This is a genomic window from Vibrio sp. SCSIO 43086, assembly GCF_051132235.1.
Lineage (GTDB): Bacteria > Pseudomonadota > Gammaproteobacteria > Enterobacterales > Vibrionaceae > Vibrio > Vibrio diabolicus.
On record NZ_CP072677.1, the window covers coordinates 2644387 to 2702057 of the forward strand.

Here is a 57671-nt window from a genome sequence, read left to right on the forward strand (position 1 = left end):
TGGTTTACATGGTTGAAGACGGCATCGCGAAACAAACCGAAACGTTCATCGGTAACCGTCGTTACTTCGATGTGCATTACTACCTCGAAGGCCGAGAAACCGTTGAGTTCGCTAATAAAACCGCGTTAACCCTAGAACAAGCTTATCGTGATGAAACCGACCGCGAATTTTTTTCTGGTCAGGGTGAAACACGTGAGCTTTGCGAAGGCCAAGTGGCGATTTTTGAAAACAGTGAAGCGTACCGCTTCTATGGAGACAACCGCGTAAGAAAAGTGGTGCTCAAAGTGACCATCGAAGATGGCTACTTTCTAAATAAATAAAACAAGAGAAGGGCTGTGGTCACAGCATTACAAGCCCTTCCTCCCTACAATTCCAACGTGATTCACCGGAGATAGAACATGTCTGAATCCAAACGTAATACGATAGGCAAATTCGGGTTGTTGTCCCTCACCTTTGCCGCAGTATTTAGCTTTAATAACGTAATCAATAACAACATCGAGATCGGTCTAGCGTCTGCGCCAATGTTCTTTCTGGCGACCATTTTTTATTTCATCCCTTTCTGTTTGATCATCGCAGAATTCGTATCTCTGAATAAAGATTCTGAAGCGGGGGTCTACGCATGGGTAAAAAGCTCACTTGGCGGTCGCTGGGCGTTTATCTCTGCCTACACTTACTGGTTCGTTAACCTATTCTTCTTCACGTCCTTGCTGCCGCGTGTTATCGCTTATGCGTCTTACGCGTTCTTGGGCTATGAATACATTCTGACGCCATTCACCACTACCGTGCTCAGTATGATTTTGTTTGCGTTTGCGACCTACGTATCGACAAACGGCGCGAAAATGTTGGGGCCAATTACGTCGGTGACCTCCTCCCTCATGCTGCTACTGACAATGTCGTACATTTTACTGGCTGGCGCTGCGTTGATCGGCGGCGTAGAACCGGCTGATCCAATTACCGTAGAAGCGATGATCCCTGATTTCAGCTGGGCATTTTTAGGCATTACTACATGGATCTTTATGGCGGCAGGCGGTGCGGAATCGGTCGCGGTTTACGTAAACGATGTGAAAGGCGGCTCGAAATCGTTCGTTAAAGTCATCATCATCGCAGGTATCTTTATCGGTGTACTTTACTCAGTCGCGTCTGTTTTGATTAACGTGTTTGTTCCTAGCGAAACCCTAAAATACACGGGTGGCTCGGTACAAGTATTTGAAGGTTTGGCTGCGTACTTTGGTTTGCCAGAAGTATTGATGAACCGCTTTGTAGGCTTGGTATCCTTCACCGCTATGTTTGGCTCTCTACTGATGTGGACAGCAACGCCAGTGAAAATCTTCTTCTCTGAGATTCCAGAAGGCATTTTTGGTAAGAAAACCGTAGAGCTGAACGAAAACGGCGTACCAGCTCGCGCAGCTTGGTATCAGTTCCTTATCGTTATCCCATTGATGATCATCCCAACATTAGGTTCTAACACCGCTCAAGATCTGATGAACACGGTGATCAACATGACCGCAGCGGCATCCATGCTGCCACCACTGTTCATCATGTTGGCGTACCTGAATCTGCGCTTGAAACTGGATCACGTTGAGCGTGATTTCAAAATGGGCTCACGCAAAATGGGCATCGCTACCGTATCGGTACTGATCGCTATCTTTACGGTTGGTTTCTTAGCATCGACCTTCCCTACTGGGGCCGACATCATGACCATCATTTTCTACAACGTTGGCGGTATCGTGATTTTCCTTGGCTTTGCTTGGTGGAAGTACAGCCAATACGAAAAATCATTGAATCAGGAAGAGCGCATAAAAGAAGCCGCGCCAGCTTCGCAAGCGGCATAACACCGACTCTCAATGACAAACATTCTGGGCACCCTTTGGTGCCCTTTTTATATGTGAGAGGTGATGGTCGAAGAAACCAACTCGCGTAGCCAAATGCCTTTGTCTTCATTGTTTCGGCTGGAATGCCACAGCATGGCAATATCAAAATCCGCAACGGCGATCGGTGGCTTAACAGTAATGAGATCGTCCGAAAAGCCCTCCGCCAACGCCATTTTTTCTGGCACGATGGCAATGAGATCGCGCTTTTTCAATAGATGCCGAATAGTGAGAAAGTTGCGCGACGCCACGGTGACTTTACGGCTCAAGCCATGTTCTGCGAGCTTTTGGTCTACTTGTGTCTTTAAGCTCCCATCGGGACTTACCAGAGCTTGCTCTATGTTCGCGAACGCTTCCAGAGACAGCTGTGTTTTCCCTTTCAATACCTGTTTATCACACATGCACACGTGCTTTTCCGTGTACAAGTACAAGCTCTCAAAGTTGTCATCCAACACTGGCATGCTGCCAATAATGACATCGAGCTTTTCGTGCTCAGTTAATACCACGTAGTTGCTACGATTGACGTTAATAAAACTGATCTGGGCCTCTGGTGCGCGCTGGCGTATTTCGTCATAAAGCAGAGGAGCAAAAATAAACTCGGCATAATCCGTTAACCCAATGCGACATACACCCGCGTAATTTTCAGGTTGGAAGGCAGACTTAGTGAGCAAGTCTTTGGCGATAGAGTCCAGCAAATGATGCACGGTTGGCGCGATGTGGTGAGCGTGCTCGGTGGGCTCCATCTTGTGTCCTTTTCGCTCAAAAAGCGGGTCGTCAAACAACAACCTTAAACGAGACAAACTATGACTCATCGCCGACTGGCTAACGTAACTTTTCTCTGCCGCGACGCTAACGCTTCGATGGCGATACAAGTAGGAAAACGTCACCAATAGGTTCAAGTCAATGTTGCGCCACTGAATGTCCTCTTTCACCTCAACACCTTCATCCCATCTCATTCATAAATGAAATTAAATTTATCAATTTGAGTCATTTTAGAGCATCCGATAAATTAGCAACAATGCTTTTTAGATAAACAGGCTCGACATGTTCACCATCTTCAAAACTTTTTTCTGGCTGGGTTGGTTCAGCTTCGGCGGCCCGGCGGCTCATATTGGTTATTTTCGCCAAACCTTTGTTGAGAAACTGAAATGGCTTGATGACAGCGAGTACGCGCAAATTGTCGCGCTCAGTCAGTTTTTGCCGGGACCCGGCTCAAGCCAAGTCGGCTTTGCATTGGGTTATAAACGCGGCGGTTTAGGTGGCGCATGCGCAGCATTTGTCGGATTCACGCTTCCTTCGGTGATCATCATGTTGGCGCTGGCGATGGTGAGCAGCCAAATCACCGACACAGCAGTGTTCCAAAACATCGTTCACGGCCTAAAACTGCTCGCAGTCGTCGTCGTGGCGGATGCGACTTGGGGCATGTACAAAAACTTCTGCCAAAGCAAACTGACCGCGGGTTTGTGCGTCGCGACTGCGATTGCGTTGCTGGTGGCACCAAGCATCATGACGCAAATGTTCGTGTTGCTCGCAGCAGGTTTTGTCGGCATGCGATATCTGAAGAAAGACTCCGCGCTATCAACCGAGCCGTTTAAACCGTCTATCGCGCCATTGGCTCTATTTGCGGTGCTTTTACTCGGCTTACCGTTAGTGGCTCATACGTTACCTTTGCTTGGACTGTTTAGTGATTTTTTCCAAGCTGGTAGCTTAGTGTTTGGTGGTGGTCATGTAGTGCTGCCGCTTCTGCAAAACATTGTTGGCGACCAGCTCAGCCAAGATGCATTTTTAACAGGCTACGCCGCTGCACAAGCTGTACCGGGGCCAATGTTCACCTTTGCGACTTTTATCGGTTATGAGCTTTCGGATACGCCAATTTTAGGTGCGCTGATCGCAACGCTTGGCGTATTCCTCCCAGGGTTTCTTTTACTGCTTGGCGTTCTTAAAAACTGGCAAGCACTGGCAGGCAAACCGCTGGTCTCCGGCGCCATCAACGGTGTAAATGCCTCAGTTGTAGGGTTGCTACTCGCGGCACTTTACCAGCCAGTATTTAGCAGCGCAGTTGTTGCTCCCATCGACATGGCGTTAGTGATTGCGGGTTTCTATCTACACAAAAAGCTCAACCTTTCGGTGCTGTGGATGATCGTGTTTTTTGTGGTGGCAGGCCTTGTCACGGGCATGATGTAGCCTGCTGATACGCCAACTATTGAATCCAGATAAACCACGGGTACTCAAATACGAGTGCCCGTTTTCTCAACTAAGCTTAATGATATTGGAAGGATAGAGATGATGGATCGTCGATGGAACAAGACAACAATTACCAGATCAACGTAAGTTGGCAGCAAAAAGCAGCGACTTGGCTCCAGTCTGTGAAGAACGAGTTATTGATCGATAAGATTTTCTACACCTATTGCTTTATCTCGACTGCTGTCATTTATCTTTGTTCTTTATATCTCGATTTCCCTATTGATTACTCTTTTACCACTTACCTTGAAACGCTCATGCAAGCTTTGTATGTCACAGGTTTAAGCTGGTGTATCTATTATTATTTCTATCTCATACTGCGCAAAGAAAAACAGCCAGCAAAGCGCTTCATACGAAAACTGAAACATCTTATTTTTCCACTGCACCGCCCTGTATCAGTGTTTGTTTCGATGATGGCACTTAACCTGATTTTCTCTAACCACACGTTTTTGAAATCGCTTATTCCAATCATAAATCCTTTTAAATGGGATCTAACCTTTGCGAATATTGATACGCTGTTGCACTTCGGCGTTGCACCTTGGGAATTGACCCATGCATTATTCTCCAATGCTTGGTCCTCACTGGCGCTAAACGTTGCCTACAACGCATGGTTTTTTTGTATGTGGGGGATACTCATCTTTTTCCTTATCTACAAAAAATACCCGTTGGTAAGGCAACAATTTTTACTCACGTTCGCATTCTCTTGGATGATTCTTGGTGTCTTCTTCGCCACGTTACTCTCTTCAGCAGGTCCTTGCTACGTGGAGCTTATCACTGGAGATGAACAGTTTGCTCCTCTGATGAAAACGCTCGAAGCCCAAAGCCAATATCTTACCAATGTGGACGCTGGGCAATTGTGGGCATTGCCTACACAGCAATATCTTTGGGATGAGTACATCGCGAATGCCAATGGTATTGGCTCTGGCATTTCGGCAATGCCGAGTTTGCACGTTTCCATTGCTGTTTTGATGGCGCTATCAATTTATAGACTCAACAAAACCATCGGCTACTTTGCTTACGCTTTCGCCGTCATCATTCAAATCGGTTCGGTACATTTAGCCTGGCATTATGCTATTGATGGTTACCTCGCAACACTCTTAACGGTGATGTTATGGAAGATAGTTGGTTGGGCTTTGCGGCGCTATGCTTCTTACCCTGAAAGAAGCGAATGAACGGCTACTTGAACAAACACCTTTGCAACGGACTACTCTCCATAAATGAAAAAGTCCCCAAAAATGAAAAAGTCCCCAAAAATGAAAAGCCACTCTATCTTGCTGAGTGGCTTTCTTTTTAAATAGACTGTGAAGTTATTGGAGAAGCGCGGTAGAGGTATCCCCTCGCTCTCTGACCATTGCTAATGCTCGCTCTAAGTTTTTATTTGCCAGTTCATAGTAGGCAGGGTTCTTATCAATAGCCTGTTGTAGATAAGGAATCGCCTCGCCTGGTTTGCCTTGAAGGATCAAGAAGTAACCAACATTGTTGAGTGCTTCCGGCTCTGTCATGTGTCGACTAAAAATACTCAGAGCTTGTCGTGGTTGATCTTTTGCCAGTGCAATGAGACCCAAGTTATTGATTCCCTTTTCATCCCCCGGCTTAATGCTCAGCGCAGCTTGAGTAAAGTGCGCCGCTTTTGAATAAGCTTTTTCCATGTAGTAGGAATAGCCTAGGCTGACTAAAGCATTGACGTTTCTTGAATCAATATCCAACGCTTTTCGAATCAATGCCTGCGCAATATCGTGGTCGCCACGAATGTCGTAAAGTACACCTAGACCAGAGTAAGCAGAAACCGGTGATTTATCATCATAGCGATATGTTGCAACGCTCTCTGCAGTAATGTTGTCTTTAGTGATAATCGGATCGCCATCCATGCGAATTTGGTCAGCATTCAAAGCGCGTATGTAGTAACTCTTCCCGACGTCCTTTTCGCCACGTTTCGTATACAGAGTGCCAAGTTCTGTGAGGGAACCAATGTGATCAGGGTTCTCTGCTAAAGATGCTCGAAATGATTTATCCGCAAGTTCTGAATTCTCTCTTGCCAAATGGATACGCCCCACGGTGTATAAGGTTTTGTCTTTATGGACCGCATTCGGGAAAGAGAGCGAGCGAATGTATTCATACAACGCTAAGTCGACATTTTTATTGCTTAATGCAATATCCCCTCGAGAGATTGCCTCCTCCTCTGTTTTTGGAGGTTCATCATTGGTGAGTGACTCAACGGGCTTACCTGAGTACAGCGTTGAATCGAAGTCTGATGACTGTTCAGTTGTTGAACATGCGGTAAGCACCAACAACGAGATGATGACGTATTTCTTAATCCACATAACGATCCCTATTTTGCTTTTTAATTAGAAAATGCCTCAGCCAATGAAATTAACGCAGGTCCAATAGCCACGATGAAAAAACATGGCCAAATAAACAGCACCATTGGAAACATCATTTTGACTGGGATTTTTGCAGCAATTTCTTCTGCTGCTTGTTGACGCTTATCCCTATAGTCTTCGGTATACTCACGCAAGGAGTTGACTAAGCTCCCACCTATTCGAGAGGCGTGGCTAAGCATGCTCACCAGCCCCATCAATTCTTCTAACCCTGTCCTTAATACTAGCTCTCTTAAGGCTTCAGGCATTGGTTTACCCGCTTTAATTTTGTTGCACACCGTGTCGATTTCATCGGCAAGCTCTGGGTGAGATATAACCAGCTCGTCTGCAACGCGACGCAAAGCCGCATTAAAGCCAAGCCCTGACTCGGTACAAACCACCAGCAAATCGAGCATGTCGGGCACACCTGCACGAATCGCTTGCTGACGCTTGTTGACCATTCGGCGCAAAATAAAATCAGGAATCAGAAGCCCAATAAATACGGATAACGCCATGTAGGTGTACAGATATTTAGATTCCGGAATCGAGAAATACACCAGTGCCGCCACCATCACACCTAGTATTGTTGTGACCGATTTAATTGCATAAAACATCGACAATGCATTGCTTTCATGAAAACCAGCATGCATCAGTTTATTGCGTGTCGTTTGGCGCTCTTTTTCACTGGTTGGCGAAGTTAAAGGCGCTAACGACTCCAATGTGTCAGCCATTTTTTTGTTGTGGTGAGAGACTTCCTTTTTATCACCAGACAGTTCGGCTAACTTTCTTTTAATTGGCGAGTTGACCCCGATAATTATCGAGCCCAGCGTCATCACCACTAACACGGTGGTGATGAGGATCAACCCCATGAGTAACGTCTCTTGGCCGACAGCAAAACCGTTTAACCATCCTTGAATGCTTTCCATAGCTACACCTCAATATTGACGATTTTACGAATCCACAGCGTGCCGATAAATAAGGCCACCATCCCACCAATCACCATTTTGATCCCCATTGGGTGCGTATGAAGCAGCTCAATATACTCAGGCCGAACGAGTGAAATAATGACGTACAACCCAAAAGGCGCCAATACTAATACCCATGCCGACATTCGAGATTCCGCAGAAATGGTTTTGATTTTTCGAGCGAGTTTGAAACGAGCACGTAGGATATGAGAGAGCTTTTCAATGTTTTCGACTAAGTTACCACCCGTTTCTTTTTGCAGTAACACCGCACTCGAGAAAGCAAGCATGGATACCGTAGGGGTTCTTTCTGACATTTGCATAATCGCCAAGCGGAGGTCATAACCATAGTTGAGTAAGTTAAAGGTATTCATGAACTCAGGGCCAAGCGGCGCACTGACCTCTCTGCCTACTTCCCCAAACGCTTGTGTAATTGGCTGACCGGCCTGTAGTACTCGCTTAATGATATCGAGCGCCTCTGGTAGTTGCTCTTCGAACTTCATTAAACGATCGGCAATTCTTTTCTGTAGGTAGAAGTAAACCGACACCCAACAAGCGACCGCAACACCGGCACAGAGGTACCAAACTTGCCCGAATAAGAACAGAAATAGCCCAACCGCAACCCCGCCGAGGAAGGTGAGAAAAATAAACCGACTGAACCCCATGTGTATCCCAGCCAATTCCAATTTCTTCTTAAAGTTATCGAATAGGCTGAACCTCACAAGCCATCGCTCTAATGGAGAAAGGTTTTTGAGCGAGTTTTCCCTTAGTAGGGAAATACTCTCTTGATCGATGTGTTTATGGCTTTCGTGTATCCGCTTAATTAACTGCTTATGCTTAACCTTTTTACCCGCAGAAGGCAAAATTAACGCCTGGCTAATAAAGAATACGGACAAAAAAAGCAGCACAAGAAAAAGGGGGAATTGACTATCCATAGCAATCTCCTAACGGGCTTTTTCATTGAATATTTCAAATGGTACGTCTAAGCCTCGTTTTACTAATTGGTCATGACAGCTTGGTACAATCCCTGTTGCCATGTAATCACCTAACACATTGCCTTCTTGATCGACCCCTCTTCTTTGGAAGGTGAAGATCTCCGACATGGTGATAACGTCGCCTTCCATGCCATTGATTTCTTGTACGCTGACCATGCGGCGTTTACCGTCTTCTTGGCGATCCATTTGCACGACAATATTGATGGCGGAGGCAATCTGCGCTCTCAAGTTTTTGGTCGACACATTCCAACCCGCCATCGAGAACATATTCTCAATACGGCTCAACGCATCCCTTGGTGTGTTCGCGTGAATGGTGGCCAGCGACCCATCATGACCCGTGTTCATTGCCGATAACATATCCACCGCTTCTGAGCCACGAACCTCACCAACAACTATCCGGTCAGGACGCATACGTAGCGAGTTTTTCACTAAATCGCGCTGAGATATTTCGCCTTTACCCTCGATGTTAGAAGGACGTGTTTCTAAGCGAATAATATGTGGTTGTTGGAGTTGTAACTCTGCCGAATCCTCAATGGTCACAATACGTTGATCACTTGGAATGAAGCCCGACAAAATATTCAGCGTGGTTGTTTTACCAGAGCCTGTACCACCAGATATCAGGATATTCATTTCCCCCACGACCGCAGCATTGAGAAACTTCGCCATCTCTGGAGATAACGAACCAAGCTCTAATAGGTTATCCATATTCAAACGTTCAACCGCAAAACGTCGAATAGAAACGGAAGGGCCATCAATGGCAAGAGGAGGAATAATCGCATTGAAACGCGAACCGTCTTTGAGTCGAGCATCCACCATTGGTGATGCTTCATCGATTCTTCGTCCAACCTGGCTAACAATGCGATCAATGATGTTGCGCAGATGGCGCTCATCTAAGAAGGTATGTGGCGTTTTCTCGAGCTTACCAAAACGTTCGACAAAGATATTTTTCGGACCATTGACCAAGATATCTGAAATCGTTGGGTCTTCAAGCAGCGGTTCCAGCGGCCCTAGACCAAACACTTCATCTTCAATTTGATGTATCACGCGATTGCGAGCTTCAGAGCTCAACGGGTGTGTTTGATCTTCAGCAATGAGCTGAACGACCGCTTCGCGTAACTCCTCTTTCGCGCGATCTTCTTGCAAGTGCGATAAAAGCCCGAGATCCAAGGTATCCAGTAGCTTTTTGTGATAGTAGTGTTTGATCGAGAGATCTTGTTCTAGCTGTTTTTTCTGCTCCTCGATCGCTTTCATCTTGGCTTCAACAGGCGATAAAGCCCTTTGCTCATCTGACGTATCTTCGTCAGATTTTGCCAACTCGACATTCACAACTTTGGATTCTTTTGTTTCATCTACGGAATTGAAAGAACTCCCGACGCCTTTCCGTTTGAAAAACATAACTCCCCCTTACTAAGAAAATAGTTTTTTGATCCAACTTTGATTCTCTTTGGTCGGACTTTCTAATAAGTGCGATATTTCAGCCAAAGAAGCTTTCAGCGCACTATTTTTCTTAGATTGAACAATTGGGTTACCCAAATTAGCGCTCTCGATAGCAATAGCAAAATTATTAGGTACTAAATGTATCGCATGTCCACTAACTGCATTTTCAATGTCTTTCAAAGATATTGTTGATTTCTTTTCAAAACGATTAACAATCAGTTCAACCTGATGACTACTTAAACCATAGTCTAATTCTAAAGAACGTATGTAGCTGACAGCATGCTTAACCGAAGTAACATTCTGCTGCATAATTAAAAAGATATGCGTAGCCGGAGAAACAATTTGTTGATAAACATGCTCAACACCATGAGACAAATCCACAATAATATGTGAGTAAAACTGTCTCAGAATAGGTAATAACTTACTGACTTGAACTGCATGTTTGTAGTTACCTTTAGGATCATTTTGGTTAAAACATAAATAATTCAAACCTGAAGGATGTTGATATACGAGACCTTCTAGTGATAACTCATCCAAATCATTAACAGAATCAATCACATCATTAATATTGTATTTTGGCTTACAGTTTAAATAATCGGCCGCATCACTAAACTGCATATCTAAGTCAATGAGCAATACTTTACTCTTCGCGTAACTTGACAGTTCTATCGCGGTGTTGATCGCCAGTGTTGTTGCACCCGAACCACCTTTTGTATTGATAAATAAAGTTAAATCGCCCATTTGTTTATTGGCAATCTTTTCGTCCGCCGTCGATTTTAATAGTGGATATAGTTCATCAAGATCAACAGAACGCGACAAATAATCTGTTGCGCCAAGCCTCAACGCCATTTTGAGAGATGCAGTATCGTTTTCATCACCAAAGACAATCAAAGCGGTGTGATTATGCTGTAAGCTACTGTCACTAGAGTACACATGAGCCACTTTCTGCGCCCAACTTTCTCCTGTTTCAATATAAATAAGATCGGGAATTTGCTTATTTTTTACAAAGTCCAAGTTAAAGGAACCTAGCTCTATCCAATCAATATTTAGATTGACACACCTTGATAATTCATCAGCAATGTGAATTTTAAAATTTGACGTAGAATAAACTATCCAAACAATCAAGTTTGTTTTTAAACTTTTATGCGTTTCATTATCCATTTTGACTGGTTTCAACATAAAGCTACTCCATTAGCAATCCGTAATGACATTGGTCCCTTCAGGCCTAAGTATTCCTAAGCTCTCTGCAGGCAATATAGTTTCAAAAGCTGGAGTACTCCCTACTGCATTAATTAAAGCAGCTAAAACAAAAAACTGAAAAGTATAATTTACCGCTCTTGCTCGAACATATTTTATCTGAACAAACTGAGAATTTAAGGTTGCTTGATCTGCTGGTGGTGTAGATAAAAAGCCTGAAACATTGACAGCAGCACCGTTCTCATCCAAATAATCAATTTGCAAGTTACTTGCAGAAAAACCAGATGGATAGAGATCTGATACAGCTGGTAAATTAGGAATATCGTCTCTATCAGCGATATAGCACACGGTAGCAAGCCTCGCAGCTCTTCGCGTTACTTCGTTAACCATCTGTACTGAAAAAAAGTAGATTGCAAATTCAATTATCAAGAACAAAACTAATATGACTGCTAAAGCTATCAGCGAGAATTCAAGTTGAGTCACCCCTCTCTGTTTACATATTAAACGTTTCATGGGCCTGTCCTCATTGATGCAGAAGCTCCGATGCTAAATTGCAAGGAAGCATTCGAGAAAGGTAGTGTAGAAAATATCGGCACATAATTATAAGTAGCTGATAAAGTAACGATTTTATTCGTTGCTGTTGGTCGGGTGATAACAATATCTCCAACATCAATATAATCGATAACTGGATTTGATGAAGCGGTAGGTGTTCCATATACCACGACATTTTTGATGTTGTTTTCATCAGCAATAGCGTCAAAGTCTAAGGTACCGTAAGTATCAACCACTGCGTATCGAGCTCCATTTTGAAGCGCTTTATTAACCTCGGTATACTGGATAAATGCTCGACTCACATCGATAACTAATACGGTAAGCATCAATAATACCGGTAACACAAGTATGAACTCGATAATGGCAAGTCCGTCTTGATGCCGACCTGTTATTAGTTTATTTCTTCCTTTTAAATACAACATATTAAGAAGCCCCACTAAAAGGGTCTTTATAAAGCTGGATCTTATATAGACCTTTGTCTGAAGGATCGGTACCAGTTGAACCATTATTAATGACGCAGTCTTCTAAAAACTGCCCAAAAATCTCTGACTCATTCCCTTTTTGCTTAACCTCTTGAAGGAGAAAAAAGCAACCTAGACCAAGGACTTGAACTGTTTGTTTACCACCAGTAGTCTCATCACAATTAATGATTGGAATTCTTAAGATTCTTCTACCGCTAGAGCCATCCTCATCGTAGTATGCGTTATTACAGGTACCACCAGAGCTACAGTTCGCTAAAGCTGATACATAATCGGCGTAGTAAAAATTGCTATTTTTATAGGTCTCGCTATCAAGCAAGGGCGAAGGTTCTTCTGTATACTTATCACTTTTTACTGCCCCCCCTTCTTGGGTTGGCCCATTAAATTGACCAAAACGAGTATTGATCCCTTGAGCAACTGGTCCTGTCCCTTTACCTGTTTCTGTATCAATAGTTCCTCCAACCGTTATGCAATTATTTGTTGCTCCTGCAAATGCATCCCGAATAGCGTTCTTACCAGAAACCCCAAGATCTAAAAGATGGAAGTTTCCAGGTCCAATACCACCACTCTGGTGATCCGCCGGTTTTAGTTGATACAGAGTGCTAGAGACGCGATCAACTGATGGGTTATATCCTGGTTGCGGAACATACCCCCAGGTTGTTTCTGGTGAAGAAGTATCCGCACACATTGCTATCGGTGAAATGTTACATGTGTAGTTTATTCCTGCACTTCGTCCTGCTACCGCACTTGCAGATACTTGCTTGTCTATACCAAAAATGGCACTTAGAAATCGTCCAAGTTCCAAATTTGAAACTTCCACTCGGACATAAATGTCATATTCACCTGATATTGGTGGATTAAAATCCCCCGCCTTAACAAATGACTCTGGACTCATGTCCATCGAAAACCTCACAGAAGTGTTCTCGTCAGTAAAAGTTAACTCACTATTACCTGAACTAGTCGAAAACCCAGCAAGATATGTTTTGGCAGCCGTTTCTGCCTCGCTAACATTGCTAGTCTCATCAGCAACAACAGCAGCTGCCAATGCCGCTGCATCCACAGAGTTCTGTAACCTTGTTTTATTTAAGATCTGATGGTTTAAATCAATACCGAACGCAGCAACGCCCAGCAAAATCAACAGAACTAAACTTATAAGCACCAATGTGATCCCTTTCTGGGTTCGCCTTGTTGCTGTTTGCATTTTCATTCGCATAGCCCCTCCTATAAGTGAACAAATCACTTATTTTTCTTTGGCTACCCCGTTGTTGTTATATACCTCTAAGCTAACTTGTGTACGCTCACCACTACCTTCCGGTAAATAACCCAAATTCTCATACCACGCTTCTGGATTAAGAGTTTGTTCAGCGCGCAACTGGCTAACCGAGATACCAAGCTCGGGGTCATTCGCACAGCCAAACAAGCCGAATGATGTGAAACAAATGGTCATTATCATTATGCTTTTCATCTTGCTCTCCCACTTATAGACTGTGCCCAAACTTGCCCTCAGAGCCACCTTCTGACGAACCGTATTGAATAAAGTTGTTGTTAGTATCTTCTTCGCTGATGTCGTTTAGCTGGTATCTATCAAAATCCAACTCAGCACCTTTACCAAGCAAATAGAACTCCACATCGTTCGGAGCCACAAAGCCATCCGTTGGCAGTGTGATTCGACGTCGATCGATTGGGGTTGCTAATCGAGGGGTGACCAGAATGACAAGTTCTGTTTCCCCAGAGGTAAATTCTTCACTCTTAAACAAGCGGCCTAACACAGGTAGATCACTCGCACCAGGTATGCCATCCGCGACATTACGTGCGTTTTCACTCAATAAGCCTGCAATACCAATGGTTTGGCCATCAGCCAGCTCAATCGTGGTGCCAGCACTTCGTTTAGTGATTGGCGGAATAAAGAACGTGGCATTCACTTCGTTTGGATTAAACGTCAGCACACCTGAGTTGGAGATTTCACTCACATTGACGTTCAATTTGAGGTTGATTCTCTTATCACTCAAAATAAACGGAACGAAGTCGAGTTGAACACCGTACTCTTTATAATCGATGGTAATACCATCTTCATTTGGCACTGGAATTGGGAATTCACCACCAGCGACAAACTCGGCTTGCGTACCACTTAATGCGGTAAGGCTAGGCTCTGCCAACACTTTCGCCACACCATTTTGTTTCGCCACATCAAGTGCGAAGGTGAACAAGGTATTGCTGTCGATAAACGACCCAAGAAAACCGAAATCTTCGACTGTTGGGACGTTCAAAATCGGTCCAATGCCATCAATACCGCCACCAGCAGTCGTACCACCCCAGGTAAAGTCTCCACTTCTTTGGAAAAAGTGGAAGTTTGAGTCAAAGCGTCTTACTAGTGTGCGTTGCACTTCGGCAACGGTCACTTCTAGTGTCACCTGTTGAGCCCCGCCAATAGAAAGTAGATTGATCACCATGCTGTCATCATCTTTAGAGCTTTCATCTTCTTCATCTGCCGCTTCACCCAAAGCGAAGGTTTCAGCAATTTTGACCGCAGTGTCCATGTTTTGCTGACTGCTGACCAAGCCTCTAAGTACCACTTTTTCTTGCGCACTGTGCACTTCGATATTTTCATCCGGCAAGAACTGATAAAGCTTCGACTTAAGCGTGTTTAGATCATGCGTGACTTCCACGTTAAACTGCTCAATTAACCGGCCTCGGCGATCCCACACCGACACATTCGTGGTACCTAACTTCTTACCAATAAGAAACAGCTCGTTCGATCTGAGCACTAAGATATCCAAGACTTCTGGATCCCCTAACGTCACTTTCTTCGCTTGGCCGGATATCATCAATTGGGTTGATTGGTGATGCGCAACGGTCACGACTTTTCCTGACTGCACCGTGGCTGCGTTAACAGACAAGCTGACAAAAAGTAACTGGCTAACGAGTAATATTATTGTTTTCATAATTCACCTAATTGCTGACTCGGACACTGGATGCCTGAGATCCCTTAATAATGGTCACACTAGGTCGTGGCGTGTATTTTCTTGCTACAACAGGTTTATCCACTTCATGAGGGTTGCGTAGAGCAAGTTGAATGTCGCCTTTGCTGTTCGCCGATAGGAGCTTTTCTGCCTCTTTCGGTGTTACTTCTAAAGTCACCGCACGCACAATAACGGGTTTGTTATCATTGGTTTTGGCTGTTTGGTCGACCGCAAGAACGTTGATGTTTTTAAGCACCGTTTTTGTTGTGGCATTTTTACCTTGTCCATAACTCACGGTATTCAATACATCGACCTTATTGCCCGGTAACAAGAACCCAGCCACACCGATAACGTCATTGACACGAATGGTGATTGCTCGTTTGTTTTCAGGAATTAAAGCAGCAAGTGTCGCGCCCTCACCGGGCAATGCAAGACGATTCGAGTTAACCAGCTCGCCCGCATAAATGGTATTGGCAACAATTCTTCCCAATGCCTGTTCTTGTACTTTTAGCGTTTCATCGTCTATCCAATCCACTTCCATGAGCTTAGTAGACAAATGTTTCTCAGATAGAATGGTCCCTGGCTCTAGTTCCATGGCGGCAACTAAAACTGGGTGTCTTTCGACCTCTTCTAACTCGACAGTTGGTTGGTTTCTGCCATCCATCCATTGTTTAGCGATCAATACGGCGGCAAGGCCGAAAACAATGGAGAGCAACAGCAACATGATGACTTGAGTCCGACTCATAATTTAGATCTCCCTATTCATCCACTGTGAAGTACAGTCCCCAGGCACGGGTTAAAATGTCTGATGAGACGACCTTCTCTTTCCCTTCGAACACCAAAATATCGCGGCTAATACCGAGTAAGTCTTTTGGTAAACAAGGGTAGTTGGCGACATCATTGTCGCGATGTAACTGACTTAACGTATCGAAAAACTCAGGCACAAGCGTCATTTGGTAATCTTTAGCAAGCGAAACCCAAAGCGCTTGATAATCTGTCAAACCAAGCGGTGTAAACTCGATCTTGTAACCCAAACGACGTAAAAAAGCGGGGTCTGCAATTTTGCTTGGTGCAAAGTTGGAGGAGAATGCCAGAGTGAGCATAAACGGCACCGTGACTTGTTGACCATTTGGCAAAGCTAGGTGGTCAAATAAGTACTCCATTGGAACGATCCATCTATTTAGCAGGGCATCAACAGGCATTGACTGACGACCAAGGTCATCAATTACCAAGATTCCGTTGTTAGCCATCATTTGCAGTGGCGCAATCCATACACGATTATGCTCGCTGTGGTTTACCTCAAGCATATCCAATGTCAGCTCACCGCCCACTTGAATGTTTGGTCTTTCACAAAGAACCCAGCGTTTGTCGTAATGCGTTTCCAACTTAACGAAAACCTGAGAATGGGAGTTGTCTAAACGACGGTGATGATGCTCTGAGAACACTTTGATGATGTTGCCATCGGCATATACGGCATAAGGAATGAATACCGAAGTGTTCATTGCATTGAGCACTCTTGAAGCGACGTAGCTTTTACCGGTACCTGCATGACCATACAGCAACAAAGCGCGCCCCGAGTTAATGGCTGGTCCTAAAACGGGTATCAAATGATCCGAACCAAACACGTCAGACAGCGCTCGCTCAACATCATTGCGATTAATAGGATGCTTGCGAAGATCTTGTCCCTCAACAACCGTCCAATATTCTTCCAAAGAGACGGGAACAGGACCGATATACGGATCTTTTCTATACGCAATGTCTGCTTCTGCAAGCCCAAGCTCAGTTAAACTGTAGCGTACGTTGGAATACGATGTACTCAACTTGTCTGATGCTGGCTGATAAACTTCTACCCAACTTCGCTTTCTTAACTGCGCCAAAGCAAGCTCGACAATATTCGAAACAATACAAAGCCGTTGCGTTAATTCGATTAAGTCACATTTGGGATAGGCAGACAGATGTTTCAACACTAGGTTTTCAACAACTGAAGACGGCACGCCAAGACCCTCGACAGACGAAGGCACTTTTGGTGAATTTATTTGTGGCACGAGTTTTTCCCAATACGCAGAGCCCATCACACTTCCCCTCCTTGAAGTTGCCTAGCCAACTGATGCTGCATGTACTGCATGCCATTTATTATTTTTATTTAGTGGGTGTAGGAGAAATAAGCTAATCCAATTACGATTATCGGCGCGAAAGGAATGACTAACGGCTTATTAGACCTAAAGCCTGGTGTTACTTTTTCTGAGCAATACCCTTTTATCTGGTGTGATAGAGCAACACTAGTCGATGACACGTGTAACATTAGATAAAAAATGCCCACGATGCCTCCAGCAAGTATTATTCCAGTAGACGCTTCCCCAAGATTACTCAGACCGAGCCATGTTCCTACGACGGCGAGTAACTTGACGTCTCCTCCAGCCATTGCTTTGAACAGATACAGCGCGAAACACACTGCAAACGCAACCAGCCCACCATATAAATGATCCAAACCACTTGTGGCTGGGTTGTAAATTACGTTTGCAGTAACAGCAACCAAAAGCATAAGCACCGCTTTATTTGGTATTTTGTGTTTCTGAGCGTCTGATACTCCAATCGCAATAAGCAATGACCAAATAATTAACTCAGTCTCAAGCATTAATCTTATTCACCAGCAGTATTAATATCGCTTGCGACTTCTACAAACTTGTCTGCGAGAGTTCCCCAAAAGTCTGTGGTCAACATCGCTGCTACAATTAGTGCCGCACCTAAGATGTACTCCAAAAGTGTTAGCCCCTCTTCATCTTCCATGAAGTCCTTGATTAGATTGCGAAAGTTATCCATAAGATAGTCCCCTTTATTTAACCATATCTCGCTTGTCCATGACGCAGGTATCATATACACCCGAATCATGCTTAAACATTAGTCACCGAGAATTAGGGGGGTTAGGACTTTTTTGCCAAAGGTTGGTACTTTCTTGCCCACCTGTGCTTCAGAGCCAAAATGTATCAATAGTGAGACACCTCACTAAGATCTATGTGACATATTTCACACTTGCAGTATGACTATATAAGCCTAAGCTTAATAAACGAAAGGGTGAGGTCTGAAGCTCAAGGAATGAGGCTCGACTGACCTCAATACATACTAACGTTGGTGTAGTACGTACTGAGCGGGATTCATATGGATAGACTGACCAAAGCTTATTGGATTGGAGAGACTCTTTGCTCGCTGCCGGAATCACTTCGCTGTGAGTTTGATAAGAGCTTTGAGATTATGGACTGTAGCAACGATATCTCTGTGCTTAGCGATAAAGAACACAGCTATTTCTTCTACTACATGACTTGCGATCATCGAGAGCACCTGAAAGGCGTCATCACGCTCTGTGAAAATCTCGACAAAAAACTGATCGTTATACATCCAACTGGTATCGAGCCTCACTTACTGCCAAAGCATATTTGTGCGGAATATTATACGTTGAATGAAATCACCCTCCCGATTTGGCTATCACAGATAAAATTGAAATACTTTTTGCACAGCAAGGTCGACGAAGAACAAATTTCGGTCGATAAACTCTTTTCTCGAAGCGGAAAGTCGAATTTTTCTGACGTGGTTCATTACATCGCCAATAACGTCCATAAAGACCTAAGGGAAGAGGAAGCAGCTGCGCTTTGTCACTACTCACCGAACTACTTTTCCAAAGTATTTCATCGCAAAGTTGGTATGTGCTTTCGTGATTATGTCACTGCGAAACGCATTTCATTAGCAAAGAAAATGCTCGTTGAAAATGAATCCATGAAAATTGCCTATATTGCTTATCAATGTGGATACCGAGATGTCTCTTACTTTTCTCGAATTTTTAAGAAAAAAACAGGCCTGTCCCCAGCGAATTATCGGCAACAGTTTTAGACGCTATTAGTACCGACTTTAGGGGTAACTAACGCTATCCTCCCCACATATTTCATCAAAATGCATTCCCGTGTCGTTATTTAACATGCTAAAGTTAACAATGCGTTAACAATTATAAATACAACGAGAAGACATGGAGTCACTAAAAATGAATCAGCCGAATCTAAACAGCGCTGCTGGTTGCGCTCTCCCACCACCAAATGAAATGATTCTCAAATGGGCTCAAGAGCGCCCAAATGAGGTCTACCTAAAGCAAATTATTAACCGACAATTTGTTGAATACACGTTCGCTGATGTTGCCGATCAAGCCTTAAAACTCGTCAGTGCACTACGCAACCTCGGAGTACAGCCTGGCGACAAAGTGGCGTTAGTGTCTAAAAACTGTGCAGAGTGGTTTATTTGCGATCTTGCGATGATGCTTGGCGATTATGTCAGTGTGCCAATCTTTCCTACCGCCGGCGCGGACACCATCGAATACTGTGTGACTCATAGTGAAAGTAAAGCGCTCATTGGCGGAAAACTCGATGATCCTAAAGCAACCCAACAAGTCATTGATGCAATGCCGGAGATCATTAGTATCGCGCTCCCCTACGATACTGCACCAAAATGTCAGTATGAATACCAAGCACTCATTGCCGATGCAATGCCAAGTGAAGAGCGTCCACAGCACTACGACGATAAGCTAATGTCTTTGGTGTATACCTCTGGTACGTCAGGATTACCGAAAGGTGCGATGCTGACCTACGGAGCGTTTAACTGGTCAGTACAACAACTGATAAACCATATCGGTATTCAAGAAAATGATCGTCTATTTTCTTACTTACCTTTGGCTCATATTACAGAGCGCGTCTACATTTTTGGTTCATCCATCATGGGTGGTGTACCAACAGCATTTCCAGAATCATTGGATACCTTTATCGAAGATGTAAAAATGCACCGCCCGACTCTGTTTATCTCAGTCCCGCGATTATGGACGCTATTCCAACAACGTATTCAAGACAAACTTCCACAGAAGAAGCTCAACATTCTATTGAAAATCCCATTCGTCAATTCTCTGATCAAGAAAAAGCTCGCAGAAGGATTGGGGTTGGATCAGGCTCGAGTATTAGGCTGTGGCTCTGCCCCGGTATCACCAGCACTGCTGGAATGGTACCACTCTGTAGGACTAAATATTACTGAAGCTTGGGGCATGACAGAATCATTTGCCTATAGCACGCTCAACTACCCATTTAGAGCTGACAAAATTGGTAGTGTCGGTAATGCTGGACCAGGTATTGAGTTAAAAATCGCTGACGATGATGAAATCATGGTGCGTGGCAAAGGGCTATTTTCTGGCTACTACAAAAATGACATTGCCACCCAAGAGTCTTTTGATTCAGAGGGCTGGCTACACACAGGCGATATCGGCTCTATCGACTCAGATGGTTACCTAACCATTCAAGGCCGTAAAAAAGATAACTTTAAAACCGCCAAAGGTAAGTTTGTCTCTCCAGTTCCTATCGAGAAAAAACTTTTCGAATACAGTCGCGTAGAGATGATGTGTCTAATCGGTTTAGGGCTACCAGCCCCGATTCTTTTGGTTGTGCCACATGATTTTCCTAACTTTGATCGGGAGCGGTACGCACGAACCACCCGCAAAGTCATTGCAAAAATGAATCAAGAACTCGCCTCTCATGAGCAAATCAAAGGCGTATTAATGATTAAAGAGCCTTGGAGCATTGAAAATGGCGTATTGACGCCAACACTCAAAATTAAACGTCATGTGCTTGAGCAAAAGTATCATGAAATTGGTCACAACTGGCCGAAAGGTGAATTGGTTGTGTGGGAAGAAGACTTATAGCCTTGTCTGCACTCCTCAATATCATTGGGGAGTGCAGTTTAATTCTGAGCTTGAATCAAACTCATAAACTACTCTCTCCAAAAAGGCTTCCTCACTTCACTATTAATCTCCTTTTCATCTAATCCTATATCGTCCCAAAGATGTTCTGGTAACTCTCTCAAGTGACGACGTGTCTTGTAGTTTCTTCTCCAACTAGCAAGTTTAGAATAAATTAACTGTAATCCGGTTTGATGGTCAGCTGATAAAGTGCGCTCACAAGTGTGTGTCATGTTTTCCATGTAACCAGCTCCTATAACAATGTTGACCACTTAATAATCAGCGACTAGGCTGATATCCTCAAACGATAGAATCTGCCATTGAGTTAAGGAAAACTAATGTGAAAGATCGAATGCCTCCCTTACAGGGCTTGTATTACTTCTTCATTGCAGCAAAGGAAGGAAGCTTTAAAACAGCGGCAAAAGAATTGTTTGTTACGCCAGCTGCCATTAGTCAGCAAATTCGTCATCTTGAAGAGTTTTTAGGAACGGACTTATTTGTTCGCCAGCACAGAAAAATCGTGCTCACACCTGAGGGAGAGCTGCTGTTTACTCAGGCTGAAAGAGGGTTTGCTCATTTGCAGCAAGGGGTGAGATCAGTTAATCAAGATCCTAATCCTAACCACCTTTCGATATCAACACTCCCCTCTTTCGCTCACCATTGGTTAGTCCCGAAAATTACGGCTTTTCGTCAGCGTCACCCTGATATCGCCTTACTATTAGAACCAACCAATGATTTGGTGTCTTTTCAAGATAGTCAGATCGATTTGTGTGTCCGTTACGGTTTAGGAAAATACCCTAATTTAGAATCACAATGGCTAATGGATGAAGCTTTTTATCCTGCCTGTCACCCGGTATATCAGAAAGAGCACGGCATCTATCGCATTGAAGATTTAAGCAAAGCAGAGCTCATCGAAGACGTTTGGCCAGATCTGGACTGGAACATGTGGTTAGCGAGACTTGGTCATTCAGCGGCAAAGCCTGCTTTAAAATACAGTGGCTCACACTTAGTGTTAGAAGCGGCGTTATCACTACAAGGCGTAGCGCTCGTCAAACACAGTTTAGCTCATCAATATTTCCGTTCAGGCAAACTGGTCCGAATTGGTGATATAGCCATTAAACCCAAATTTGCGTATTACCTGTGCGCTCCAAAAGGCTACTTAAAGCGACCTAAAGCCCAATTGTTTGCACAATGGTTGAGAGAAGAAATAGAAACATTTGAAAAGTCAGTGATACCAGATTTTAAAACCATCGACCTCAATGTTAGTAATACTGGCTCAGCTTCAGAATAGTCGGTAAACAACACCAAAGACGTATATCAGCGAAACCAAAACGCGCTGTGTATAAGCGGTTAGATACAAAAAGCCCCGCACTAGGCGGGGCTTTCAAGTTATAGAGTTAACTTAAGAATTACTTCTTAGCGTTACGCTCTTTAACGTCAGCAATTACTTGCTCAGCAACGTTTGCTGGACATGGTGCGTAGTGTGAGAACTCCATAGAGAACTGACCACGACCAGAAGTCATTGTACGTAGAGTACCGATGTAACCAAACATTTCTGATAGAGGTACATCACCCTTGATACGTACGCCAGTAGACGCAGCTTGTTGGTCTTTGATCATACCACGACGACGGTTAAGGTCACCGATTACGTCACCAACGTGATCTTCTGGAGTGAACACGTCAACTTTCATGATTGGTTCAAGAAGTTGCGCGCCAGCTTTAGGCATAGACTGACGGAATGCGCCTTTAGCAGCGATTTCGTAAGCGATTGCTGAAGAGTCAACTGCGTGGAAACCACCGTCGAATAGTTCAACTTCAACGTCTAGAGTTGGGAAGCCAGCTAGAACACCGTGCTCCATCATTGACGCAAAGCCTTTCTCAACTGCAGGCCAGAATTCTTTAGGTACGTTACCACCAACAACTGTTGACTTGAACGTGAAGCCAGAGTTTGGCTCACCTGGTTTGATGCGGTAATCGATCTTACCGAACTGACCAGAACCACCAGACTGTTTCTTGTGCGTGTAGCTATCTTCGATTGCTTGAGTGATAGTTTCACGGTAAGCAACCTGTGGAGCACCAACTTCTAGCTCAACGCCGTAAGTACGCTTAAGGATATCTACCTTGATGTCTAGGTGAAGTTCACCCATACCTTTCAGGATAGTTTCGCCTGAATCTTCATCAGTCTCAACTTGGAATGATGGATCTTCTGCAACCATTTTACCGATCGCGATACCCATCTTCTCAGAACCGCCTTTATCTTTAGGCTTAACTGCGATAGAGATTACTGGATCTGGGAAGATCATTGGCTCAAGAGTACATTCGTGCTTAGGATCACATAGAGTGTGACCAGTTTGAACGTTCTTCATACCAACTACAGCGATGATGTCACCAGCTTGTGCTGAATCGATCTCGTTACGCTCGTCTGCGTGCATCTCAACCATACGGCCGATACGCTCTGTTTTACCAGTTGCAGAGTTAAGTACTGTGTCACCTTTCTTCATCTTACCAGAGTAGATGCGGATAAAGGTTAGAGCACCAAAACGGTCGTCCATGATCTTAAATGCAAGCGCACGTAGTGGCTCGTCTGCAGATACAGTCGCAACTTCACCAGTTGGCTCACCAGTCTCTGAATCAGTTAGAGGCTGTGGATCAACTTCTGTTGGAGATGGTAGGTAATCAATTACCGCGTCAAGAATAAGTTGGATACCTTTGTTCTTGTACGCTGAACCACAGTAAGTTGGGAAGAATGCTAGGTCACGAGTACCTTTACGGATACAACGTTTGATGTCTTCTAGAGATGGCTCTGCGCCTTCTTCTAGGTAAGCCATCATTAGATCTTCGTCTTGCTCTAGAGCAGTTTCGATTAGCATTTCACGGTATTCAGCAGCTTTTTCTACCATGTCTGCTGGAATATCTTGAACTTCGTAGTTCTCTGGCTGGCCAGACTCATCCCATACGTAAGCTTGTTGGCTTAGTACGTCTACAACACCTACGAAATCTTCTTCGATACCGATAGGTAGAGTCATAACTAGAGGTGTAGCACCTAGTACGTTTTGTACTTGATCTACAACTTTGTAGAAATCTGCGCCCATACGGTCTAGTTTGTTAACGAAGATCAGACGTGATACGTGTGATTCGTCAGCGTAACGCCAGTTAGTTTCTGACTGAGGCTCAACACCACCAGAACCACAGAATACACCGATACCACCGTCAAGTACTTTTAGAGAACGGTAAACTTCGATAGTGAAGTCAACGTGTCCAGGAGTATCGATGATGTTTAGACGGTGATCGTTCCAGAAACAAGTTGTTGCTGCAGACTGGATTGTGATACCACGTTCAGCTTCCTGCTCCATGAAGTCAGTTGTAGTTGAACCGTCGTGTGTATCACCGATCTTATGGATCTTACCAGTTAGCTTTAGGATACGCTCTGTAGAGGTAGTTTTACCCGCGTCTACGTGAGCAAAAATACCAATGTTTCTGTATTTTGATAAATCAGTCATTGTCTTACTCTGTTAATAAGGTATAAAGTGCGCGCAGAGTATATCACATTCTGTCAATACTGATACCCTTGCGTGCGGATGGAAGAAAAAAAATTTTAACGTGAAATTTCCGTCCCCAAAGCATAGTCAAACACAGCAATTTATGTACTTTATTCGCATTTTATTGAGGACGGATAGAACAGTTTGTGATTACACAAATACCATTCTTATGAGCATTACAGCTCGTCAAAAGCCTCTATAGCTTCCGACAATTTCTTAACGCCGTGAATTTGCATGCCAGGAATGCCGCCTTTCGGCATGTTGGCTGCAGGCACAATGGCTTTCTTGAAACCATGTTTGAACGCTTCATTCAAACGTTCTTGCCCACTTGGCACAGGACGGATTTCGCCTGCAAGCCCGACCTCCCCAAAAATAACCACATCTTTGGGTAGTGGACGGTCACGAAAACTCGATAAAAGCGCCATAACTAACGCAAGATCGGCACTCGTCTCCGTCACCTTAACACCGCCAACCACATTAACAAAGACATCTTGGTCTGCCATTTGTAAGCCACCATGCTTATGCAACACAGCGAGCAAAAGTGATAAACGGTTCTGCTCCAAACCGACCGCAACACGGCGAGGGTTTGCCAATTGGGAGTAATCCACCAACGCTTGAATCTCTACTAATAGAGGACGCGTACCTTCCCAAACCACCATAACAGAAGAACCTGATGTTTCTTCTTCACCACGAGAAAGGAAAATCGCGGATGGGTTACTCACTTCTTTCAACCCTTGGCCTGTCATTGCAAAAACACCGAGCTCATTCACAGCGCCAAAGCGGTTTTTATGACTACGCAATGTGCGAAAGCGGCTATCAGTACCACCATCAAGCAGCACTGAACTGTCTATAATGTGCTCAAGAACTTTAGGGCCCGCAAGGGTACCATCTTTTGTTACGTGACCAACAATAAATACCGCGACGTTATTCTGTTTTGCGTATCGTGTCAGAGCAGTCGCAGATTCACGTACTTGAGCAACACTGCCCGGTGACGATTGAACATCTGAAACGTGCATTACCTGAATCGAGTCAATCACCATAATGCGAGGTTGCTCTTTTTCGGCGATTTGGCAAATTTTGTCGACGTTCGTTTCCGATAGCATTTTTAAATGATCTTTCGGCAACCCTAGTCGAGAAGCACGCATCGCCACCTGCTGCAACGATTCTTCACCTGTTACATAGAGCGTTGGCATTTGCGCAGACAAACTACACATGGTTTGCAGCAGCAAGGTGGATTTACCAGCGCCAGGGTTACCACCAATCAAAATAGCGGCGCCGGGTACAACGCCCCCACCTAATACGCGGTCAAGTTCTTTAAACCCACTGGTGAAGCGTGGCACTTCCTGCAGATCAATTTCAGATAACGTTTGAACTGTAGCTTCTGTTGCGGAGCCCGCGTAGCCGGATAAACGTTCATTACGAGCAACCGTTGGCGATGCAGCGATACGGACTTCTGTTATCGTATTCCACGAACCACATGCGTTACACTGCCCCTGCCAACGGGGAAAATCCGCGCCACAATCATTACAAACATACGCTCGTTTTGCTTTCGCCATGATGCCTCGATTTTTTCTACAAATGTGACTAAGCACAGCCAAGTCAGACCTTAACTGAAATGAACTATTGATATACTTAAGTTTTACTTCGCTTAGCCGATACAATTTAAAGTAACGACATACTCTAACAGAAATAATGCAGCAATCTGAAATTCTCTCGATCGCAGAACGACTCATTCCCGTTTACGGTTCGGATGACTTTGACTTTGTCCTTGGCCAATTGACCGAGGAAGAGCCGCCTTCGGCCAAAATCTTAGTGAAAATGGAACTTAACCGCTTGATGGCTCCGTGCAAAAAAAGCATCGATCTGCGCGGTCGCGTCCAAGGTGAATGTCGCGAGTATATTTTGGATGGTATTCCACATTGGTTAGATGACGTTGCTTTCAACGCTTACCATAAAAACATCAAAAAGTTTGGCGGCTACACTGAGGGAATGTGGGAAGCTTTGGTCAACACACGGAATAACTTTCGCGTAATGAGCAAACGTCTTACTCAACAAAAAACGCAATCGTTAACGGATCCTAAAAGCCCTTTCTTAGCAGAGCCCGTTCACCTCGGCTATGACTTAAAGCGCCAAGAAAAGCGCTTGAAAGTCCAATCTCAAGTCGAGATTTGCCGATCTAAAGGGCAACTTCTGCATGGGTTAAGCATTGACTTATCCTGCTCTGGCGCAAAGTTCAAAGTCCCAAGTGCGTTTAAATATAACCTTGGGGAGATTATTCAGGTCACGTTTACTGAGTTTGCCAGCAAATCTCAGGTTGCCGGTATCGAGAAACCGCTGGCGTACCGCATACTTGCGGTCGATGACTGTTACGAGAATGACTCAGTTCGATACCTCAGAACCATACGTTTAACTGAAACCAATGTCGTTACTCGAGTGATCGATGAAGCGCTCAACAGCGCAGCTAAAAGAGCTCGTCACGATAATCAAGATAAGATCATTCGAGCTCGAACTCGTGGTTATGAGCACATCGCGCTCAAGCACACCAGCAGCTTACCCCTATTCTTTGATGGCAGTGAGCTGAAACTCGCTATGTTGACGCCAAACAATCAAAAGCTTTGGCAGTACTGGCATGATGAAAGGAACCAGCAAATGTTTGGGTCCTTATTTAATGAGAAGCGAGTCGCGTCACTCATTAAACCTGGCGTAAAAGGCACCACCAATGTCCTTTATTCATTTACTCACGAGCACGAAAACCGAACCTATTTCTATTCGATGCTTCGTCCTGAGGCCACTCGTGAACAACGCCAGCTATTTTGGCATTTAGGTGCTAAACGTGAAAGTTGGCGCGCGTTTAGAATTTCGATATTTGAACTGTCAGAGCAAGAACAGGAAGACTTAGCCGCTTTCTCTCCGGAGTTGGCTGAAACGTCCCAATCATTGACTCATATTGGCATCTTGCAAGAAATTGCTGACGAAAAATCAGGGCAGGATTATCTGCTCACTGAAAAGCCGCGCTTACCCGCGAATACGTTAAATGCATTTCGCCATCCGAGAAGAATTATAGGCAACCCGAAAGGCATTTATTTTGATGCCAAGTCTCGTCGTAAAGAGCCACGTTACCGATTTAAGACCCCAATAGAACTATGTTCTGGGCCCGTCACAGCGAGCGGCAGCACCGTCGATATTTCAAAGCGAGGGCTCGGCATTAAACTGGACGAACCTACTATGTTGCGCTCTGGGCAAGAGGTTCAGATCAACTTCCGAGAGTTACAACTCTACGACAAAAAGCTGCCTTTAACGTCGGTGCCATACCGGGTAATTCGTGTTAGCCCAGATGGCTGTAGCGTACAGTTAGTTATTGATGAAAGCAGCCACACCATTAAAGTGATCGCCTTTTTCAACAGCATTATCGAGCACAATCAAGATAAGTTGATCCCGCAGAAAGAGATGCTACCGAGTAATGCGTTACTTGAAAGACTGCACAGCATGTTGCTCTCTCGAACTCTGAGCACACCCATTTTTATCAGTAAAACAGCGTCGTCTTCAATCAAAACCCCCGTTATTGGGGTGAATTTGCCGCTACCTAAGCACATTGAGCTTTTTGCCCGCCTTGGGCACGATCAATTGTTGTCACTTGAACCTATCTTTAAAGGTCGAACAAGCACATTAATCGCAGAGCCGATAAAGCGTGTAGAGGGAGCTCAAGCAAGGCATCAGGATATCTACATTAGCGCAGCCAAAGTCGGCAATAAAATTACAGGCATTGAGTCTAAGCTTCATCAAGAGTTCAACAGCGTAAAAGAACGGATTCAATTTATAAAGAAAGCGCGAATGATGGGGGACTTCTACGTGATTCGCTTATCTACAGCCCCAATTTTCGATCCGATGACATCGTTGCTGCAACAAGATTTAAGTGACTTAACCCAATTTGGTGTACATCAAGCGAGCAAATTAGAAAAGGAGCTGACCGCTCTGGTCGGTTACAGTGAGTTTGAAGACATTACGGAAGAAGTTGTAATTAGATTGGAGTTAACCGAGTAAATTTAGAGCCATACCAAGTCAACGAAAAAACACCGCCAGAAAGGCGGTGTTTTTTTTGAATGGATAAATTAAGGTTTTGCTTTCCAGCTGACCTTTTGCTGCTTCACCAGTGCACCAGATAAAATACAGAGCACACCGCCTAAGCCTGCAAAGCGAATCGCAGATTGCGCTTGAGCTTCCACTTTAGGTTTTGCGTGGTACGCGATACCTAAGCCCGCCACCGACATCATCACAAGATCGTTAGCGCCATCACCGACAGCAACCGTGTTGTGCTGCTCAATTTCGTATTCATCCGCCAACTCCACCAGGATATCTGACTTCATCTGCGCGGTAACCACATCGCCAAGTACGTTCCCCGTGAGCTTACCATTAATGATTTCCAACTGATTAGAGCGAGCAAAATCTAAATCGACTTTATCTTTGATGTAGTCCGAGAAGTAAGTAAAACCACCGGAAGCAATCGCTGTTTTCCAGCCTAGTGCTTTTAACGTTGCGATTAACGCTTCAAAGTCCGGCATAAATGGCAATTGGGAACGAACTTGTTCAAGAATTGATTCATCAGCACCTTTGAGCTTGCCTACGCGTTGACGCAAACTTTGCTCAAAATCCAGTTCTCCTTGCATCGCACGTTCAGTAACTTCTGCCACCTCATCCCCGACTCCGGCCAATTTTGCGATTTCATCAATACACTCTATCTGGATTGCCGTTGAGTCCATGTCAAATACAATCAAACCTTGGGTTGAGAGATCTGGAACTTCATTAAGCGAGGCGTAATCCAAGTTGAGGCTTTGTAAGATCGTTTCGTGTTGAGGGGTCAACTCTCCTGCCATCAAGGCGACTTCATATTGGCCAACTTTCCACGTTTCTAACACGGGGTTGTAGACCCCTGTGAAGAAATCAATGTCTTCAAAATGACGTGGCGAAAGGTATTCTGCAAACACTATCCAGTTTGCTTTTGCTTTATCTAGTTGGGAGGCAAATCGAGTCTCGGGTAATCGTTTTAAAAGTGTCGTATGTTTTCTGATAGGCAAGCTTTTTGACGCGTCCATGTATATAATCCCTTATGACTTTGCTAAAACGTTACCTCAACAAACTAAAAAGGCAAGTCTTTGTTTTATTTTAAATGGATGAGTAAAGAGCATGAGTGAATCCTTGTTCTCAGTAAGGAATGCCCTAAGAATTCTGGCACTAATCCTACTGTGTGTGATGTTGTTTATCACGATCAAAAACAGTGTTGTGATCAGTAAGGGCAACGAGAAAATTCAAGCACAGCAGCTTGAGACACTCACCAAAGTTTTGATTTCACAGGCGTCTCTTTCTGCCAGTGAAATGATTTTGACCAAAGATCAAGAACGCTTACTTAAGCTGACAAACCAGCTAGCACAAGACCGTTTGGTGTTTGATGCGACAATATATGATGCACAAGGCGTACGTTTAGCGTCTAGTGAAGATGCGCTATCGGTACGCGAAGTTTTAGGCTTAGACACGCCCTTGGCAACAGCTTCCATTGGCCGCCAGCAGTTGGTTGAGCCAGTATTTGCCGATGAAGCTCTCATCGGTTTTGTTCGCGTTACCTTTGAGACAGGTCGTGTAACCGCGATTTCTGACCACCACTATCGTAAGAGTGATCGCTACATGTACATGATGGTGCTAATGAGTTTTGTGTGCGGCATGTTATTCATTATGATTTTACGTAGACAGCCTATCCGCCGTAAAAAAGCGCAAAACCTACTGCTAACCAAATAGTCAGTCGGTAATCAACATCTAATACAAAAACAGCCCGCATTGTGCGGGCTGTTCTTTTAGTTCTTAATGTCAAGAAACTAAGATGACTCTTTGTCGCTTATTCTTCGTCGCCTAGCAATACTGAATCTAGTGCGATTAGCATCATGTCGTTGAATGTTGTTTGACGCTCATCAGAAGTTGTTTGCTCACCCGTTTTGATGTGATCTGAAACCGTACAGATTGTCAGAGCTTTTGCACCGTATTCTGCCGCTACGCCGTAAATACCCGCCGCTTCCATTTCAACACCAACAATGCCGTACTTGTCCATTACGTCGAACATTTCTGGATCAGGCGTGTAGAAAAGCTCCGCTGAAAATAGGTTACCGACTTTCACATCAATGCCACGTGCTTTTGCTGCGTCTTCTGCCGCGCGAACCATTTTGTAGTCTGCGATTGCTGCAAAGTCATGACCTTTAAAACGGATACGGTTCACTTTAGAATCCGTACACGCGCCCATGCCGATCACAACATCACGCACTTTGATGTCTTCGTTTACTGCGCCACAGCTACCAACACGGATAATTTTCTTCACGCCGAAGTCTTTAATTAGCTCCGTTGCGTAAATCGAGCATGATGGGATACCCATACCGTGGCCCATTACCGAGATCTTACGGCCTTTGTATGTGCCTGTGTAACCGAACATATTACGCACATCACACACTTGCACAACGTCTTCAAGGAAGGTTTCTGCGATGTATTTTGCACGTAGCGGGTCACCCGGCATCAGTACGACGTCTGCGAATGCACCCATTTCAGCATTGATATGTGGAGTTGCCATTTTCTTTTCCTTAACCTTTCTCTAGCGCTCCGCGCTTAAGGCGATATAAGCCAGAGTATTCTCATTTCCGACAAGCAGTACTTGCATACTGCAAACATAAAACTAGGAGCATTCAGCTCCTAGTTTTCAATATCCTAATTATAGGAAATTCTTACCGTAATCCATTGGAGAAGTACCGAAGTAGCTCGCCAATGTTTGGCCGATGTCTGCGAATGTTTCGCGGCGGCCAAGAGAGCCTGCTGGCACTTTTTGACCGTAAACCAATACTGGGATGTGCTCACGAGTATGGTCAGTACCTGGCCATGTTGGATCACAGCCGTGGTCTGCTGTTAGGATAAGCACGTCATCTTCACCCATCAGTTCTAGCACTTCATTGATGCGACCATCAAAGTACTCAAGCGCTGCAGCGTAACCCGCCACATCACGACGGTGACCGTAAGCTGAATCGAAGTCGACGAAGTTAGTGAATACGATGGTGTTATCACCCGCTTCTTTGATCGCTTCTTTCGTTGCTTCAAATAGTGCTGGAATGCCTGTTGCTTTGGTTTTCTTAGTGATCCCACAACCAGCATAAATATCTGAAATCTTACCGATGGAATGAACCTGACCGCCCTTCTCATCAACTAACTTTTGTAAGATAGTCGCTGATGGTGGCTCTACAGATAGGTCACGACGATTACCCGTACGCTCAAATTGACCTTTACCCGGGCCAATGAATGGGCGCGCGATTACACGGCCGATGTTGTAATCTTCTAGTTCTTCACGCGCAATTTGGCAAAGCTCTAGTAAACGGTCTAGACCGAATGTCTCTTCGTGACAGGCGATTTGGAATACAGAGTCCGCAGAGGTGTAGAAGATTGGCTGCCCAGTCTTCATATGCTCTTCACCCAAGTCATCAAGAACTTGAGTACCAGATGCGTGGCAGTTACCTAGGAAACCGTCAATACCCGCGCGCTCAAGGATGCGATCCGTCAGCTCTTTAGGGAAGCTGTTTGATTTGTCTGTGAAGTAACCCCAGTCAAACAGAACAGGAACACCTGCGATTTCCCAGTGACCAGACGGCGTATCTTTACCAGAAGAAAGCTCTGCTGCGTGACCGTACGCACCAATGATTTCGGCATCTGCGTCTAGGCCAGGTGCGAAGCGACCTGTTGACTCTTTATGTGCCATTGCCAAACCTAACTTAGATAGGTTTGGAAGGCGAAGTGCGCCTTGACGTTGGTCGTTATCTGCTAAGCCTTTTTCGCATTGTTCTGCGATGTGGCCTAGTGTGTCTGAACCTACATCACCAAATTTCTCAGCGTCAGCGGTTGCACCAATACCGAATGAGTCTAGTACTAAAATAAATGCTCTTTTCATTGCTCGTTCCTTAGGCCCACTCGGCTTTTTATTATGGTTGAGTAGGCCTTGTGTAATTACTTGTTCTATTAAATATCTTCTGCACGAATTTGGCGGTAAACCTCTGGAGTTGGTGTGTACTCACCACCTACTTTGATTGCACTGCGCAGTGCTTTTGCCGCTTCTTCCCACTGCTCTTCACTGCGAGCATGGATAACGGCAAGAGGTTTATCGCTATCTGCAACTTCACCCAAGCGGATGAACTCGTCGAAACCTACGGCATAGTCGATTTCATCAGTAGCAACACGGCGACCGCCACCCATAGCAACGACAGCCATGCCAATCGCACGCGTGTCCATCGCTGAAACAATGCCCGTTTCCGTTGCGTAAACTGGCTTGATGATTTCCGCTTTTTCTAGGTAGTTATCGTAGTTTTCTACGAAGTCTGCTGGACCGCCAAGACCAGCAACCATCTTGCCGAAGCATGCTGCTGCTTTGCCGTTGTCTAGTGCTTCCATCAATTTCGCACGTGCGTCTTCTGTGTTCTCAGCCAGTTTGCCAAGTACCAGCATTTCTGCACAAGAAGCCATGGTAACTTCAAGTAGGCGTGGGTTACGGTATTCACCAGTTAGGAAACGAACCGCTTCACGAACTTCCACCGCATTACCTGCCGAAGAGGCCAATACTTGGTTCATGTCTGTCAGGATTGCAGTGGTCTTAGTACCCGCACCGTTTGCTACTGCAACGATTGATTTCGCTAGCTCTTCAGACGCTTCGTAAGTTGGCATGAATGCACCAGAGCCGACTTTAACGTCCATCACTAGCGACTCCAGACCCGCCGCCAATTTCTTAGAAAGAATGGAAGCCGTGATCAGAGAAATGTTGTCTACGGTTGCGGTAATATCACGAGTCGCGTAAACACGCTTATCCGCTGGAGCAAGGTCACCTGTTTGACCGATGATCGCCACACCAGCGTCTTTAGTTACTTGCCCAAACACATCGTTGCTTGGTGTGATGTTGTAGCCTGGAATAGACTCAAGCTTATCTAGCGTACCGCCTGTGTGGCCAAGACCACGGCCAGAGATCATTGGTACGAAACCGCCACATGCTGCCACCATAGGGCCAAGCATCAAAGACGTTACGTCACCCACACCGCCAGTAGAGTGTTTGTCGACAATTGGGCCACCAAAGTTCATGTGGCTCCAGTCGATAACCATGCCCGAATCACGCATTGCACACGTTAGGGCGATGCGCTCATCCATGGTCATTTCATTGAAGAAAATCGTCATAGCAAACGCCGCGATCTGACCTTCAGATACGGTGTTATTTGCTACGCCTTGAATAAAGAAGTTGATTTCGTCTGCGGTAAGTACTTCACCGTCACGTTTTTTACGAATGATTTCTTGTGGTAAATACATTAGTGCCTCCCATGCTCTCAGTGAGCCATGGTTAAGTAGGATAGAAGAGGTTTGGTAGCACCCGTTTAGGTGCTACCGTTCAGACATATTATTGGGATTAGTACGCTGCTGGATCAGCAGTTTCGTCTGTCACTTCTAATGTATTTAGTAGGTTAGTTAGCAGGCTAGACGCACCGAAACGGTAGTGACGGGCATCAACCCAGTTGTCACCTAGGATTTCGTCAGCCATTGCTAGGTATGCAGCTGCGTCTTCAGCAGTGCGCACACCACCTGCTGGTTTGAAACCAACAGTTTCTGCAACACCCATGTCGCGAATCACTTCAAGCATCATGCGTGCGTATTCTGGTGTTGCGTTTACTGGCACTTTACCAGTTGAAGTTTTAATGAAGTCAGCACCTGCTTCAATACAGATTTGAGATGCTTTCTTGATTAGTGCTTCTTCTTTTAGTTCACCCGTTTCGATGATCACTTTAAGAAGAATGTCACCACAAGCTTCTTTACATTGCTTAACTAGTTCGAAGCCTACTTTTTCATCACCCGCCATTAGCGCGCGGTATGGGAAAACAACGTCAACTTCGTCTGCACCGTAAGCAACCGCCGCTTTTGTTTCAGCAACAGCGATTTCGATGTCGTCGTTACCGTGTGGGAAGTTCGTTACTGTTGCAATGCGAACCTCTGGCGTACCTTGCTCACGAAGTGTCTTCTTAGCAATAGGAATAAAGCGAGGGTAAATACAAATTGCAGCTGTGTTGCCTACTGCTGTTTTCGCGTCATGACATAATGAAATCACTTTTGCATCAGTGTCATCGTCATTCAACGTAGTTAGGTCCATAAGTTTAAGTGCACGTAGCGCTGCTGCTTTTAAATCGCTCATTTCTATCTCCGATCAATATTCAAAAAATTCACTACTCAGCCTTACATCACGTCTCTAACTATAATCAACAAGTCGAGACAATGTGAGTAAATGCCTAAACAGTCTATTAATGAACGGACTTGGTTCCCTGAAGACTCGGCATATACAGCGAAAATTTCATATGCCAATTGCTATCCTTGTCACCGCACAGTACCAGTTTGGCCTATGGCACAACAATCTATGATTGCGGTGTCTTTAATATCACATCACACAGCAAAACGCCTATTAGATCTGATATTGCTGGGCAAGTCATTTGCCCATCGATTATGTAATATTCATTACGTGATTAAGTATCAACCTTAACCACTATCCTGTGATTAATACATTATAGAGTTTCACCGCAAAACTGTAGCACCAAATAGAGCGCAAACGGTTTGTATCTCAAAATTTCCTAGCCCCTATTCCATCGGCTGCGTAACTCATAGACTGAGGTCGGCACCCGGTGAGATTTTGGAGCCCGAAAAACGAAAAATGCCCCGCAGCAATCTCTTGCTACAGGGCATGATGTAAAACGGCGTCTATATATTAAGAACCGATTCTAATTATAGTGCTGCAAGGCTTAAGCAGAAACCTGCAATTGTCGCTGCCATAAGGTTAGACAACGTACCTGCAAGAACAGCTTTAACACCCATGCGAGCGATGTCACTACGACGGTTTGGTGCAAGGCTACCTAGACCACCAAGTAGAATCGCGATAGAAGAAAGGTTCGCGAAACCACATAGTGCGAATGAGATGATAGCTGTTGTCTTCTCAGACATTACTTCACCAGTTGCCGCGATTACTTGAGCGTTTTCACCTAGGTATGGTGTGAAGTTCAAGTAAGCAACGAATTCGTTCACTACGATTTTCTGACCGATGAATGAACCAGCAGTTACTGCTTCAGCCCATGGAACACCGATTAGGAATGCTAATGGAGAGAATGCGTAACCTAGGATTAGCTCTAGCGTTAGTTCTGGCATGCCGAACCAACCACCGATGCCACCTAGCATACCGTTGATCAGCGCGATTAGACCAACGAATGCGATTAGCATCGCACCTACGTTAAGCGCAAGTTGTAGACCAGAAGCCGCACCGCCCGCTGCTGCGTCGATTACGTTTACTGGTTTGTCGTCGCCGCCGTCCATCGCCTCTTCGATACTTTCGTGAGGCTGGTCAGTCTCTGGGTGAAGGATTTTAGCGAATAGTAGGCCACCTGGTGCAGCCATAAATGATGCCGCTACTAGGTACTCTAGTGGAACCCCCATTGAAGCGTAGCCCGCTAGTACACCACCAGCAACAGAAGCTAGACCACCACACATTACCGCGAATAGCTCTGATTGAGTCATTTTTGGAACGAATGGACGAACAACTAGAGGTGCTTCTGTTTGACCTACGAAAATGTTTGCTGCTGCTGACATTGATTCCGCACGTGAAGTGCCCAGCGCTTTTTGTAGTGCGCCACCAAGAATCTTGATAACCCATTGCATAACGCCAATGTAGTAAAGAACTGAAATCAGTGCAGAGAAGAAGATCAGTGTAGGAAGAACACGGAATGCGAAGATGAAACCGCCGCCGCCGAATACTTCGAACATCTTGTCAGAAACAAGACCACCGAACAGGAATGATGAACCATCGTTACCGTAGTTGATAACGTTAGAAACACCTGAAGAGAAACCGTTTAGTAGATCACGGCCCCAAGGCACATACAGAACAAATGCACCTAATGCGAATTGGATAGCGAATGCGCCACCCACAGTTCTTAGATTGATAGCTTTTCGGTTATTAGAAAATGCCACTGCAATCGCAAGAAGCACTACCATACCGATTAGGCTCATAAACAGGCTCATAGTTTATGACTTCCTTATAAGTTATTTATTGGCGTGTTACAAAATGGAGCTATAAAGCGGGAGCAATTATACTCATGCAGAATCAATTAAAGTAATGCCAGCCTCACACTTTCCTATAAGATTCATGATTGATTCAGCCAGCTTTGTGAGTTAATTCACAATAAGCAGGAAAACGTTTTCTATTTCAAACCACATCTTTAGATTTTATTCACATATCGAGAAAGCAAAATTGCTATTTTTCCATAACTGAGAGGCAATCGATTGCTTTGAGCCGTTATGCAACTCTACGAGCTCATTAAAGACGTGAATGAGTTTGGCTGGGTGATTCGACTCCCCTTGATATCCAAGTATAGGCATATCCGGTGCATCTGTTTCGATCACGAGATGTTTGAGTGGTAATTTTTGAATTGCGTCGCGCGTTTTCTTCGCTCTTGGGTAGGTGATGGTTCCTCCTACACCGATAAAAAAACCTAATTTGACCCACTCCATTGCTTGCTGATAACTCCCAGAGAAAGCATGTAGCACACCGCCCCGAGGGAGCTTCGCCGCTTTAACCATTTGAATAAGGCGATTGTGCGCTTTTCGGCTATGTAAAATAACTGGGAGTTCGAAGCGTCTAGCCAGTTCAAATTGAACTTCAAGTGTCTCTTCTTGCAACTGTGGGTCAACATCAATGGCAAAATCTAGCCCACACTCTCCTATTGCCACGCACTGGGGAGCATTTTGTTTTAGATAATATTCCAATTCAGCAAAGTGCTGCTCGACGTTATCTTCAAGAAAATACGGATGAAACCCAAGGGCGTAATACAAATTGGCATGTTGATCTGCCAAGGTTTGAATACGAGCCCAGTTTTGAGGTCCCACTGAAGGAATCAGAATTCTTGTCACGTCTTGCGTCTGAGCTAGCTGAAGTTGATGTGCAAAGTCATCTTGGAATACATCAAAGTCAAAGTGACAATGGGTATCAAAGAGCTTCATCTTGAGACTTTTTATCTGTACCGACAAACTGAGAATCAGAAAATAGCAGAGCTTCACTGTTCTCTTCATTTTGATGGGCAGGATCTTTTCGATACGGAACGCAGCTGCGTTTTTGATCGGGGGTTAGCCCCATCTCCTTGCACCAGTCGTCGTAATGCTTCAATCCTCGTTTAAACCAGTTCATATCTCATCCTTATAAAAACGCCCTTGGCTAAGTTTATAGCCAAGGGCGTTTTAAAATCTAGTTTGCGTTAAAGCTTACCCAAACCGCTTTTTGATTAGTGCTCACGCGTCGCACGGAAATCAATATCAGGGAAACGCTCTTTCGCCAAGTTTAAGTTAACCATTGTTGGTGCAATATACGTTAGGTTATCACCACCATCCAATGCTAAGTTTGCTTGGTTCTTACGTTGGAACTCATCCAGTTTCTTCGCATCATCACACTCAACCCAACGCGCAGTTGCAACGTTAATGCCTTCATAAATCGCTTCAACGTTATATTCAGACTTCAAACGAGCCACAACAACATCGAACTGAAGTACACCAACGGCACCAACGATCAGATCGTTGTTTTGTAGTGGACGGAATACCTGTACCGCACCTTCTTCTGATAGTTGCACCAAGCCTTTTAGTAGCTGTTTCTGCTTTAGTGGATCTTTCAGGCGAATACGACGGAACAGTTCCGGGGCAAAGTTCGGAATACCAGAAAACTTCAGTGGCTCACCTTGAGTAAAGGTATCACCAATCTGGATAGTTCCGTGGTTATGCAGACCAATGATATCACCCGCGTAAGCGTGTTCTGCACGTGAACGGTCACCAGCCATAAAGGTTACTGCATCAGAGATACTCACCTGCTTGCCAAGACGAACGTGGTTCATCTTCATACCCTGCGTGTAAGTACCCGATACAATACGCATGAATGCGATACGGTCACGGTGTTTCGGGTCCATGTTTGCTTGGATCTTGAATACGAAACCAGAGAACTTCTCTTCTGTCGCTTCAACTTCACGCTCAACCGCTTGACGCGTTTTCGGTGCTGGTGCCCACTCTGTTAGACCGTCTAGCATGTGGTCTACACCGAAGTTACCTAATGCGGTACCGAAGTAAACTGGCGTCAGGTCACCTGTTAAGAACATTTCCAAATCAAACTCAGGGCAAGCACCCATAACAAGCTCAAGCTCTTCTCGAACACTTTCCGCAAGGCCTGCACCGACTTTTTCATCAAGCTCTGGGTTATCTAGACCTTTGATGATTCGAACTTCTTGAATCTCATGACCGTGACCAGATTCGTATAAAATCGTTTCATCACGGTGAATGTGGTACACACCTTTAAACTCTTTGCCACAGCCGATTGGCCACGTGATAGGCGCACACATCATGCCCAATTCGTTTTCTACTTCGTCCAATACTTCCATTGGATCACGAACGTCACGGTCAAGTTTGTTCATGAAGGTCACGATTGGCGTATCGCGTAGACGGGTTACTTCCATCAGCTTACGAGTACGATCCTCGACACCTTTCGCTGCATCGATAACCATCAAACACGAGTCGACTGCCGTTAGAGTACGGTATGTATCTTCCGAGAAGTCTTCGTGTCCAGGAGTATCAAGTAGGTTTACCAGGCAATCATTGTAAGGGAACTGCATCACAGACGTGGTTACCGAGATACCACGTTCCTTTTCCATTTCCATCCAGTCTGATTTTGCGTGCTGTGCATTACCACGACCTTTAACCGTACCTGCTTTTTGAATCGCGTTTCCGAATAAAAGGACTTTTTCAGTAATGGTGGTTTTACCCGCATCCGGGTGAGAAATAATAGCGAACGTTCTACGTTTAGACACTTCGCTTAGAAAAGGTGTATTTGACATGAAACTGGTCTTCTTTGATGTCTGAATGCTTGCTCGAAAAGCAAACACGCTTTTTAGATTCAATATTGCGCGGTATTCTCGCTTATTATTGCCTCAGGGGCAACTGATCGCTTTAGGGGCGACCTCCCTTATGGGATGCGTTAACGTTAGTGAAAGAAGAGATAACTCATGATGATCGCATCTTCTTTTCCCGTGCCAGTTTTCGCAGGGTAATAGTTATGACGTCGATCAACTTCATTGAATCCAGCTTGTTCATAAATATAAATAGCAGGCTTATTACTCTCTCGCACCTCAAGCCAAGCACTCTCCGCTTTTGATTGCTCACAATGTTCTAAGAACGCATCCAACAGTTTTTGACCATAGCCTTTACCCTGAAGATGCGGCGCGATAGCAATATTCAGCAACGTAACTTCACCGACAATATTCTGCGCATAGAAGTAGCCAATCACCATCTCGCCATCGAGCATCACATGATGACATGCTCCACGACTGGATAAATCACGTACCAAAGACTCTGCCCACGGATGCGAGTGTGCTTGCTGCTCAATTTGCCAAACTTGATCTAAGTGCTCAGCGCACATTGGTAAGATTTTAGTTGTCATTATTTACCTAGGGGTTCATGTGCAATACCAATTGCAGTAAAACGGGGATTAATGCTTATTTGCTCGAATTGTTGTAAGAACAAATCTGTTGCCAAAGTGCACGTTTTTGTTGGGTATTCCCATCCACATCTTGCAACAATGGCGATGTCAGTTGTTTAGTGTCAGGCAATACTTCGGCTTCACACCCTGCAAACCAAACCCACTCAAGCTCGTGCTGGCCAAGTAATGGAAATCGCTCTGGCTCAATATGTAACGCTTGTTCAAGCGTTAACTTCATACTCTTTAGGATGTTTTCAAACAAAACCGCCGTCTCATTCTCTGGACATACCGGAGAGATCAACAGGAGTTTGCAAGAACTTTGCAAATCGATTTTTGGCGATTGGTAACCTGCCAATCTATCTGGGTGTACCAGCTCCCATGTGCTGATGCCCATTTCGTGTAAATACTGTTTCTCGTTAATTGACATTTTCCGTCACCTATTTGAACGAGGGCAATCCTAACAAATAATCGTGATTATACCTAAAGGACTTCAAGGAACACCTCAATACATTGGAATGATTGAACTGTTCTGCCTATGACAATGGCCACACCGTAGGTATAACATATGAGGTACATTATGAAATTCTTACCTACACTGCTGCTTTGCGCACTGGTAGCCGCCACCAGCATGAGTGTTTTTGCTAATAGCAGCGATGAGTGGGAGCTGATTGCAACGAAAACCGTCAAATTCCAAACAGAAACGGATACCGTGACACCAAATAGCCTATTCCGAAATCGCAGCTTCAGTAAAATTAAACTGAAATGTGTGCAGGGCACGGTAGACATTAACGACTTAAAAGTCGTGATGACGGACGGTAGTGAGAAAAAGCTAACCTCTATGGGTGTGCTAACAAGTGGATTATCGACTCGTGCATGGAGCCTTCCTGGCTCAAAAGAAGCGAAGCTAAAACAGATTAAAATGACTTACAGCAGTTGGGGCAGCAGAAAACTCAATGTTTTAGGGCTAAGTAAGAAAGCAAAAATAGAGGTTTGGGGTAAGAAGAAAAGTGACCAGTCATCCTAATCTCCCTATCTCAGTTTTCAATGAACTAAGAAAGAAGCCCACTGAGTTAGTGGGCTTCTTTCATTTACAGTTCAGAGAACTCTGGCGCGTAATCTATGCGTCCGGAGCGTCCGGCACATTGACCTTCGACCAACTCTGCGATACGAAATGCACCTTTAGGAACATCCCAAGCGCATTCGAATCCCATCTCGTCGCATGATTGAAAGCCCTGGCGCGCGTAATAATCAGGATCGCCCAACACCACACACACTGGATAGCCAAAATCACGAAGTGAATCAAAACCTTCTTTGATCAACTCTGCAGCGATGCCTTGGCGACGGTAATCTTCATGAACAGCCAATGGCGCCAGCCCTTGCCACGACAAATCTTCACCATTTAAGGTCACTGGGCTAAATAAAGCATGGCCTATCACCTCTCCCTCATCTGTACACGCGACTAAGGAAAGTGTGAATTTGCTGTTTTCGCGCAAACGCATCACAAGCTTAGCTTCAGCTTCCGTCGGGAAGGCGTGTTTCAATAAGCGGTCAATGGTAAGAATGTCCGCAGGGGCTTCAGTTCGAATAAGCATTCGCTACTCCGGTTGGTTGTGCAGGCGCTTGAACTCCTTTCTGAACAAAATCAGCCAATTGATTCAAAGCGACTTGCATTGCTTTCGGTAACTGCTCTAAGTCGACACTGTCCATTAAGTTTTTCACTTCTAAGCCAAGCTCAGTATCGCCTTCAATTGAAAGGCGACGTTGGAAGAACAGTGTGTCAGGGTCTTCTTTACGACCAGCAATCAGTACTAGGTCGTTTAGATTACCACTAAAACTCACATCTTCCTGAACTGGTTTTTCAGCTACCACTAATTTTTCGTCTTGATAGCTGATGTACCATGCTAAGTTCAAGTCTTTAATCGCAACTTTTAACCACTTGTCTTCAAGGAACTCAAAGTCACCATCTTCCAAGGCTTCTTTAAACACCATTTTTAGCCCCTCCAGCAATGCTTTTTGCTGAATTGGCTGTGGTAATAACTGGACTGGAGAACGCAAAATGTTAGCTGCGTTCTTTACTAGTTGACTGCGAATCTTGTTTAACACGTTCATTATCCGTTACTTTGTCATTAGGTTGCCTATATTAAGCAATCGTGGCAATGAGATTACTGTTATGTATCAATAAAGTGCTTATTTTAGATTGGTGGATTATTGTTCACTAACGCTTCTTTTTTTGAAGTTACGTGTATTATTGATGCGAACAGGTGGATAAACACTTTTACAACCGTATTTTCAAAGTTATAGTTATCTGAGCGTATCCATGTGATTGTCGACTGTAAAGTTAAAACCGCGAGCCCTTTAATGGCAAGCGATACTGGACTTGATAGTAGACCGCCGCAGGCTTATCAGGGTGTCGCTTTTTATACACGGACGAATAATCTGGCTCATTGGAGATCGGTAATACCCTAATGCCTTCCCAGCAATTAAAACATTGGTTTGCCACGCTAACCTCAAATAGCCCTTTCTTCTTTGCCATTCTTGATAAAAAACACAATTATCGAATGGTAAGTGACCGTTACTGCGATATCGCAGGTTTAAGTCATGAGGAAATCATCGGCTTAAACGATTGCCAGGTACTGGGTGAGCAGTTTTATAAAAAGCTGGCCCCTTACTATCAGCGTGCATTCAAAGGAACGCATGTCGAAGCCGAAATCACCCTCGATGAAACCGACCTTGAAACCAGCCTGCACTTTAGTCTGTCACCGGTTTTTGAAGGTAACGAAATTCGCTTTGTCGTTTTTCACGCCGTGGATACTTCAGAAAAGCAGATCCTCGTACGCTCCTTAGAGGAGTCCGAAAGTAAATTTGCGAAATTGACACAACTACTGCCTGACGGTCTGCTGCTTATCGAAGATGACATTATCATCTCTGCCAACCCTGCATCAGCACGCCTTCTGGGACTGAACTCTCCCCATGAGTTGTTAGGCGAAGAGCTCAGCCGTCTATTCATCGATGAAAACAGCAAGAAAGTGTTTAGTCATCGTTTGAGTACATTAATTTCTGACAAGCCTTTTGTTTGCTTAACCAGCGCGAGATGTGGCTTTGAACGAAAAGTTCAGTTACACGCTGATTCCACGGCGATATTAGGCAGCGAGTCTCAAATCATCTTGATCCAAGACGCTGACGATACACCTAAGAATTTGTCTTCTGCATCGAATGAAGACATACATATTGATTCGCTCACCAAACTGTACAACCGCTTTGGTTTTACCAAACGTTTGGAACAGCTGATCAAAAAGCAAACGCCGCTTCTGGTGTTCTATTTGGATATCGATAACTTCAAAAACATTAATGATTCACTTGGTCACCACATTGGCGATAAAGTGATTCAAGAGGTATCGGCCCGTCTTAAACGATTGCTGCCAAATCAAGCGATTATTGGTCATTTGGGTGGCGATGAGTTTGGCGTCATTCTGCCAGAACCAGAAAATACCCGCATGGCTGAAATTTTGTCAGATCGCATTATCTCGTTGATCAACCAGCCTTTCGACTTGCACCACTTCAGTAAACGCCTTGCATGCTCAATTGGTAGCGTTCGTTACCCTGAAGACGGGCAAGATGCACGAATCCTGCTACAAAATGCCGATACTGCGATGTATGAAGCCAAAGATCGTGGCCGAAATCGCCTGATCAAATTTAACGACCAGATGAACAAAGAAGCGCGTATGCGTTTGTGGCTTGAAATCGAACTGCAAAAAGCATTGCAGCAGAACGGTTTAGAAGTGTGGTATCAACCAAAGGTTAACGCGCGTGACTTCAGTATCAACGGCGCCGAAGCGCTCGTTCGTTGGAAACACCCTGTCGAAGGTTACATTAGCCCAGGTTCATTCATTCCTGTCGCCGAGCGTGCAGGGTTAATCGAACACCTTGGACGCGTCGTGATGCGTGATGTTTTCAATACGGTAAAACGTTGGAAACAACAAGGCATACTGCCAGGTCGTGTCGCTATCAACCTCTCTCCCGAGCAATTTGGTAATCCACAGCTGATCGACTTTATGGAAAAGTTACTTCGCACTACCGAGCTTGACCCAAGCTGCATTACCTTCGAGCTAACCGAAAGTGCCGTGATGAGTGATAGCGAACATACACTGCAAATGCTGAATGCGATTAAGAAGCTGGGCTTCGCCCTCTCTATCGATGACTTTGGTACTGGTTACTCTTCCCTTTCCTACTTAGCGCGCTTCCCTATCGACGAGCTGAAAATCGACCGCGCGTTTATTAACGATATCGACACGCTACCCAAACAGGTCACTGTGATTGAAAACATCATTAATCTGGGTAAGTCACTCGACTTGACGGTCGTTGCCGAGGGGGTGGAAACCCACCAGCAAGCTACTTTGCTCTCTAACCTTCAATGTAATGCGATTCAAGGATTCCATTTTTATCGCCCACAGCCAAAACATGAAATTGAAGAGCTGTTTGTACAGAATCGTCGTCACAAGAACTAACCCCGACTCGATACCCTTACTCTCAAGGGGTAAATATCGACTTTATTGAGCTAAACCTAACTTAGGTCAATTTCGCTATTCATAATTCTTCATAAAATGCGGACACCTTTTTATTCTCAATGATTGTGAGCATATGGAACTCTTGTGTCCCGCGGGTAACCTGCCTGCGTTAAAAACTGCGATTGATTGCGGTGCCGATGCCGTCTACATTGGCTTCAAAGATGATACCAACGCCCGTCACTTTGCTGGCCTCAACTTTAACGGCAAAAAGTTAGAAAAAGCGGTGCAATACGTTCACGACCGCGACAAAAAAATTCATGTCGCGTTGAATACCTTCGCTCATCCCAATGGCTTTGAGCGCTGGACGAACGCGGTAGACAATGCAGCGGCATTGGGTGTGGACGCGCTGATTGTTGCAGACATTGCAGTTCTGGAGTATGCAGCTCGCAAATATCCCGATCTGGAACTACATCTTTCAGTGCAAGCATCAGCGACCAACATCGCAGCCATTGATTTTTATAAACAGAACTTCAACGTAAAACGTGTGGTGCTGCCTCGCGTCTTATCGATTCATCAGGTGAAGCAGCTTTCGCGCAACATCACTAGCGATGTCGAGCTAGAAGTCTTTGCTTTTGGTAGCCTTTGTATTATGTCCGAAGGCCGTTGTTATTTGTCATCATACATGACGGGTGAGTCCCCAAACACTGTGGGTGCCTGTTCTCCTGCCAAATACGTTCGTTGGCAAGAAACTGATCAAGGCCTTGAGTCTCGTCTAAATAATATCCTAATTGACCGCTACTGCGCAGGAGAAAACGCAGGCTACCCTACGCTCTGTAAAGGTCGTTTTGAAACAGAAATTGATGGTGAGAAAAAACGCTATCATGCTCTGGAAGAGCCAACCAGTTTGAACACCCTTTCGATGCTGCCAGAACTGTTTGCCGCTAATGTCGCATCTGTAAAAATTGAAGGGCGCCAACGCAGCCCAGCTTACGTAGAGCAAGTCACTCGAACATGGCGAGCCGCGATCGATCGCTACCAAGCCAACCCAGAAGCTTACCAAGTTGAAGCCGCATGGGATGCGACGCTCGCAAATGTGTCGGAAGGAACGCAAACCACCTTAGGTGCTTACCACCGTAAATGGCAGTAGAGGTTAAGATGGATAACTCAATGAAATACGCACTTGGCCCACTACTCTATTTTTGGCCAAAACAAGATGTAGAAGCCTTCTACCAACAAGCAAAACAAAGCTCTGCAGACATTATTTACCTGGGTGAATCGGTTTGCTCTAAACGCAGAGAAATGAAATCAGCCCACTGGTTGGAAATCGCTAAAGACTTATCTGCCTCTGGCAAGCAAGTCGTTATCTCTACGATGGCGCTACTGGAAGCACCGAGTGAAGTAAACATCATGAAGAAGTACATCAATAACGGTGACTTCGCCATTGAGGCTAATGACGTATCGGCGGTTCAATTAGCATCAGAGCATAAAGTGCCTTTCGTCGTTGGTCCTGCAATCAATACTTATAACGCACACACGCTCAACTTATTTTTGAAGCAAGGTATGGTTCGCTGGTGTATGCCTGTCGAGCTCTCTCGCGAATGGTTAAACGATACTTTAGTTCAGTGTGACGAGCTTGGTATTCGTAACAAGTTTGAAGTTGAGGTATTTAGCCACGGTTATTTACCTTTAGCGTATTCCGCTCGCTGTTTCACAGCCCGAGCTGAAAACCGAGCGAAAGACGATTGCGAAACCTGCTGTATCAAATACCCAACAGGAATCCAGGTCAGTAGCCAAGAAGGGCAAGAAGTCTTTAACCTTAACGGCATTCAAACGCAATCAGGGTATTGTTATAACCTGATCAATGACTTACCAAGCATGCAAGGGCTGGTTGATGTGGTCCGCTTAAGCCCTCTCGGTGTGAGTACACTTTCTGAGTTAGAGCATTTTCGCTCAAACGAGCACGGCGACAACCCTGAAAAACTTGAAAGCCGCCAATGCAATGGCTATTGGCATCAGCTAGCTGGCTTAGAAGTAAAAAACATTTAGCTCTCCAAAAAAGAAAAGCGAGGCCCAACCTCGCTTTTCTCTATCAGCCATTGTTAACAGGCTTGCACTGTTGGCTCAGCCGAAGTTTCGTTTAGCAGCTTTTTCACGTCCCGCCACAACATACTGACCACAACTAAACTCAGCGCAATATTGGACAATGGGAAAGCCAGCCAAATACCTGTCACGCCAAACAGTTTCGGCATAACGAATAAAAACGGCAGTTGAACCAACATGTTGCCTAATGTCACAAACATGGCTTTGCTGCCTTTGTTTACCGATTGGTAGTACGCAGCCGCCACGACTAAAAAGCCATCTAGGAACAACGCAAACATGTGTAAACGAATCCCGATCACCGTGCTATCAATCAACTGTTGATCAGCATTGTTAAACACCGAGACCAACTCGTACGGGAAAAGGTTCATCAAACCAACAAACGCTACACCACCAAGCACAGATGTCCCCATTGCGACTTGCAGTAATTTTCTGACGTTCGCCTGGTTGCGCGCCCCGTGATTGAAACTCACTAGAGGTTGCATACCGTTCGCGATTCCCTCTGCAATTAGATAGTAAACCGTCACGATGTACCCCAAAATGGCGTACGCTCCGATCAACATTGCACTTCCGTACTGAGCAAATAATGCGTTGTGCATTGCCACCATCACAGAGCCGTACGCGTACATAAAGAAGCTAGATGTACCGATCATTATAATCTTTGGTGCAACATCAACTTGAACCTTAAAGTCACTGATTCGAAGGCGTAAGGTCGCTTTTGAAGTAAAGAAGTAACCAATACCAAGCACGGTTACCACCAATTGTGCCAGCGCTGTAGCAATGGCCGCTCCGGTTAACTCCCAACCCAACCAAGCAATAAATACGTAGTCTAATACAATATTAATGACGGCACCGATGACCATCAGCATCGTTGCTAAGTTCGGGCTGTCGTCATTGCGTAAAAGAAATGGAACCGCGATAGAGCCTAGCGTAAATACGCACGCGACAATCAGAATATGCAGATATTGTAGCGCGAGTTCAAACACTCGCTCTTCCGCCCCCTGCCAACGAATAAATTCATCGGAAAAATAGAACAATATGGTAGCAACGACCGGCATCAATATCGCTAACAACCCCAATCCGGTCGTTAAAATACGCTTCGCGCCCTCATGATCGTTTTCTCCTTGCTTAATCGACGTTAGCGCACCAGTCCCCACCCCAATCATCATCCCTATACCGAGGATAGAACCGATGATCGGCCACGCAACATTGATCCCTGCTAATCCGTCAGCACCAACATAACGGCCAATAAAAATGCCATCAACTATTTGATATAAACCGTTCACGAGCATTGCTGCGACGGTTGGAATCGTATATTTCCAAAACTGTCTATAAATTGAGTTTTGCATGACTGCCACCAGTAGTTAGCAAAGCTAACCATTTAATTAGCAAGGCTAACTAAATGGTTGAATTAAATAAAAGAAAAATGAAACACCAAAGGCTAATGCGTACAGCGGAGGCCTTTGGTTTAATTTAAAATGACTTATTGCTCAATGCTTTATTCAGTAAAGCTTGTAACTGCTCAGCTTCTTGCTGATTTAATTGTTGCATCATTTGTTCAGAGATATCTTTGTAAACCACCTGCTCCAAAGACATTTTTTCTGCGACTTCTTCTGTCAGCAATACACGCTTAGCACGGGCATCCTCATTACATGCGATGCGTTTCACCAAACCCTTTTTTTCCAAACGAACAACCATTGTCGATGCGGAAGGCTTAGTCACTTGCAACTCTTCTGCAAGATCGGTTATTCGTACACCCTCAGGGTAAACCTGAATCACACGTAAATAATCGAACTCATTAAAGCTTAGATGTGATAACGGATCTTCTTTGGCATAAACACGCCAAGCTTTGGCGCAAAAACGCTCTAAATCAATCAAGCTTTCTTCTAGTGCCATAAAAGCCACCGCCACTTAGTTAGCAAGGCTAACTATTTTAAATGAGTCACTAATCAAGTTCAATCATAAAAAAAAGCCGCTCTCATCGAGCGGCTCTAAATCATTCAATTTCCTGCTTCTTAGCAGCCTTTAGCTTGGCCAATCTATCTTGCTGTAATTGATCGTAGATTTGCGCCAATTCCAAGAAAGAATAGCGATGCTCAACATAATCGTAAACGTTGAACGAAATCGCGAGCTTATAAAGTGAGATGGCACTTGCGATATCACCTTCAAGCTGATTACGCTTTCCAAGGTAGAAATACGTTTCCGTCAATCGTTCAGCTAGGCGATAGTTCTCTCTCGTTCCATCCATAATTGCTTTAAGCGCGTCTTCGTCCGAGACGTCTCGTAGCATGATAGCAACAAGAACCCATCCCCACTCTTCACTACGATCTCGTAAATAACGCTGTTGAAGATTGGCTTTTGCTTGCTCTGGGTTTTGCTCAGCTTCGATGATGTACAGCCATAATGAACGAAAAGGATCCGTTGGCATTTCTTGATAGTGCTTGGTCATATCTTCTAAAGCGAGATCGATTCGGCCACCGTAATACAGCGCAATCGCACGGTTGCGCTCAGCATAGGTATTATCCGGAGCCAACTCTATGGTCGAATCAAACGCTTCATAAGCCGCGTCAAACTCCCCTACTTGGGTGAAATACACCCCCAAAAGATTGAAGATATCCGGTTGAGCAGGATTCAACTGCAAAGACTGGTTAAAGTCCAAACGGGCAAGATCACGCAAACCAACGCTATCGTAGTAGCTACCGCGCTCATAATGCATTTTAGCGCGTACTTCATCACTGAGATCAGGACGTTGTAGCAACTGCGATAAACGCGCGATTTGTACTTCTTGTTGAACGCTAGGCTGAAGTGGCACCGCCATCGGTGGATATAGCCACTTTTGTGCTGATTGCTGAGAAGTATTTGCACAACCGGTCAGCGCGATAGCAACACATAAACTTGCGGTTTGAAACCATTTCACTAATTGATACTCCTGTTTGGACCGCTCAAAATTTATTTCTCTTAATGCAATATAGGCGATAACCTTGTTTGAGGTTAATGCGTCGAAATAAACCAAAAAAAGGGGAGCGAAAATGCTCCCCTTTTATAACATGCTTTCAGGCCCTTAATCTAATAAAAGGCTGAAAGTCTCACTTTGTCTTACTCGTCTTTCGCAGCTGGTGCTTCAGCAGCAGCTTCTTCAGCTGGCTTTTCTACCGCTTCTTTCATGCTTAGACGTACACGGCCTTGGCGGTCGATTTCAAGAACTTTAACTTGAACTTCTTGGCCTTCAGCTAGGTAGTCAGACACTTTCTCAACACGTTTTTCTGCGATTTGAGAAATGTGTACCAGACCATCTTTGCCTGGAAGAACCGTTACGAATGCACCGAAGTCAGCTAGACGTGCAACTTTACCCGTGTAGATACGGCCAACTTCAACTTCAGCAGTGATCTCTTCGATACGGCGGATAGCTTCTTTCGCAGCAGTGCCTTCAGTTGCAGCAATCTTGATAGTACCGTCGTCTTCGATTTCGATAGTTGTACCAGTCTCTTCAGTTAGAGCACGGATAACTGCACCACCTTTACCGATAACGTCTTTGATCTTCTCTGCGCTAATCTTCATCGTGTGAATACGAGGAGCAAATTCAGAGATGTCTTCACGGGCACCAGAGATTGCTTCATCCATTACAGATAGGATGTGCTTACGTGCGCCTTGAGCTTGGTTAAGCGCAATTTGCATGATTTCTTTAGTGATGCCTTCGATCTTGATGTCCATTTGAAGAGCAGTGATACCAGTGTTAGTACCTGCTACTTTAAAGTCCATATCACCTAGATGGTCTTCGTCACCAAGGATGTCAGAAAGAACAACGAAGTCGTCGCCTTCTTTAACAAGGCCCATTGCGATACCCGCAACAGAAGACTTGATTGGCACACCTGCGTCCATAAGCGCAAGAGACGTACCACATACAGAAGCCATTGAAGATGAACCGTTAGATTCAGTGATTTCCGATACAACACGTACTGTGTATGGGAACTCATCTACTGATGGCATTACTGCTGCGATACCACGTTTAGCCAGTTTACCGTGGCCGATTTCACGACGCTTAGGAGAACCTACAAAACCAGTCTCACCTACACAGTATGGAGGGAAGTTGTAGTGTAGTAGGAAGTGATCTTTACGCTCGCCTGTTAGCTCATCAATGATTTGAGCATCACGCTGAGTACCTAGAGTTGCCGTCACGATAGCCTGAGTTTCACCACGAGTGAATAGTGCGCTACCGTGTGTGCGAGGAAGAACACCAGTGCGTACATCTAGTGCACGAACCATGTCTTTTTCACGGCCATCAATACGAGGGTTACCCGCGATGATGCTACGACGTACGACTGTTTTCTCTAGATCATGGAAGATAGTGTGAATTTCTTTTGTATCCGCTTCTGGATCTTCAGCAAGAAGAACTTCATTTACTTCCGCAGCGATCTCATTGATACGGTCGTAACGAGCCATCTTCTCAGTGATTTTGTAAGCCTCAACAAGCTTCGCTTCTGCTAGCTCAGCAATCTTATCTTTAAGTGCTGTGTTTTCTTCAGGAGCAACCCAATCCCAAGCAGGAGTTGCTACTTCTGCTTTGAATTCGTTGATAGCTTTGATAGCAACTTGTTGTTGATCATGACCGTAAACAACCGCTGCTAGCATTTCTTCTTCAGTTAGGTTGTCCGCTTCTGATTCAACCATCAGTACGGCTGATTCTGTACCAGCAACAACAAGATCAAGCTTAGAAGTTTCTAGTTCAGTTTGGCTAGGGTTAAGTACAAGCTGACCATCGATATGACCAACACGCGCCGCACCGATAGGGCCGTTGAATGGAATGCCAGAGATAGCAAGAGCAGCAGAAGTACCGATCATTGTAACGATATCTGGCTGAACATCTGGGTTTACAGACATTACTGTCGCGATAACCTGAACTTCGTTTTTAAACGCGTCTGGGAATAGCGGACGGATTGGACGGTCGATTAGACGAGCGGTTAGCGTTTCGCCTTCAGAAGGACGACCTTCACGCTTGAAGAAACCGCCTGGGATTTTACCCGCAGCGTAAGTACGCTCTTGGTAGTTAACCGTTAGTGGGAAGAAGTCTTGACCTGCAACGGCTTCTTTTTTACCTACAACAGATACGAATACAGACGTATCATCCATTGTGACCATAACTGCTGCTGTAGCTTGACGTGCAATAACGCCAGTTTCTAAAGTAACTGTGTGGTTACCGTACTGGAACGTTTTAACAACTGGTTTTTCGAACATTGTTATTCCTTGTTTCTAATCTTCCTTTAGTGCTTAAAGAAATCTTAGATGTGTTAATTGACACTCAAGGCATTACGAATCGCGACTAGTAAAAAGAAACTCGGAAATTCCTTTTGAATAGTCGCGACCTTTTGGTCGACGTGGTTGACTGTAATGCTATGAGCTTTTGAGAAAACCTCTTACGAGGTTTAGCCGCCAGTATTATAACGGCATAAGTCTAATTTGGCTAAATTTAGGCAACAAAAAAGGGGCATAAAGCCCCTTTTTAGACAAACTGCTATGCAGTCGCTGATTAGCGACGTAGGCCTAGACGTTTGATTAGGTCTTGGTAGCGAGCTAGGTTTTTACCTTTTAGGTAATCTAGAAGCTTACGACGACGAGAAACCATGCGTAGAAGACCACGACGGCTGTGGTGATCGCCTTTGTGCGCTTTGAAGTGACCTTGTAGGTGGTTGATAGAAGCTGTAAGTAGAGCTACTTGAACTTCTGGTGAACCAGTGTCGCCTTCGCCTTGTGCGTATTCTGCAACGATTGCTGCTTTAGTTTCTGCATTCAGAGACATAATTCTCTCCTAATAAGAGTAGGTTTAAAGTTGTAGCAGCCAATCTCTGATTCAGCCGCTACGCGAAGCGCGGATTATAGGGAAATTTCCTATCTCGTGCAATATAAAAATACCGACACTCAGGTCGGTATTTTCAATCATTTACTTGGATGCGACGTCATCTCGGAACACGACCAATCGCTTAGGAGCGATTTTGCCATCTTCGTTCATTTCGCCAACGCCAATAAACAAACGCTCTTCACCCATGGTAAGGCGAAGTGAGCCTTCGGTAGGCGCACCAAATACTTGAACAGGTTGCCCATGCTGAACCATATCCGCCAGTTCAGGCACTAAGTTGACTTCTGGTAAGTCTTCTACCGCTGTATCCATTGGTAACAGCAATGGGTCCAGTAGTTCTCGAGGAGCGCGTTCTTCACGGTGTGCTTGCTCTAGTAACTCATTCAGTTGCTCAAGTGTCACCATCTTCTCGTAAGGGTATTTCGCAACACCAGTGCGTCGAAGCATAGTTACGTGCGCACCACAACCTAACATTTCGCCTAGGTCATCCACGATGGTACGAATGTAGGTGCCTTTTGAGCAATGCACTTCCATCTCGACTTCATCGCCTTCAAAACGGTGAAGAACAATCTCGTATACCGTGATCTTACGAGATTCACGCGGAACTTCGATGCCTTTGCGAGCGTATTCATACAAGGGTTTCCCTTGATATTTCAACGCTGAAAACATGGAAGGTACTTGATCAGATTCGCCACGGAACTTCTCAATGCACGCTTCTAGCTTGTCTAACGTAACATCGATTGGACGTGTCTCTACGACTTCACCATCCGAGTCAGACGTGTTGGTGCGTTCACCAAGCTTTGCGATCACACGGTAGCGTTTATCAGAATCTAGAAGAAACTGAGAAAACTTCGTCGCTTCACCCAAGCAAATTGGCAGCATGCCTGTCGCTAATGGGTCCAAGGCACCAGTGTGGCCTGCTTTCTCAGCAAAGTAGATTCGCTTTACTTTTTGCAGTGCATCATTGGAAGAGATACCTGTTGGTTTATCCAACAGTATAACGCCATTAATTGGACGACCTTTACGACGACGAGCCATTATTCTTCGTCCTCACGACCAGAATCTTTTTGCTTTTTCTTGTCTGAGCTTACCACTTCAGACACTAGGTTAGACATACGCATACCTTCAACAAGCGTATTGTCATAATGGAAGCGGATTTCTGGAGTTAGACGTAGGCGAATGCGCTTACCTAACATCATGCGAATGTGCACTTCGTGCTCGCGTAGTGCAGCTAGACATGATTCTGGTGTTTGCTCACCCACACACAGGAAGGTTACAAATACTTTTGCGTAAGCAAGGTCACGAGAAACTTCTACGTCTGAGATCGTCACCATGCCAAGGCGAGAGTCACGAACTTCACGTTGAAGGATCATCGCTAGTTCTTTTTGCAGCTGCTGTGCAACGCGCTGCGTGCGGCTAAATTCTTTTGACATATCTTTACTCTTATATAGAAAGAATGGGGGGTTGGTCAAAGCCAGCCCCCCATGGTGTATTCAACAACCAATTACTACTTATCTTTCAAAGACAATATTAGTAATTTTAGTCAATTAGTCTAGAGTACGTTTAATTTCAACGATTTCGAAGACTTCGATTTGGTCACCAACGCGAACATCATTGTAGTTCTTAACGCCGATACCACATTCGTAGCCATTCTTAACTTCTTGAACGTCATCTTTGAAACGACGTAGTGACTCTAGTTCACCTTCGTAAATAACAACGTTATCACGTAGTACACGGATTGGGTTGTTACGCTTGATCACACCTTCTGTAACCATACAACCAGCGATAGCGCCCAGTTTCGGTGACTTAAACACGTCACGAACTTCAGCAAGACCAATGATCTCTTGCTTGAATTCTGGAGCAAGCATACCGCCCATTGCCTGTTTAACTTCGTCAATCAATTGGTAAATGATTGAGTAGTAACGTAAGTCAACAGCTGCGGCTTCTACAGCACGGCGAGCAGAAGCATCTGCACGAACGTTAAAGCCAAGGATGATTGCGTTTGAAGCTTCCGCTAGTACTACGTCAGTTTCCGTAATACCACCAACACCAGAACCAACGATGTTCACTTTAACTTCGTCAGTAGATAGCTTAACTAGTGAGTCTGCGATTGCTTCTACAGAACCTTGAACGTCTGCTTTAAGTACAACGTTAAGTTCAGCAACTTCACCAGCAGTCATGTTAGAGAACATGTTCTCTAGTTTAGATTTCTGCTGACGAGCAAGTTTCACTTCACGGAACTTACCAGCACGGTAGTTAGCTACTTCACGCGCTTTACGCTCGTCACGAACTACTGTTGCTTCATCACCTGAAGATGGTACACCTGAAAGACCTAGGATCTCTACAGGGATAGATGGGCCAGCCGAAGTAATTTCTTTACCTAGCTCATCACGCATTGCACGAACACGGCCGTATTCTTGACCACAAAGAACGATGTCGCCTTTGTTTAGTGTACCTGATTGAACAAGTACTGTTGCAACTGGACCACGACCTTTATCTAGGCGAGATTCAACAACAACACCAGATGCCATGCCTTCAGCTACAGCTGTAAGTTCAAGAACTTCAGACTGAAGAAGGATTGCTTCTAGAAGACCATCGATGTTTGTACCCTGTTTAGCAGAGATGTGAACGAACATGTTCTCACCGCCCCACTCTTCAGGAATAACGTCGTATTGAGCAAGCTCGTTCTTAACGTTATCTGGGTTCGCGTCTTCTTTATCGATCTTGTTTACAGCAACAATTAGAGGAACGCCTGCCGCTTTCGCGTGCTGAATCGCTTCTACTGTTTGTGGCATTACGCCATCGTCTGCTGCAACTACAAGAACAACGATATCTGTCGCTTGAGCACCACGAGCACGCATTGCAGTAAACGCTGCGTGTCCAGGAGTATCAAGGAACGTGATCATGCCGTTGTCTGTTTCAACGTGGTACGCACCAATGTGCTGAGTAATACCACCCGCTTCGCCAGAAGCAACGTGTGTGCGACGAATGTAGTCAAGTGTTGACGTTTTACCGTGGTCAACGTGACCCATGATAGTAACAACTGGAGCACGTGGAACTGCTTCCGCGTTAGTGTCACGGTCAGATAGTACCGCTTCTTCCAGTTCGTTCTCTTTACGAAGAACTACTTTATGGCCCATTTCTTCAGCAACAAGTTGTGCTGTTTCTTGGTCGATCACTTGGTTGATAGTCGCCATAGCGCCCATCTTCATCATTACTTTGATAACTTCTGTCGCTTTAACCGACATCTTGTTAGCAAGTTCTGATAGAACGATCGTTTCGCCAATTACAACGTCTTGCTTAGCAACCGTTGCTGACTTATCAAAGCCATGCTGCATTGAAGTCGGTTTAGCAAGTTTGCCTTTACGACCTCTACCGCCACGTTGGTTGTTACGGCCACCGCGAGCTTGGTCGTCTTTACCTGAAGCTTTTTTCTTCTTACGACGACCGCTCTCTACTTTGCGATCTGCTTCATCTTCGGCTTCACGTGCGTATTGTGAAGTCGTTACATGGTAATCTGTATCTTCCATATCACCCTTTTTCTCTTCTGCAGCAGACCAACGCTCTTTATTCTTTTCAGCCAATTCGCGAGCTTCTTCAAGCTTGCGCTGACTTTCCTCTTCAGCCTTACGCTTAGCTTCTTCTTCCTGACGACGTTTAAGCTCGTCGGCCTCTTTTCGCGCTGCTTCTTGCTTAATTTTCTCTTCAGCATCACGCTTTGCTTTTTCTTCAGCATTACGTTGTGCATTCGTATCTACGTCTCGCTTCGCTTTTTCTTCAGCTTCACGTTTCGCTTTTTCTTCCGCTTCACGTTTTGCAGCTTCTTCAGCTTCACGTTTTGCAGCTTCTTCAGCTTCACGTTTTGCAGCTTCTTCTGCTGCACGTTTTGCTGCTTCTTCTGCTTCACGTTGTGCTGCTTCTTCAGCTTCACGTTTCGCTTCATCTTCAATTGTGCTGCGCTTCACGTATGTACGTTTTTTGCGCACCTCAACCTGAACATTCTTACTCTTGCCACCACCCGCGTTCACACTAAGTGTACTACGAGTTTTACGCTGAAGCGTAAGGCGAGTCGGCTCTGAATCACCTGATTTATCACCGTGTTCTTTCTTTAAATGAGAGAGAAGCTTCTGCTTCTCTTCATCAGTAACATTGTCAGAGCTCGCCTTTTTAATGCCAGCGTCAGCAAGTTGTTCAATCAAGCGGTCGACTGGCGTACCAATCTCATCACTCAGTGCTTTAACTGTTAATTGTGTCATGCCGCTTCCTCCTTGCCGAAAATTATGCTTCTTCGCCGAACCAACAGATGTTACGTGCGGCCATAATTAGCTCACCTGCACGTTCTTCGGTCAGGCCTTCGATACCTTCTAAATCGTCAATACCTTGGTCAGCAAGATCTTCCAGTGTCGCTACACCTTTCGCTGCCAATTTAAATGCCATCTCACGCTCAAGACCTTCAAGTGCAAGCAGATCTTCAGCCGGTTCTAGACCTTCAAAAGACTCTTCTTGTGCTAGTGCGATCGTCGTTAGTGCATCTTTTGCACGTCCACGAAGCTCTTCGATTAGTTCTTCATTCAAACCATCGATTTCTAGTAGCTCGTTAACTGGCACGTATGCGATTTCTTCTAGCGTTGAGAAACCTTCTTCAACAAGAAGTTGAGCGAAGTCTTCTTCAATATCTAGGTACTTCATGAAGTTTTCAATAGATGCTTGTGATTCTTCAGCGTGTTTCTTCTGAAGATCAGCAACTGTCATAACATTCAGTTCCCAACCTGTTAGTTGAGATGCTAGACGCACGTTTTGACCATTACGACCGATAGCTTGCGCTAGGTTGTCAGCTTCAACTGCGATGTCCATTGAGTGTGCATCCTCATCAACGATGATAGAAGCAACATCAGCTGGCGCCATTGCGTTGATAACGAATTGAGCTGGGTTATCATCCCAAAGCACAATATCGATACGCTCACCACCAAGTTCGCCAGAAACAGCTTGTACACGTGCACCACGCATACCAACACACGCACCTACAGGGTCGATACGTTTGTCATTTGTTTTGACAGCGATCTTAGCGCGAGAACCAGGATCACGTGCCGCGCCTTTCAACTCGATAATATCTTCAGCGATTTCAGGCACTTCAACACGGAATAGTTCTGCCAGCATTTCAGGCTTAGAACGAGTGATGAACAGTTGGAAACCACGTGCTTCTGGCGCGACTTTGTAAAGAAGACCACGAACGCGGTCGCCTGGACGGAAGTTTTCACGAGGAAGTTGGTCATCACGTAGGATTACC

At 44.9% G+C, this 57671-nt stretch carries 53 protein-coding genes (2 of these 53 only partly in view); 13 read left to right on the forward strand and 40 right to left on the reverse strand.

Annotated features, from left to right (window positions below; translation table 11 throughout):
- Together J8Z23_RS12545 and J8Z23_RS12550 are read left to right on the forward strand one after the other, a co-directional pair.
- A protein-coding gene (locus J8Z23_RS12545; protein ID WP_301659764.1) for a beta-galactosidase subunit beta crosses the window boundary here: on the forward strand, window positions 1–320 show its 3' portion. Its footprint begins 133 nt before the window's first position; the window shows 320 of its 453 coding nt (coding positions 134–453); its start codon lies beyond the left edge, outside the window; the stop codon is at window positions 318–320.
- Window positions 321–398: 78 nt separating this feature from the next.
- Window positions 399–1832 (forward strand): amino acid permease, encoded by a 1434-nt coding sequence (locus J8Z23_RS12550; RefSeq protein WP_046875020.1) that lies wholly within the window; start codon window positions 399–401, stop codon window positions 1830–1832.
- A 47-nt stretch (window positions 1833–1879) separates the two neighbouring features.
- On the opposite strand, the gene J8Z23_RS12555 is transcribed toward J8Z23_RS12550, so the two are convergent.
- The gene (locus J8Z23_RS12555; protein WP_118789469.1) at window positions 1880–2800 is read right to left on the reverse strand and encodes a LysR family transcriptional regulator; all 921 of its coding nucleotides are present in this window, start codon (window positions 2798–2800) and stop codon (window positions 1880–1882) included.
- A gap of 112 nt (window positions 2801–2912) precedes the next feature.
- On the opposite strand from J8Z23_RS12555, the gene chrA reads away from it, so the two are divergent.
- Together chrA and J8Z23_RS12565 are read left to right on the forward strand one after the other, a co-directional pair.
- Window positions 2913–4052: a chromate efflux transporter gene (gene chrA / locus J8Z23_RS12560; RefSeq protein WP_301659765.1), complete on the forward strand. Its 1140-nt coding sequence runs from the start codon at window positions 2913–2915 to the stop codon at window positions 4050–4052.
- A gap of 113 nt (window positions 4053–4165) precedes the next feature.
- A complete protein-coding gene (locus J8Z23_RS12565; RefSeq protein ID WP_434633760.1) occupies window positions 4166–5281 on the forward strand; it encodes a phosphatase PAP2 family protein in 1116 nt (371 codons plus the stop codon).
- Window positions 5282–5416: 135 nt separating this feature from the next.
- Here J8Z23_RS12565 and J8Z23_RS12570 read toward each other — a convergent pair whose 3' ends face one another.
- The 14 genes from J8Z23_RS12570 to J8Z23_RS12635 all read right to left on the reverse strand — a co-directional run bounded on the left by J8Z23_RS12570 (window position 5417) and on the right by J8Z23_RS12635 (window position 17868).
- Window positions 5417–6430 (reverse strand): tetratricopeptide repeat protein, encoded by a 1014-nt coding sequence (locus J8Z23_RS12570; RefSeq protein WP_006742396.1) that lies wholly within the window; start codon window positions 6428–6430, stop codon window positions 5417–5419.
- A 20-nt stretch (window positions 6431–6450) separates the two neighbouring features.
- The gene (locus J8Z23_RS12575; RefSeq protein WP_047008928.1) at window positions 6451–7392 is read right to left on the reverse strand and encodes a type II secretion system F family protein; all 942 of its coding nucleotides are present in this window, start codon (window positions 7390–7392) and stop codon (window positions 6451–6453) included.
- Window positions 7393–7394: 2 nt separating this feature from the next.
- Window positions 7395–8363, reverse strand: coding sequence for a type II secretion system F family protein (locus J8Z23_RS12580; protein WP_006742394.1), 969 nt, complete (start codon window positions 8361–8363; stop codon window positions 7395–7397).
- Window positions 8364–8372: 9 nt separating this feature from the next.
- Entirely contained in the window at window positions 8373–9818 is a 1446-nt protein-coding gene (locus tag J8Z23_RS12585) for a CpaF family protein (protein ID WP_006742393.1), read from the reverse strand.
- A 12-nt stretch (window positions 9819–9830) separates the two neighbouring features.
- A complete protein-coding gene (locus tag J8Z23_RS12590) occupies window positions 9831–11039 on the reverse strand; it encodes an AAA family ATPase (protein WP_257887772.1) in 1209 nt (402 codons plus the stop codon).
- 12 nt (window positions 11040–11051) lie between these two features.
- Entirely contained in the window at window positions 11052–11570 is a 519-nt protein-coding gene (locus J8Z23_RS12595; protein ID WP_258614074.1) for a TadE/TadG family type IV pilus assembly protein, read from the reverse strand.
- Window positions 11567–12031, reverse strand: a complete 465-nt coding sequence (locus J8Z23_RS12600; protein WP_222712291.1) for a TadE/TadG family type IV pilus assembly protein — start codon at window positions 12029–12031, stop codon at window positions 11567–11569. The genes J8Z23_RS12595 and J8Z23_RS12600 overlap by 4 nt, the downstream gene beginning before the upstream one ends.
- Before the next feature lies 1 nt (window position 12032).
- Window positions 12033–13301 carry a pilus assembly protein TadG-related protein gene (locus J8Z23_RS12605; RefSeq protein ID WP_257887774.1) on the reverse strand — a complete coding sequence of 423 codons (1269 nt, stop codon included), beginning with the start codon at window positions 13299–13301 and terminating at the stop codon, window positions 12033–12035.
- A gap of 27 nt (window positions 13302–13328) precedes the next feature.
- Window positions 13329–13553, reverse strand: a complete 225-nt coding sequence (locus J8Z23_RS12610) for a hypothetical protein (RefSeq protein WP_182019903.1) — start codon at window positions 13551–13553, stop codon at window positions 13329–13331.
- A gap of 13 nt (window positions 13554–13566) precedes the next feature.
- Window positions 13567–15030, reverse strand: a complete 1464-nt coding sequence (locus J8Z23_RS12615; protein ID WP_395189431.1) for a type II and III secretion system protein family protein — start codon at window positions 15028–15030, stop codon at window positions 13567–13569.
- A gap of 7 nt (window positions 15031–15037) precedes the next feature.
- The gene (gene cpaB / locus J8Z23_RS12620; RefSeq protein WP_006742389.1) at window positions 15038–15793 is read right to left on the reverse strand and encodes a Flp pilus assembly protein CpaB; all 756 of its coding nucleotides are present in this window, start codon (window positions 15791–15793) and stop codon (window positions 15038–15040) included.
- Between the two features lie 13 nt (window positions 15794–15806).
- The gene (locus tag J8Z23_RS12625) at window positions 15807–17120 is read right to left on the reverse strand and encodes an AAA family ATPase (RefSeq protein WP_434635296.1); all 1314 of its coding nucleotides are present in this window, start codon (window positions 17118–17120) and stop codon (window positions 15807–15809) included.
- A gap of 71 nt (window positions 17121–17191) precedes the next feature.
- Window positions 17192–17683: an A24 family peptidase gene (locus J8Z23_RS12630; protein ID WP_085342680.1), complete on the reverse strand. Its 492-nt coding sequence runs from the start codon at window positions 17681–17683 to the stop codon at window positions 17192–17194.
- A 5-nt stretch (window positions 17684–17688) separates the two neighbouring features.
- Window positions 17689–17868, reverse strand: coding sequence for a Flp family type IVb pilin (locus J8Z23_RS12635; RefSeq protein WP_085342679.1), 180 nt, complete (start codon window positions 17866–17868; stop codon window positions 17689–17691).
- 336 nt (window positions 17869–18204) lie between these two features.
- Here J8Z23_RS12635 and J8Z23_RS12640 point away from each other — a divergent pair, with 336 nt between their 5' ends.
- Window positions 18205–18930: a helix-turn-helix domain-containing protein gene (locus J8Z23_RS12640; protein ID WP_256935715.1), complete on the forward strand. Its 726-nt coding sequence runs from the start codon at window positions 18205–18207 to the stop codon at window positions 18928–18930.
- A gap of 148 nt (window positions 18931–19078) precedes the next feature.
- Window positions 19079–20770: an AMP-binding protein gene (locus tag J8Z23_RS12645; protein WP_176320149.1), complete on the forward strand. Its 1692-nt coding sequence runs from the start codon at window positions 19079–19081 to the stop codon at window positions 20768–20770.
- A 68-nt stretch (window positions 20771–20838) separates the two neighbouring features.
- On the opposite strand, the gene J8Z23_RS12650 is transcribed toward J8Z23_RS12645, so the two are convergent.
- Entirely contained in the window at window positions 20839–21048 is a 210-nt protein-coding gene (locus tag J8Z23_RS12650) for a DUF1127 domain-containing protein (protein WP_047008935.1), read from the reverse strand.
- Between the two features lie 98 nt (window positions 21049–21146).
- Between J8Z23_RS12650 and J8Z23_RS12655 the strand changes: the two genes are divergently transcribed.
- The gene (locus J8Z23_RS12655) at window positions 21147–22097 is read left to right on the forward strand and encodes a LysR substrate-binding domain-containing protein (protein ID WP_145532603.1); all 951 of its coding nucleotides are present in this window, start codon (window positions 21147–21149) and stop codon (window positions 22095–22097) included.
- A 118-nt stretch (window positions 22098–22215) separates the two neighbouring features.
- Here the strand turns inward: J8Z23_RS12655 and fusA are convergent, their stop codons facing one another.
- Window positions 22216–24306 (reverse strand): elongation factor G, encoded by a 2091-nt coding sequence (gene fusA, locus J8Z23_RS12660; protein WP_301660468.1) that lies wholly within the window; start codon window positions 24304–24306, stop codon window positions 22216–22218.
- Window positions 24307–24521: 215 nt separating this feature from the next.
- Window positions 24522–25901, reverse strand: coding sequence for a DNA repair protein RadA (gene radA / locus J8Z23_RS12665; RefSeq protein WP_434633772.1), 1380 nt, complete (start codon window positions 25899–25901; stop codon window positions 24522–24524).
- 136 nt (window positions 25902–26037) lie between these two features.
- On the opposite strand from radA, the gene J8Z23_RS12670 reads away from it, so the two are divergent.
- Window positions 26038–28386 (forward strand): PilZ domain-containing protein, encoded by a 2349-nt coding sequence (locus J8Z23_RS12670; RefSeq protein ID WP_237312462.1) that lies wholly within the window; start codon window positions 26038–26040, stop codon window positions 28384–28386.
- 68 nt (window positions 28387–28454) lie between these two features.
- Here the strand turns inward: J8Z23_RS12670 and serB are convergent, their stop codons facing one another.
- A complete protein-coding gene (gene serB / locus J8Z23_RS12675) occupies window positions 28455–29435 on the reverse strand; it encodes a phosphoserine phosphatase (protein ID WP_006742382.1) in 981 nt (326 codons plus the stop codon).
- A 91-nt stretch (window positions 29436–29526) separates the two neighbouring features.
- Here serB and J8Z23_RS12680 point away from each other — a divergent pair, with 91 nt between their 5' ends.
- Window positions 29527–30132, forward strand: a complete 606-nt coding sequence (locus J8Z23_RS12680; RefSeq protein ID WP_041852892.1) for a YtjB family periplasmic protein — start codon at window positions 29527–29529, stop codon at window positions 30130–30132.
- A 97-nt stretch (window positions 30133–30229) separates the two neighbouring features.
- On the opposite strand, the gene deoD is transcribed toward J8Z23_RS12680, so the two are convergent.
- The 10 genes from deoD to J8Z23_RS12730 form a co-directional block, all read right to left on the reverse strand.
- A complete protein-coding gene (gene deoD / locus J8Z23_RS12685; RefSeq protein WP_006742381.1) occupies window positions 30230–30949 on the reverse strand; it encodes a purine-nucleoside phosphorylase in 720 nt (239 codons plus the stop codon).
- A gap of 138 nt (window positions 30950–31087) precedes the next feature.
- Complete coding sequence (locus J8Z23_RS12690) at window positions 31088–32308, reverse strand: phosphopentomutase (protein ID WP_395196739.1); 1221 nt, start codon at window positions 32306–32308, stop codon at window positions 31088–31090.
- A 68-nt stretch (window positions 32309–32376) separates the two neighbouring features.
- Complete coding sequence (deoA, locus tag J8Z23_RS12695) at window positions 32377–33705, reverse strand: thymidine phosphorylase (protein WP_048625940.1); 1329 nt, start codon at window positions 33703–33705, stop codon at window positions 32377–32379.
- A 97-nt stretch (window positions 33706–33802) separates the two neighbouring features.
- A complete protein-coding gene (deoC, locus tag J8Z23_RS12700; RefSeq protein WP_006742378.1) occupies window positions 33803–34579 on the reverse strand; it encodes a deoxyribose-phosphate aldolase in 777 nt (258 codons plus the stop codon).
- 581 nt (window positions 34580–35160) lie between these two features.
- A complete protein-coding gene (locus tag J8Z23_RS12705) occupies window positions 35161–36444 on the reverse strand; it encodes a NupC/NupG family nucleoside CNT transporter (protein WP_006742377.1) in 1284 nt (427 codons plus the stop codon).
- Between the two features lie 204 nt (window positions 36445–36648).
- Entirely contained in the window at window positions 36649–37422 is a 774-nt protein-coding gene (locus J8Z23_RS12710) for a TatD family hydrolase (protein WP_213967755.1), read from the reverse strand.
- Window positions 37409–37606, reverse strand: a complete 198-nt coding sequence (locus tag J8Z23_RS12715; protein WP_104970908.1) for a DUF5363 family protein — start codon at window positions 37604–37606, stop codon at window positions 37409–37411. The genes J8Z23_RS12710 and J8Z23_RS12715 overlap by 14 nt, the downstream gene beginning before the upstream one ends.
- A 94-nt stretch (window positions 37607–37700) precedes the next feature.
- Complete coding sequence (gene prfC / locus J8Z23_RS12720) at window positions 37701–39290, reverse strand: peptide chain release factor 3 (RefSeq protein WP_301659770.1); 1590 nt, start codon at window positions 39288–39290, stop codon at window positions 37701–37703.
- Between the two features lie 146 nt (window positions 39291–39436).
- Window positions 39437–39892, reverse strand: a complete 456-nt coding sequence (gene rimI, locus J8Z23_RS12725) for a ribosomal protein S18-alanine N-acetyltransferase (RefSeq protein ID WP_005394641.1) — start codon at window positions 39890–39892, stop codon at window positions 39437–39439.
- Window positions 39893–39947: 55 nt separating this feature from the next.
- Window positions 39948–40358, reverse strand: coding sequence for a DNA polymerase III subunit psi (locus J8Z23_RS12730; protein WP_225461909.1), 411 nt, complete (start codon window positions 40356–40358; stop codon window positions 39948–39950).
- A gap of 150 nt (window positions 40359–40508) precedes the next feature.
- Here J8Z23_RS12730 and J8Z23_RS12735 point away from each other — a divergent pair, with 150 nt between their 5' ends.
- Window positions 40509–40955, forward strand: a complete 447-nt coding sequence (locus J8Z23_RS12735) for a hypothetical protein (protein ID WP_237308299.1) — start codon at window positions 40509–40511, stop codon at window positions 40953–40955.
- 64 nt (window positions 40956–41019) lie between these two features.
- Here J8Z23_RS12735 and J8Z23_RS12740 read toward each other — a convergent pair whose 3' ends face one another.
- Both J8Z23_RS12740 and ubiT read right to left on the reverse strand, forming a co-directional pair.
- A complete protein-coding gene (locus J8Z23_RS12740) occupies window positions 41020–41523 on the reverse strand; it encodes a GNAT family N-acetyltransferase (RefSeq protein WP_012841450.1) in 504 nt (167 codons plus the stop codon).
- Window positions 41507–42034, reverse strand: a complete 528-nt coding sequence (gene ubiT, locus J8Z23_RS12745) for a ubiquinone anaerobic biosynthesis accessory factor UbiT (RefSeq protein ID WP_005394645.1) — start codon at window positions 42032–42034, stop codon at window positions 41507–41509. Before ubiT ends, J8Z23_RS12740 begins: the two co-directional genes overlap by 17 nt.
- Window positions 42035–42396: 362 nt before the next feature.
- On the opposite strand from ubiT, the gene J8Z23_RS12750 reads away from it, so the two are divergent.
- From J8Z23_RS12750 to J8Z23_RS12760, 3 genes are all read left to right on the forward strand, one after another.
- A complete protein-coding gene (locus tag J8Z23_RS12750) occupies window positions 42397–44436 on the forward strand; it encodes a sensor domain-containing protein (protein WP_047008947.1) in 2040 nt (679 codons plus the stop codon).
- Window positions 44437–44569: 133 nt separating this feature from the next.
- The gene (gene ubiU, locus J8Z23_RS12755; RefSeq protein WP_005394650.1) at window positions 44570–45583 is read left to right on the forward strand and encodes a ubiquinone anaerobic biosynthesis protein UbiU; all 1014 of its coding nucleotides are present in this window, start codon (window positions 44570–44572) and stop codon (window positions 45581–45583) included.
- A 20-nt stretch (window positions 45584–45603) separates the two neighbouring features.
- Entirely contained in the window at window positions 45604–46482 is an 879-nt protein-coding gene (locus J8Z23_RS12760) for a U32 family peptidase (protein ID WP_041853020.1), read from the forward strand.
- A 53-nt stretch (window positions 46483–46535) separates the two neighbouring features.
- Here J8Z23_RS12760 and J8Z23_RS12765 read toward each other — a convergent pair whose 3' ends face one another.
- The 9 genes from J8Z23_RS12765 to nusA form a co-directional block, all read right to left on the reverse strand.
- Window positions 46536–47882 (reverse strand): MATE family efflux transporter, encoded by a 1347-nt coding sequence (locus J8Z23_RS12765; protein ID WP_434633785.1) that lies wholly within the window; start codon window positions 47880–47882, stop codon window positions 46536–46538.
- 124 nt (window positions 47883–48006) lie between these two features.
- A complete protein-coding gene (locus J8Z23_RS12770) occupies window positions 48007–48429 on the reverse strand; it encodes a MarR family winged helix-turn-helix transcriptional regulator (RefSeq protein ID WP_005394653.1) in 423 nt (140 codons plus the stop codon).
- A 100-nt stretch (window positions 48430–48529) separates the two neighbouring features.
- Complete coding sequence (gene nlpI, locus J8Z23_RS12775) at window positions 48530–49450, reverse strand: lipoprotein NlpI (protein WP_012841449.1); 921 nt, start codon at window positions 49448–49450, stop codon at window positions 48530–48532.
- A 179-nt stretch (window positions 49451–49629) separates the two neighbouring features.
- Entirely contained in the window at window positions 49630–51765 is a 2136-nt protein-coding gene (gene pnp / locus J8Z23_RS12780; RefSeq protein ID WP_005394655.1) for a polyribonucleotide nucleotidyltransferase, read from the reverse strand.
- Window positions 51766–52057: 292 nt separating this feature from the next.
- On the reverse strand, window positions 52058–52327 hold the full coding sequence (rpsO, locus tag J8Z23_RS12785; protein WP_005380094.1) for a 30S ribosomal protein S15: 270 nt from the start codon (window positions 52325–52327) through the stop codon (window positions 52058–52060).
- Window positions 52328–52468: 141 nt separating this feature from the next.
- Entirely contained in the window at window positions 52469–53422 is a 954-nt protein-coding gene (gene truB / locus J8Z23_RS12790; protein WP_005394656.1) for a tRNA pseudouridine(55) synthase TruB, read from the reverse strand.
- Window positions 53422–53817 carry a 30S ribosome-binding factor RbfA gene (rbfA, locus tag J8Z23_RS12795; protein ID WP_005394657.1) on the reverse strand — a complete coding sequence of 132 codons (396 nt, stop codon included), beginning with the start codon at window positions 53815–53817 and terminating at the stop codon, window positions 53422–53424. Before rbfA ends, truB begins: the two co-directional genes overlap by 1 nt.
- A gap of 114 nt (window positions 53818–53931) precedes the next feature.
- Window positions 53932–56640, reverse strand: a complete 2709-nt coding sequence (infB, locus tag J8Z23_RS12800; protein ID WP_012841448.1) for a translation initiation factor IF-2 — start codon at window positions 56638–56640, stop codon at window positions 53932–53934.
- 22 nt (window positions 56641–56662) lie between these two features.
- Window positions 56663–57671 carry the 3' portion of a transcription termination factor NusA gene (nusA, locus tag J8Z23_RS12805; protein ID WP_005380084.1) on the reverse strand. The gene runs 479 nt beyond the window's last position, so only the last 1009 of its 1488 coding nucleotides appear in the window; its start codon lies beyond the right edge, outside the window; it ends in the stop codon at window positions 56663–56665.

What these genes read in the sequence shown, in the direction of transcription:
- J8Z23_RS12550 (WP_046875020.1), top strand. Translation starts at nt 399, where the DNA reads ATGTCTGAATCCAAACGTAATACGATAGGCAAATTCGGGTTGTTGTCC.
- chrA (WP_301659765.1), top strand. Translation starts at nt 2,913, where the DNA reads ATGTTCACCATCTTCAAAACTTTTTTCTGGCTGGGTTGGTTCAGCTTC.
- J8Z23_RS12565 (WP_434633760.1), top strand. Translation starts at nt 4,166, where the DNA reads ATGGAACAAGACAACAATTACCAGATCAACGTAAGTTGGCAGCAAAAA.
- J8Z23_RS12570 (WP_006742396.1), bottom strand. Translation starts at nt 6,430, where the DNA reads ATGTGGATTAAGAAATACGTCATCATCTCGTTGTTGGTGCTTACCGCA.
- J8Z23_RS12575 (WP_047008928.1), bottom strand. Translation starts at nt 7,392, where the DNA reads ATGGAAAGCATTCAAGGATGGTTAAACGGTTTTGCTGTCGGCCAAGAG.
- J8Z23_RS12580 (WP_006742394.1), bottom strand. Translation starts at nt 8,363, where the DNA reads ATGGATAGTCAATTCCCCCTTTTTCTTGTGCTGCTTTTTTTGTCCGTA.
- J8Z23_RS12585 (WP_006742393.1), bottom strand. Translation starts at nt 9,818, where the DNA reads ATGTTTTTCAAACGGAAAGGCGTCGGGAGTTCTTTCAATTCCGTAGAT.
- J8Z23_RS12590 (WP_257887772.1), bottom strand. Translation starts at nt 11,039, where the DNA reads ATGTTGAAACCAGTCAAAATGGATAATGAAACGCATAAAAGTTTAAAA.
- J8Z23_RS12595 (WP_258614074.1), bottom strand. Translation starts at nt 11,570, where the DNA reads ATGAAACGTTTAATATGTAAACAGAGAGGGGTGACTCAACTTGAATTC.
- J8Z23_RS12600 (WP_222712291.1), bottom strand. Translation starts at nt 12,031, where the DNA reads ATGTTGTATTTAAAAGGAAGAAATAAACTAATAACAGGTCGGCATCAA.
- J8Z23_RS12605 (WP_257887774.1), bottom strand. Translation starts at nt 13,301, where the DNA reads ATGCGAATGAAAATGCAAACAGCAACAAGGCGAACCCAGAAAGGGATC.
- J8Z23_RS12610 (WP_182019903.1), bottom strand. Translation starts at nt 13,553, where the DNA reads ATGAAAAGCATAATGATAATGACCATTTGTTTCACATCATTCGGCTTG.
- J8Z23_RS12615 (WP_395189431.1), bottom strand. Translation starts at nt 15,030, where the DNA reads ATGAAAACAATAATATTACTCGTTAGCCAGTTACTTTTTGTCAGCTTG.
- cpaB (WP_006742389.1), bottom strand. Translation starts at nt 15,793, where the DNA reads ATGAGTCGGACTCAAGTCATCATGTTGCTGTTGCTCTCCATTGTTTTC.
- J8Z23_RS12625 (WP_434635296.1), bottom strand. Translation starts at nt 17,120, where the DNA reads ATGGGCTCTGCGTATTGGGAAAAACTCGTGCCACAAATAAATTCACCA.
- J8Z23_RS12630 (WP_085342680.1), bottom strand. Translation starts at nt 17,683, where the DNA reads ATGCTTGAGACTGAGTTAATTATTTGGTCATTGCTTATTGCGATTGGA.
- J8Z23_RS12635 (WP_085342679.1), bottom strand. Translation starts at nt 17,868, where the DNA reads ATGGATAACTTTCGCAATCTAATCAAGGACTTCATGGAAGATGAAGAG.
- J8Z23_RS12640 (WP_256935715.1), top strand. Translation starts at nt 18,205, where the DNA reads ATGGATAGACTGACCAAAGCTTATTGGATTGGAGAGACTCTTTGCTCG.
- J8Z23_RS12645 (WP_176320149.1), top strand. Translation starts at nt 19,079, where the DNA reads ATGAATCAGCCGAATCTAAACAGCGCTGCTGGTTGCGCTCTCCCACCA.
- J8Z23_RS12650 (WP_047008935.1), bottom strand. Translation starts at nt 21,048, where the DNA reads ATGGAAAACATGACACACACTTGTGAGCGCACTTTATCAGCTGACCAT.
- fusA (WP_301660468.1), bottom strand. Translation starts at nt 24,306, where the DNA reads ATGACTGATTTATCAAAATACAGAAACATTGGTATTTTTGCTCACGTA.
- radA (WP_434633772.1), bottom strand. Translation starts at nt 25,901, where the DNA reads ATGGCGAAAGCAAAACGAGCGTATGTTTGTAATGATTGTGGCGCGGAT.
- J8Z23_RS12670 (WP_237312462.1), top strand. Translation starts at nt 26,038, where the DNA reads ATGCAGCAATCTGAAATTCTCTCGATCGCAGAACGACTCATTCCCGTT.
- serB (WP_006742382.1), bottom strand. Translation starts at nt 29,435, where the DNA reads ATGGACGCGTCAAAAAGCTTGCCTATCAGAAAACATACGACACTTTTA.
- J8Z23_RS12680 (WP_041852892.1), top strand. Translation starts at nt 29,527, where the DNA reads ATGAGTGAATCCTTGTTCTCAGTAAGGAATGCCCTAAGAATTCTGGCA.
- deoD (WP_006742381.1), bottom strand. Translation starts at nt 30,949, where the DNA reads ATGGCAACTCCACATATCAATGCTGAAATGGGTGCATTCGCAGACGTC.
- J8Z23_RS12690 (WP_395196739.1), bottom strand. Translation starts at nt 32,308, where the DNA reads ATGAAAAGAGCATTTATTTTAGTACTAGACTCATTCGGTATTGGTGCA.
- deoA (WP_048625940.1), bottom strand. Translation starts at nt 33,705, where the DNA reads ATGTATTTACCACAAGAAATCATTCGTAAAAAACGTGACGGTGAAGTA.
- deoC (WP_006742378.1), bottom strand. Translation starts at nt 34,579, where the DNA reads ATGAGCGATTTAAAAGCAGCAGCGCTACGTGCACTTAAACTTATGGAC.
- J8Z23_RS12705 (WP_006742377.1), bottom strand. Translation starts at nt 36,444, where the DNA reads ATGAGCCTGTTTATGAGCCTAATCGGTATGGTAGTGCTTCTTGCGATT.
- J8Z23_RS12710 (WP_213967755.1), bottom strand. Translation starts at nt 37,422, where the DNA reads ATGAAGCTCTTTGATACCCATTGTCACTTTGACTTTGATGTATTCCAA.
- J8Z23_RS12715 (WP_104970908.1), bottom strand. Translation starts at nt 37,606, where the DNA reads ATGAACTGGTTTAAACGAGGATTGAAGCATTACGACGACTGGTGCAAG.
- prfC (WP_301659770.1), bottom strand. Translation starts at nt 39,290, where the DNA reads ATGTCAAATACACCTTTTCTAAGCGAAGTGTCTAAACGTAGAACGTTC.
- rimI (WP_005394641.1), bottom strand. Translation starts at nt 39,892, where the DNA reads ATGACAACTAAAATCTTACCAATGTGCGCTGAGCACTTAGATCAAGTT.
- J8Z23_RS12730 (WP_225461909.1), bottom strand. Translation starts at nt 40,358, where the DNA reads ATGTCAATTAACGAGAAACAGTATTTACACGAAATGGGCATCAGCACA.
- J8Z23_RS12735 (WP_237308299.1), top strand. Translation starts at nt 40,509, where the DNA reads ATGAAATTCTTACCTACACTGCTGCTTTGCGCACTGGTAGCCGCCACC.
- J8Z23_RS12740 (WP_012841450.1), bottom strand. Translation starts at nt 41,523, where the DNA reads ATGCTTATTCGAACTGAAGCCCCTGCGGACATTCTTACCATTGACCGC.
- J8Z23_RS12750 (WP_047008947.1), top strand. Translation starts at nt 42,397, where the DNA reads ATGCCTTCCCAGCAATTAAAACATTGGTTTGCCACGCTAACCTCAAAT.
- ubiU (WP_005394650.1), top strand. Translation starts at nt 44,570, where the DNA reads ATGGAACTCTTGTGTCCCGCGGGTAACCTGCCTGCGTTAAAAACTGCG.
- J8Z23_RS12760 (WP_041853020.1), top strand. Translation starts at nt 45,604, where the DNA reads ATGAAATACGCACTTGGCCCACTACTCTATTTTTGGCCAAAACAAGAT.
- J8Z23_RS12765 (WP_434633785.1), bottom strand. Translation starts at nt 47,882, where the DNA reads ATGCAAAACTCAATTTATAGACAGTTTTGGAAATATACGATTCCAACC.
- J8Z23_RS12770 (WP_005394653.1), bottom strand. Translation starts at nt 48,429, where the DNA reads ATGGCACTAGAAGAAAGCTTGATTGATTTAGAGCGTTTTTGCGCCAAA.
- pnp (WP_005394655.1), bottom strand. Translation starts at nt 51,765, where the DNA reads ATGTTCGAAAAACCAGTTGTTAAAACGTTCCAGTACGGTAACCACACA.
- rpsO (WP_005380094.1), bottom strand. Translation starts at nt 52,327, where the DNA reads ATGTCTCTGAATGCAGAAACTAAAGCAGCAATCGTTGCAGAATACGCA.
- truB (WP_005394656.1), bottom strand. Translation starts at nt 53,422, where the DNA reads ATGGCTCGTCGTCGTAAAGGTCGTCCAATTAATGGCGTTATACTGTTG.
- rbfA (WP_005394657.1), bottom strand. Translation starts at nt 53,817, where the DNA reads ATGTCAAAAGAATTTAGCCGCACGCAGCGCGTTGCACAGCAGCTGCAA.
- infB (WP_012841448.1), bottom strand. Translation starts at nt 56,640, where the DNA reads ATGACACAATTAACAGTTAAAGCACTGAGTGATGAGATTGGTACGCCA.